This window comes from Mesorhizobium sp. M7A.F.Ca.MR.245.00.0.0, assembly GCF_003997415.1.
In the GTDB taxonomy this organism is placed as follows: Bacteria; Pseudomonadota; Alphaproteobacteria; order Rhizobiales; family Rhizobiaceae; genus Mesorhizobium.
In genome coordinates this window covers 82725-127198 of sequence record NZ_RZTE01000015.1, presented here as the reverse complement: position 1 = coordinate 127198, position 44474 = coordinate 82725, and the positions used below count along the sequence as shown (strand labels likewise).

The following is a 44474-nucleotide window of genomic DNA, read 5'->3' as shown; positions in this document are numbered from 1 at the left end:
CAGTTCGACGATGCGCCTGAGCTTCTCCGACTTGCCGGTCAGGTCGCGTTCCGGGCCGACGCGCTGGCGGTCGCCGGCCGAGCGGATGCGTTCGTGCTGGAACTGGTTGGCGACGCCATTGGCGAGGTTCGAGCCGAAATCGCCGCGCACGATCTCCAGCATCAGGTCGATCGAAGTGGTGCCGCCGGCGCAGGTGTAGCGCTTGCGATCGATCTCGAAGACGTTGCCGGTGCAGTTGATGTCGGGGAAGCGTTCGACAAAGCCGGCGCGGTTTTCCCAATGGATGGTGCAGCGATAGCCTTCGAGCTGGCCGGCCTCGGCCAGCAGGTAGGAGCCGACCGACAGGGCACCCAGCGCATTGCCGCGCCGGCCCCAGCTGCGCAGTGCCGCCAGCACCTTGCTCTTGCCGGGAAATTCCGTCGTCAGCCCGACCGAGACGAAAAGGATATCGACCGGCGGCAGGTCGGCAACGGCGTAGTCGATCTTAAGCGGCAGGCCATTGGAAGCCATCACCGGATCGCCATCGGCCGACACCGTCGTCCAGCCGTAGAAGTCGCGGCCAAGCAACCGGTTCGCCGAGCGGAACGTATCGATCGCGGCAGCCAGCGAGAACATGGAGAACTTGTCTACCAGCAGGAATGCGAACTGCCGCCCGCCTTGAACGGGGTCCGTGATGACCGGCCGTTCTGAGGGAACACTGGGGTTCGGCAAAGCTGCGGCTTTCTGGCGGGTCAGAAGGACGGCCGTTTCAATCCGGCCGCTAGGTAGGCCGAGGCTAACGTATTGGCCATCAGCATGGCAATGGTCATCGGCCCGACACCGCCGGGAACCGGCGTGATGGCGCCGGCGGCCTTAGCCGCTTCGGCATAGGCGACATCGCCGACGAGGCGGGACTTGCCCTCGCCTTTTTCCGGCGCCGGAATGCGGTTGATGCCGACATCGATGACGGTGGCGCCGGGCTTCACCCAATCACCCCTGATCATCTCCGGCCTGCCGACGGCCGCGACAAGGATATCGGCGGTGCGGGCCAAGGCGGGCAGATCCCTGGTGCGGCTGTGGGCGATGGTGACGGTGCAGTTGGCGGCAAGCAGCAGGTTGGCCATCGGCTTGCCGACGATGTTGGAGCGGCCGACGACGACGGCGTTGAGGCCGGACAGATCCTTGCCGCGCACCCGCTCGATCAGAAGCATAGAGCCGGCCGGCGTGCAAGGCACGAAGGCTGTCTCGAGTTCACCGGTGCCGAGCTTGCCGACATTGATGAAATGGAAGCCGTCGACATCCTTTTCCGGCGCGATGGTCTGGATGATCTTGCCGGCGTCGATATGGGCCGGCAGCGGAAGCTGCACGAGGATGCCGTTGATGGCCGGATCGGCGTTGAGATCGCCGATGATCTTCAGCAACGCCGGTTCCGAGGTTTCGGCCGGCAGCGTGTGCTGGACGGAATGAAAGCCGCATTCCTTGGCGGTGCGCGACTTGGACGCGACATAGACCTGGCTGGCCGGGTCCTCGCCGACGATAACCACGGCAAGACCCGGCTTGGCCTGGCCCTTGGCGACAAGCTCAGCCGTCAGGGTCTTGACCGACCCCACAACGTCGCCGGCAACGCTCTTGCCATCAATCACTTCGGCCATGGACTACCCTCAACACCAGAATTCCCAAGCGCGTCGCTTGCGGAAGCGACGCGCTTTTCGATCTTTCACAGCGTGGCATTTTCACGAAAATTCCAACATGCAATCCCGCCAAAGCGCCGTCCCATGCCGTTTACGCGAAACCGGCATGTTTTTGTACGTCACAGCGCAGATTTTTGTGGCTCAGAAGTAGCGACGCCGCACGCGGCTCTCGGTCAGTTCGCGAACCGCTTCGCGGAATTCGCGCAGGCTGGCGCGGATTTCCTCGATTGGCGCTTGCTGCTCGGCATCCTCCGCGGCCCGCGACGGCTCCGCCGATCGCTGATGAGGCTGAGGCGCCTGCTGCTGCGGGAGGGACGGCTGTGGATAGGACTCGGAAGCAGGCTGAGCCGGATCGGGCTGCAGCCCGGCATTGGCGGCCGGCATCGATTGCGGATAGGGATAGGCCGGCGGCTGTGCGTAGCCCAATGGCTGCGCGTAGGGATAGAGCTGCGGCCCGGAATATGGCCGCTGCTGCACCATGGGAGGCGGCAGTGGCGGCTGCGCCGTCTGCTGCGGATGGCCGCCGGGCTGGAAAGGCCGCGACGGGTATGCTGCCGCGGCCGCCTGCCGAGGCTCGAAGGCCGGCGCCGACTGGGGGTAAGCGGAGTATTGCGGATCCTGCATCGGCTTCGCGTTTTCGGCAGAGGCCCATTCAACGGTATCGAACGGCTCCTCCCGGGACGGCCTGCGTGAGACGGACTTGTGCAGCCTCGACAGCAAGGCACCGATCCGGCCGGAACCTTCGGCCGGCGAGACCTCGGCTTGCTGGACAGGCGATGGCGCGCCAGGCGGTGGTGATGCAGGCGGGGGTGTCGATGGCTGCGGCGCTGGTGGTTGTGGCGGCGCCGGCGGCGGCGCTGACCGATATGCCTTGTCTTCGTAAGGCGTCCGGTGTTCGTCCGTGCCATGGTCGCGACGCGAGCGCGAATTGGCAGTGTCACGCAGGCTCTCATAGGCGCCACGCATGGCTCCGAGGCCAATGCCGGAGGCGAAACCCAGCAACAGGCCGGCGAGCGCGACCACGACCCGCGACGGCCCGTTCGGCTCGAGCGGCGCGAAGGCCTTCGAGATCACATTGATGTTGGCTGTGTTGATGTCCTTCTGCTCGCCGGTCTCCTTGGCGCGCAGCAGATACTGTTCGTAGACGGAACGCTTGGCGGTCGCCTCGCGCTCCAGTTCGCGCATCGACACAAGGTCGCTGTTGACGTCGCCGCTGCGGACCTTCAGCTGCGCCAGGCGAGAGGCAAGATCCTGTTCGAGCTGGACCGCGCGCTTGAGGTCGACCTGCAGCGACGAGCCGATGCGGCGCAGCTCCGAGGCGATGCGGTCGCGTGCGCCGGCAAGCTGGGCATTGAGCGCCTGGAGTTCGGGATGACGCGGGCCGAACCGAATGGCGGCGCGGTCAGCCTCCTGCTTGAGCGATGCATATTGCGAACGCAGATCGCTCATCGAGTTGGAGTTGATCTCCTCTGGCAAGGTACCGGTGAGAACCGAATTGACGTCGACCGAACGCGCCGAAGCGGCCCGGGCATTCAGCTCCAGCGTGCGGGCGCGGGCAACCGACAGCTGCTCGTTGAGTTTCAGCATTTCGTCGTCGCTGATGAGGTGGCCCTGCGCATCGACGAGATCATGGGTAGCCCTGAAATCCTCGACCTTGCGCTCGGCCGACTCGACCCCCTTGCGCAACTCGTCAAGCCTGGCCGTCAGTTCGTCGGTGGCGCGGCCTGCGGTGTCCGACTGTATCTGGCCGAAGGTCTGCAGGAAGACATCCGTCATCGTGTTGGCGATGAGGGCCGATTTCTCGCCATTCTGCGTGGTGGCGCTGACGGTGATGACGAAGGTCTTGCCGCCGCGCTCGACCGAAAGGCTCTCGGCCAGATTGCCGACAGCAAGCGCGCGGCGGCGGCTGTCGTCGACACCCCCCGGCCCGTCATTGCGCGACAGGACGGAGCGGATGAGCGACATGACGCTAAGGCCGCCGCCGCCTTGCCCATTGAATTCGGGGTCGTTGACCAGATTGAGCTTGTCGACGACCTTGTTGAGAACGGTGCCTGAGGTCAGCACCCGAACCTGGTTCTCGACGATGGCCAGCGTGGCATCGGAAGCGACGACCGACTGGGTGAGATCGCGGTCGGTGAGCTTCAGGTCGCGCGGGTCGACGATCAGTTCGGTGGTGGCCTCATATTTCTTCGGCGTCGACAGCGCGATGGCAATGCCGAGCGCGGCGCCCAGTATTGTCGTCGTCACGATCAGCAGCTTCGACTTGCCGACACCGCGCACGACCTGCATCGGATCGATCAGCGGCTTCCACTGCTGGCTGTCCCTGCCGTCGTTTCGGGATACCGACGCGTCGCCCGCAGCGTAAGGTTCCGATGCACGATCGGCGCGACGGGCGCCAGCGGTTTCGGCGGCACCAGACTGTGTCCGTGGCGTGGTTTGCGCGCGGTAAGCTTGCTCATGATCCCCGTCGGTCGCGGCCGGATCCGACAGTTTCGGGTTGCGCGCCTCGCGCTGCGAACGGGCGAGGCGATGACGCGTGGCGGCATCCTCGCGCCATGACGGGTCTGCCCGGTCGCCTATCGAGACCAGGGACGCGTCGGGTTCGTCGCCGCGCACAGCCTGGCCAAGCGCCAGCAATGAGCGCTCGCGCTTCCAGTCCTCGCGGTTTTCCCTGTCGACCATCGTCTGGAACTTTACCTTTGGCGACCTGCAAACGGCGCTTGGCCATTCGTTAAGCCACGCTAAACAGGCATGGAAAACAAAAGGTTAATTTTCCCGCACCGAAGCGTCGGTTTCTCGCTTCGGTTGCATCTATTTTCGACACAGGCTCAGCCTCCAGAACGGCACGTTAAGTTTTCCCGCCTAGGCTCTCCTTGAGAAATGACGCAGGCCAGTGACATACCGCAAAGGCGGCCCCTCGCCCGGATCGGCAGCTTTTTGGCCGAACGACGGGGGCTGCTTCGCGACTATTTCTCGGCGATCAGCGGCGCCGGCGGGCGACTGGTGTTTTCGCTGGCCTATTTCATCGCGCTGGCCAACACGCTGTCCATTTCCGAATTCGGCATGTTCGCCACCGCTTCGGCGGCCGGTGTCATGCTGTCGCGCATCCTCGCCTTCGGGTTCATCTCGGCGCTCTACCGCACCGCCACCATCCGCCCCAATCTGATCGGCACCTTTTCCGCCGGCTTCCTGCTGCTCGGCGCGCTGTCGCTGCCGCTGCTGGCCGCGGCCTCGTTCGGCGTCTATCTGCTTTTCTTCGCCGACACCGTGCCGCTGTCGGTGTTTGCGGCAATCGTCTTTGCCGAAGCGCTGCTGTGGCGGCCGGTCGAGGTAGCGCTGATCGTCAACAATGGCCTGGGCAAATTCGGTCGCGCCGCGCTGCTGGCCATCCTGGCGACAGCGCTGCGGGCGCTCGGCGCGGTGCTGTTCATGTTCTCAGCACAACACAGTGTCTGGATATGGTCCTGGTTCTATATCGGCGCCAATGCCGCCTCGCTGCTGATCGCCTTCGGCTTCTTCTACCCGCGCCAGAAGCTGCGGCTGCGCGTCGAACTGTATCTTCGGCGATTGGCCGATTCCATCTACGTGGCCGGCGCCGAAGTGCTGTTCTACCTGCAGATGGAGTTCGACAAGCTGCTGGTGCTGGCGATCGGCGGCCCGCATCTGGCTGGCATCTACGCCATCATTATGCGGCTGGTAGACCTGACCGCCATTCCGATCCGCACCTTCTCGATGATGCTGGTGCAGCGCATGATGCGCGCACCGGAACTGTTGTCACGGCTGGCGGTCAAGAGCGGCATCGAAGGCGGTGTGTTCGCGGTCTCCACGGCAGCGCTGCTGACGCTTGGCATCGTGCTACATTTCTTCCCCAATGCGCTCGGCAAGAATGTCGCCGAGGCCGCGCCGCTGGTGGTGCTGGCGATCTGCGTGCCTGGCTTGCGCAATCTGGTCGAATATCAGGCCGAGCTTTTGTTCGCGCGCGGCCAGACGCTGGTGCGGGCGCTCAATCTCGGTCTGCTCGCCGCACTGAAGGCGCTGCTTTTGACCTATGTGCTGACGACCATCCTCGACACGCCGAACCTGGTGCTGTCGCTCAATGTCGTCTTCCTGCTTTTGTATCTCGCCTCGACGCTGCTCACCTATTCGGCGATGCGTAAACCGGCAAAGCCCATCTAATCCAGCCCGATCAAACGGCGGATGCGGCCGATATCGGTGCCGATGAAGGATTGCATGCCGATCGCCACCTGCTCCGGCGCCATGGCGGCAACGAAGCGGCGGAACTCGTCGTCCGACAGCGCCTCGCCGGTCCAGTGCACCCGGCAGAACTCCTCCGAACCGTGGAAGTGGCCGGCACCCTGTAGCAAATCGTCGACATAGCGGCCGTAGATCATGCATTCGGAGAATTTGCGCGCCGAGCCGACGACCTCGACCCAGTTGCGACCATGGACCTTCTCGATCTCGCCGCACATGGCCAGCACGGTGTCGCGCCGCCAGGCGATCAGCGTCGAGATGTAGTCGTGGACCGATGTCCGGGACGGATCGATGCCGAGTGCCGACCCCGCGTTGCGCGACCAGATGCGATGCTCCTCATGACCTTCGTCCGCCAGCACGCCGTCGCGGCGGAACAGCCGCGCCTTGCCGTCGCGCCAGAAGGCGGCGCAGTCGAAAGGTTTGAGGAAGGCAACATCGGAATCGCAGAAGATCAGCACATCTTGAGATGCATGCGCCGAGATGGCGATGCGACGCAATTGCTGCACGTGCCAGCCACGCAGCGGCTGGGTCTTCAGGCTGAGCCAGACGCGCCGGCGAAACAGGCTGAGCGGATCGTCAAATGCGTGCAGCCAGCGCGGCAGCAATTCACGCTCGTCGACGACCGTGCGGCGGCCGGTTTCCAATTGGCGAAACAGCCTGACGTCGCGATGTTCGACCAGGATGTAATGGTGCGCCGCGCCCGAAACGTGGCGATCAAGTGTCTCGCACAGCAGGCGGCAGCGCTCGAAGTCGGGCGCGTAGCTTGCCGTCACGATGGCCGCCGTCGGTGTCTGCCGCAGCGGGCCTGGCTCGACAGCGGTGCCTGGCACGAACCTGCTGTTCACTTGACATCCTCCGCGGCTTCGGGCGCAAGCGAGAATTTCTGCCTGACGACGCGCAGCAGGAACAGTGGGTTGCCGACCACATAACGGCGCCACAGGCGGCTCGGTTCGACAGCCAACCGGAACAGCCATTCGAGCCGCAGCCGGCGCATCCACAAGGGCGCGCGGGGCACCGCGCCGCTCAGGAAATCAAGCAACGCGCCGACGGCGATCGGCAGCGTGCAGTGGCGCGCGTCGATGTGGCGTTCGATCCACAATTCCTGGCGCGGCACGCCCATGGCGACGAGCAGCACGTCGGGCCGAAGCGCGGCGATCCGGTCGACGATTTCCTGCTCCTGCGAAGCAGGGAAATAGCCGTCATGGATCACCACGAATTTGTGCTGCACCGCCAAGGCGGCCAGCTTGACCGAAGCCGCTTCGGCATTGACACGCGTCGCGCCGAGCAGCCCAACGGTCAGCGGCGTCGTCGAGGCCTGCAGGAAGGCCGGGACGAAATCGGTACCGTTGAGATTGTCGGGAAACGGCGCCCCATAGAGGAGTCTCGCCGCCAGATCGATACCGATGCCGTCGGGCAGGATGAGGAAATCATCGAGTGCCCCGGCGAACACCGGGTCGGTATAGGCGATGTTGGCGTTGTGGGCGTTGAGGAAACTGACCTTGGTGAAGCGCCGCTCGGCAATCAACCGGTTCAGCAGGGCGATGGCATCGTTCCAGCGGACCGCAACCACCGGGATGCCAAGGATCGTCTTCAGCTTGTCGAGCCCGAACGCGGCGCGGGCGGAATGCATGTTCATGCAAACGCCTCCTGCCTGACAGGCTCAAGCTTTTCGAGGCCGAGCCGGATGGCAGCGTCAAGCGCCTTGACCTGCGAGCCCCGGAACGCGCTGCCGTCGACGTCGCGGATGTCGGCCGCCGCAGCCTCGAGAGCCTTGGCGAAGGCGACGGGATCGTCGGTGACGACGCAGTTGGCCGGACGGTGGTCGATGCCGCGTAGCGAACGGCTGGTGGCGACCGAAGGCAGGCCGAGTTCGAACGTTTCGATGGTCTTCAACTGGACGCCGCTGCCCGCGGTGCTGATCAGCGGAATGACGGCAGCACCGCGCACGAAAGCCTGCGCGTCGGGCACGCGGCCGACAAGTTCGACACCCGGATGCTTCGAGGCGACGCCCGAAGGCATGTGGCCTGCGATGCGGATGCGGAAATCGGGCCGCAGATGCGGCACGACGTTGCTCAGGAACCAGTCGAGGCCGATGCGGTTCGGCTGCCAGGTCCAGGTGCCGATCAGGGCGGCGTCGCAGTCGATGCGGCGAGGGCCTTTCAGGGTTGGCGCCTGGGCACCGGTCACCAGCGGCAGCACCGCCGAGCGGTTGTCGGAGGCGACACCTAGTGCGGCGCGGTCTTCCTCGGCCAGGGTGAAGACGAAGCGCGCCCGGCGGCAGAGACGCTCTTCGACGGCCTTGAGCAGCCTTGCCTCGCGGCGGAACAGCAGGCGCTGGAAGAGGCTGCCGGCGGCAGCGGCGTTTTCCCGCGCCGAAAGATGCTCGACATTGTGGGCAACGAAGATCGAAGGCCGCTCGGTGAACAGCTTTTCGAAGGCGCCGGCGAACTGCACGGAATTCAGCACGTAGCCGTCAACCGGTCCAGCTTGCTCGATGGCAGCGAGAACATCGCTGTCGGACACGGCGCGCAGCTTGACCGATGCGAAGGTGAGGCCCGAAAGCAGCGCCTTGCCGACCCAGGCCAGCTTCTGCCGCGCGGAGGCATTGTCCGTGCGCACGTCGATGGCACCCAGCACCACGGTGTTTTCGGGGTCGGCCGCGGGTTTCCCCGGCCAAATGAAACCAATGACGGTTACGCGCACGCCAGCGCGCCGCAGGGCGGCGATGATCGCAGCGTTTGCGATCTCGTAGCCCGAGGCGAGAGCACCGTCGGGCACGATCGATGTGGCGAACAGCAGATGCATCTCACCTATCCAGTGGTGTAGCCGGTAGCAAAGCGCGGTGAACCCTTGATTAAGCGAGCACATTCGACGGCCGAAAGCCTCTGCTTGCAGGCGTTCTCCGTGCAAGGTGATTAACGAAACCTTATCAACCGTGGTGCTACCAGAGCCCAACTCACCATGTGGCTGGACACGGATGATCCCTTTGCCATCGGACGGTTCGGTATCGGTCGCGGGACGCACGCCGCGGCTTGACGTCGAGGCCGTTGAAGCCGTCGTCACCTTGCCGACCTTCAAGCGTCCCGAGCAGGTACTGCAAACGCTGGCGTCGCTGCGCGCGCAGCAAACCGGCAGGCGCTTTGCCGTGATCGTCATGGAGAACGAAGCCGAGGCGCGGGCCGGCGCCAAGGCAGCGCTGCCGCTGTTCGAGCGCGGCGAGATGCCGGGCCTGGTGATCATCGCGCATGAGCGCGGCAATTGCAGCGCCTACAATGCCGGCTGGCAGACGGCGATCCTGCAATTCCCGAACTTCAGGCATCTGCTGGTCATCGACGATGACGAGATCGCCGATCCGCAGTGGCTGGAACGGATGTGCCGGGCTGCCGAAACGCTGGGCGCCGATATTGTCGGCGGCCCGCAGGTGCCCGTGTTTGCCGACCCCGCCCATGCGCGATGGGCCGAGCATCCGGTGTTCGCGCCGCCCTACCGGGAGACAAAGCGGGTGCCGGCGCTCTATTCGTCCGGCAATCTTCTGGTCGGGCGCAACGTGCTGATCGCCATGGGTCCACCCTTTCTCGATCTCAGATTCAACTTCATGGGCGGCGGCGATTCCGATTTTCTCAGCCGGTCGGCGCAAAAGGGCTTTGTGCTGGGCTGGTGCGCCGAGGCCAAGGTGCATGAAACCGTCCCGGCCCGGCGTATCGAAGCCGACTGGATCCGTGCCCGCAGCCTGCGCAATGGCGTGATCTCGACACTGGTCGAAAAAAAGAAGCGCGCCGGCACACCGCTGGCCGGCGCCAAGGTGTTGCTGAAGAGCCTGGCACTGCTTGCCGCCTCGCCGCTTCGCGGCCTGATCCGGCTGGCGCGGACCGGCTCGCCTGATATCGCCATCTACCCCGTCCATGTGGCGCTGGGCCGCGTGCTGGCCGAATTCGGATATGCCAATGAGCAATACCGCCAGCCTGAGAAAAACTGAGCGCGCGCCGCTCAGCGCCGCGTTCACGCGCGAAGGCGTGGCGACCGCCATTGCCGCGCTGCTGTTCACCGTCATCCTGGTGTCCTTCCGGCCGTTCCAGCCGGGCGGCGCCGAACTCACCGGTCAAGGCGGCGACATCGTCAACCAGCTTGGCTTCGGTTCGCTCGGCGCCATGTCGATCTTCTCGCTGATGGCCTTTGCCGATCCGCGCGTGGTGCGCTCGCTGCTCAGCCCGTCCTGGGTGCTGATGCTGGGCTTCTTTTTCCTCTCGGTGATCCTGTCGACCGATCCGCCTTCGGCGATGCGCGCCGCCTCCTTCACCCTGATCGGCATCCTGACAATGGCGACGGTCCTGGTGCTGCCGCGCGACGCCGAAGCCTTCTCGAAGGTGATCATCTTCACCGCCGTCGTGGTCATGGGCCTTTCCTATCTCGGCCTCATCGTTTTTCCGCACGAGGCGATGCACACCGCCGACTCGCAGGAGCCCGAGCATGCCGGCCTGTGGCGCGGCGTGTTCACCCACAAAAACATCGCCGGGCCGATCATGGCCTGCCTCAGCTTCGCAGGCCTCTATCTCTACCGGCGCGGACAGCGCTATTGGGGCGCCGGGATCTTCTTCGCAGCGATGATCTTCATGCTGCACACCGGCTCCAAGACGACAGCCGGCCTGGTGCCGTTCTCGATTCTGATCGTGATGTTCCCGAGCCTGATAGGCATGCGGCTCGGCACGCCGATCCTGTTTGCGCTGGCGATCGTCGCGACAGCGGTCGGCACGCTGGGCATCGTCTTCCTGCCGCCGGTAAAACATCTCGCGGCGATCTATTTCCCGGACATGACCTATACGGGCCGCACGACGCTGTGGGAGTTCGCCGGCAGCATGCTGGCGAAGAAGCCATGGACCGGTTACGGATATGAGAGCTTCTGGGGCACGCCCTTGCTGCTCAACCAGGACCAGCCCTTCGACCGGCCGTGGGATATCAGAACCATCGTTCACGGCCATGACGGCTATCTCGACATCGCCGTGCTGATGGGCATCCCGGCACTGTGTGTGGCGGTCTACACCTTCCTCATCGCGCCGCTGCGCGACTACATGCGCATTCCGTTGCGCAGGGAAAACATTTTTCTCGGCGACTTCTTCATGATGGTGGTGCTGTTCACGGCGCTGAACGCTTTTCTCGAAAGCTTCTTCTTCCATCGCGGCGACCCGGTCTGGCTGTTCTTCGTGCTCGGCGTATTTGGCCTCAGGCATGTCTCGCTGCGGCCGATGGCAGTGCGCGATCCCGATCGCGGCTCGCGATCTTGACAGGGCTTCCCCAGGGAAGCGCCAGCGTCTATGTGAAAGCCTTCCTTCGGAGGGCTTTTGATGACGATCAGGCTTGTTCTCGCCGGCTGCGGCAATATGGGTTACGCCATGCTCTCAGGCTGGCTGAAATCCGGTAAGCTTGCGCCATCAGCGGTTTTCGTGGTCGAGCCCAATGCCGATCTGCGCAATCGCGCGGCCACGCTGGGCTGCGCGACATCAGCCGATGCCGGCAGCATCCCGGCCGATGCCGTGCCCGATCTCGTCGTCATCGCGGTGAAGCCGCAGGTGATCCGCGATGTCACCTCCGCCTACAAGCGTTTCGGCGATGGCCGCACCACCTTCGTCAGCATCGCCGCCGGCACGCCGGCCAGCACCTTCGAGGAAATCCTCGGCAACCGCGCGCCGATCGTGCGCTGCATGCCCAACACACCCGCGGCAATCGGCAAGGGCATGATGGTGGTGTTCTCCAACAAGCTCGTGTCGGATGATACCAAGCGTTTCGTTGCCGATCTTTTGTCGGCGAGCGGCGAAGTGACCACGATCGACGATGAGGGCCTGATGGATGCGGTGACCGCCGTCTCCGGATCTGGGCCGGCCTACATCTTCCATTTCATCGAAGCGCTGACCGTGGCCGCCGAGAAGGCCGGGCTGCCAACGGCGACCGCCAAGCTGCTCGCCATGCAGACAGTCTATGGCGCCGCCTCGCTCGCCGCCGAAAGCGGCGAGGAACCGGGCGTGCTGCGCCAGCAGGTCACCAGCCCCAACGGCACGACGGCCGCGGCGCTAGACGTGCTGATGGGCGAGGACCGGCTGACGCGCCTTCTCACAGAGGCGGTGGAGGCTGCGCGGCTGCGGTCGGTCGAACTGGGGAAGTAAGCAGCCAGTTCCTCCCCTGCCGAAGTTTTGATGGGTCGGACGTGCTTGCGTTGATGGCTTGGCGGAAATGCACATCGCTTCGTCATCCTGGGGCGAAGCAAGGAGCGCAGCGACGCGGCGCAGACCCCAGGATCCATGCCGCGACTTCAAAGCGCTGCTGCGGTGCAGAATTCTGCTCCGCTGCATTCCTCGACCAAGATCACGGCATGGATCCTCGGGTCTCCGCGACGTCGCTTCGCTCCTGCTCCGCCCGTGGATGACGAAGTTGGGAAGGCTCCGGTCAATCCCGAATGTCTACGATGATCCATCGAAACGAACGACGAAATCCGAGCTGCCAGCAGGCCTTCCAACGTGACAACCCCTGTGCACCTGTCAGGCGTCATTCTGGCCGCCACCCCACATGGCATCGATCTCATTCTTGCTCACGACCCGGCCAGCCTTGCCCGCTTTGGACCTCAAATCATCGGCGATTGCAGCCAGCCGTTCCGCCAAAGGCATACGGGCGTTTTCCCGCTTCAGTTCACTTTCAAGCGCTTCGATAACCGCTCTGGTCATGGAAACCTTGCGCTTGGCGGCAAGCTGGCGAGCCAGTTCGCGGGCAAGCGGATTCCTGATTCGAAGGTTCATGTGACCGACCTTGGCGACATTTGCCCCACAATCTATCATTTGTCGTAGCAGCGCCAGCGTGGTCCTTTCAGGCCCCGTACAGCATCTCGTCCTGAAGCTGGCGCAAGGCGAACAGCCTTGTCGTCTGGTCGGGCGCCGCATTGTCCGACGTCAGCAACTCACCCTTCCTGACCGGTTTCAGCACCTTGCCGCCCTCGAGCAGGCCGACCGGCACGGCACGCTGGGCACGGGCTTCGCCGACGGTCATCGTCCAGGAGCGGTAACAGGTCTCGCCGATCGCATCGAAGGTCTCGCCGGCGGCAAGGTCGCGCTTGGCGACGGCGCAGACTTCGGCAACGGGCCGCGGCAGCGGCACCATGTCGGGTTTGCCGAAAAGCATGATGCGGGCGGCGGTCAGCGGCACCTCCAGCGAGGTCAGATGATAGGGCCTAAACAGGCTGTAGTAGGGGCCGTGGCCGATATGCAGATCGTCCATGCGCTCGATGATGCGCGGATGCGTCGCCTCGACGATGACGAACACGCCAGGCGCGACGCCCTTGCCGACCGTGTAGTCGACGACGCCTTTCCTGAGCAACAGACCGCCATCCTCGCGCGGGATCAGCACCTTGGCGAGGTCATCGCGGTCGGCCTTGGGGCCGTGCATACCGGGCACGTCGGGCACCAGCCCGGTGGCGTTGGCGATGGCGCACATCTCGACCATGGTCTTGGAACCGTCGACGAACTCGACCAGCATGCGTGGGTTCATGTTGCGGCGGATCGCTTCGGCGCGATAGTCGTCCGGTACGGCATCGTGGTTGAGCGGGTTGTTCTTGCCCTTGCCGGCCGAGACGATGGTCAGCCCGAGCGCCGACGCGAATTCGATCAGTTCCATGCAGCTCGACGGCTCGTCGCCCGCACCCACCGAATAGACGACGCCAAGCCGGTCGGCCTGCTGCTTGAGGTAGCAGCCGATGGTGACGTCGGCCTCGACGTTCATCATCACCAGATGCTTGCCATGCTCCATCGCCATGAGGTCGAAATCGGCGGCGACACCCGGCTTGCCGGTGGCGTCGATGACGACGTCGATCACCGGATTGGTGACCAGCATCTCGTTCGAAGTGATGGCGATCTTGCCGCTCTCGATGGCTCCGGTGACTTTCGACGCGGTGTCGGCTTCGACGGCCATGGCTTCGTCGCCATAGGCGATACGGATGGCATCGCGCGCGGTGTGCGGGCGGCGCGTCGAGACGGCGCAGATCGAAATGCCTGGCATCAGCATGCCTTGGGTGACCAGATCGGTGCCCATTTCGCCCGAGCCGATGACGCCAATGCGCACCGGGCGGCCCTCGGCGGCACGCCTGGCGAGATCGCGGGCAAGGCCGGTCAGGGCGACGTTGGTCATGCAGGAAATGTCCACAGCTTCGTGATTTGGGGTCGGATAGCAGGGAACGGGTTCTATTTGCCAACGAAACCCGGTCGCAACCGGCAATTTCCCACGAAATCGTCTCGGAGGGGACGTCCGCCGAGGCTCGATTGGCCGAAGCGCAACCAATTGACATCGCAGCTGACAACCCCAATAAAACATTCGTTTGTCAACAAAGGCAAATGTTCACCGACGCGACAGTCGGAAAGCATTCGCCTCTGGGGCAAATTGGGGAGTGTCTTTGCGCCGGGGCGTCAAAGGCTGGATGGAGCATCATTGCGAGCCGTCGAGCGAAGGCTCGCGGCTCCAGGGGAGGAAAAATGGATACTGTTCTCGCGGGCCTAAAAGGGGCCATCGATACGCTTGGCCCGACGATCCTGCTGCCAATTGTCATTTTCATCATCGCCGTGGTTCTGGGCGCCAAGGTCAGCAAGGCTTTTCGCGCCGCCGTCACCATCGGCGTCGCCTTCATCGGCATCAATCTGGTGCTTGGCCTCATGTTCACGTCGATTGGCGACGTCGCCAAGGCCATCGTCACCAACACCGGCATTCATCGCGACATCATCGATGTCGGCTGGCCCTCCGCGGCCGCGATCGCCTTCGGCTCGTCGGTCGGCCTTTGGGTCATTCCGGTCGGCATCCTCGTCAACATCGTGCTGTTGCTGACACGCATGACGCGCACGCTCAATGTCGACGTCTGGAATTTCTGGCACTTCGCCTTTGTCGGCTCGCTGGTGGTCGCCGCAACCGACAATCTGGCCTATGGCATCGCGGTCGCAGCACTTGTCGCAGCACTCTCGCTGCTGTTCGCCGACTGGTCGGCGCGCGCGGTACAGCAGTTCTATGGCGTGCCCGGCATTTCCGTGCCGCATCTCGCCTCGGCACAGATCCTGCCGATCGCCATTGTGCTCAACTGGATCATGGACCGCATTCCCGGGATCAACCGCATCAACATCAACACGGACACCATCGAGCGCAGGTTCGGCGTGTTCGGCGAACCTGTCGTGATGGGCCTCATCATCGGCCTCGTGCTTGGTGCGATCGCCTTCTACAATGCGGGTGATCTCAGCGTGGTACTGGCCAAGGTCCTGGGCACCGGCATGACGCTGGCCGCGGTGATGCTGCTGCTGCCGCGCATGGTCAAGATCCTGATGGAGGGGCTGATCCCCGTCTCCGATGCCGCACAGGCGTTCGTGCGCAAACGCACCGGTGACCGAGAGCTTCTCGTTGGTCTCGATTCGGCGATCCTGATCGGCCATCCGGCCGCGATCTCGTCGTCGCTGATCCTGGTGCCGATCGCGATCATTCTGTCCATCATCCTGCCGGGCAACCGCGTCATCCTGTTCGCCGACCTCGCGGTCATCCCCTTCATCGTCGCCATGACCGCGCCGCTGGTCAAAGGCAACGTGTTCCGCATGGTGGTGATCGGCACGGTGACGCTGGCCATCGGCTTCTACGTCGCCAACGCGCTGGCGCCGCTGTTCACCAGCGCAGCAGTCTCGTCGGGCTTCAAGCTGCCGGCGGACGCACTGCAGATCACCTCGGTGGTCGACGGCTTCCTGTGGGTGCCTTACGTGGTCATCGAGGCTATCCAGGGGATGGGGCTTGTCGGCATCATCGTGATCGCGGTGGTTATCGCGGCATTGTTTGTCCTCTACCGCCGCAATCCGCTCGGCTGGGAGCGGGCCGCGGGCGCCGAGGACGAGCCGGCCGAAGAGACGGCCTGAACCTGATAGCGTCCACCCTCAAACCGATCGTGCGCCCTTCCCGGGGCGCACGATTTCATAGACGGAGCAAAGAATGTCCGACGGACTCATGCAGCTTCTGGACCCTGACGCGATCGTGCTCGGATCCGATGCCTCGACCAATGAGGAGATCATCCGCATCCTGGCGGGCCGGCTGGAGAGACTTGGCTATGTCAAAAGCAGCTATGCCGACGCGGTCGTGCGCCGCGAATTGACCATCCCGACCGGACTGCCGCTGGAACGCTCCGATAATGTCGCGGTGCCGCACACCGATCCGGAGCATGTGCTGAAGCCTGGCATCGCGATGGGCACATTGAAGCAACCAGTGACCTTCGCCAACATGGAGGATCCCGACGAGATGCTGCCGGTCGGCTTCGTCTTCCTGCTTGCCATCAACGACAAGGACAAGCAGATTGAGGCGCTGCAGGCCGTCATGGCCACCATCCAGAACCCGCAAGCCTTGGATGATTTGAGGTCGGCCAGAACCCTCGAAGACGTGCGAGCCGTACTCGGCTGAAACAAGGAGAAGCAGAGATGTCCAGACAGAAAACCATTCTCTTTGCCTGCGGCACGGGCATCGCCACCTCGACCGCGGTCAATGTCGCCGTCACCGAGGAAATGAAGAAACGCGGCCTCACCTTCAATGCCCAGCAGGCGAAGGCCACCGAAGTGCCCGGACTGGCCGACAATGTCGACTTCATCGTCGCAACCACCCCGATCTCCGCTTCGGTCACCAAGCCGGTGATCAAGGGCCTCGCCTTCCTCACCGGCATCGGCAAGGACAAGGTGCTCGACGAGATCGAGGCGCAATTGCGCAAATGACGGCACCGACGCTACGCGCAGGCTGACGCGGCTTCACACCACCCTGACGTAGCTCGTCATTCCCGATTTCTGGTGCTCGATGATGTGGCAGTGCAGCAGCCAATCGCCGGGATTGTCGGCGACGAAGCCGAGCTGAACCTTCTCGTTGGGCTGGATGAGATAGGTGTCGGAAATCACAGGCTGAACCCGGCGCGTCGAGGATGACAGCACTTTGAAGCTCATACCGTGCAGATGCATCGGATGGGATTGCGGCGTCAGGTTCTCCATGTCGATGACGTAGCTTTGGCCAAGCTTCAATTCGGCCAGTGGCGCGGTCGGGTCCTTGGTGTCGCCTGGCCACGGCACTTTGTTGATGGCCCAGAAACTGTAGCCAAGCGAACCGCAGATGCCATCGCTCGGGACGTTCTCCGCCGTGGCGCTTAGTGCCAGGGAAATATGCCTGGCACTGGCGAGATCCACTTCCGCCACCGGATTGAGCTCCAGCGGAGCAACATCGCGAATGTCCCGTTTGAGGGATTTTCCTGTCGCGCGCAGGGTTGCCAGGATTTTTGGCTTGGTGCCCCTGACGTCCCTCAAGCTGACCATCGCGCCTTCATTGTCGGGCATGCGTATCGCCAGCTCCATGCGCTGGCCGGGTCCAAGCAGCAAGGCGTCGGGCGAAAAACGCTCAGGCACCGGATTGCCGTCGAGCGCCATGATACTCGCCTCCGCACCGTCGACGCGAAAAGCGTAGATACGCGTCACGTCGGTGATGGCGACGCGCAGCCGCGCTAGTCCGCCGGCCGGCGCATCATATTGCGGCTGGTCGAGCCAATTGGCGGTGCGTACCGTGCCGTAAGTGCCGGTTCTCGCGGCATCGCGCGGCCGGAACTGGTCGATGAACTGGCCGTCGTCACCGAGGCGCCAGTCGCGCAAATTGAGGACGATTTCGGCATCGAATTTCGGATCGTTGGGATTCTCGACCACGATCACGCCAGTCAGGCCATGGCCCATCTGCTCCAGCGTGTTGCAATGCGGGTGGTACCAGAAGGTGCCGGCATCGGGCGGCGTGAAGGCGTAGTCGAAATGATCGCCGGTGTAGACGTAGGGCTGCACCAGAAACGGCACGCCGTCCATCTTGTTGGGAACGCGAATACCGTGCCAGTGGATCGTCGTCGGATCGTCGATCGCGTTGACAAGGCGTGCTGCGAAGGGCTCGCCCTTTTTCATCCTGAGCACGGGCGGCATTCCGGCGTTGCCATAGGTCAGCACATCCCTGGTCTGGCCGACATCCATCAGCTTCGCCTGGATCTTTGCCGTCTGCAAAACCACCGGCTCAGGCGTCGCGGCGGCCCAGCCACCAAGCCGGCCCATCGCCGAAAGCCCGATCCCGCCCGCGCCGGCAGCCGCAGCCGTCTTCAAAAGCCTGCGGCGTGTGAGTAAGGTCATTCGGCGCTCCAACTGTAAAGACGGCTGCCCGCGCAGGTGTAACCGCCGCGCCACGGATCACAAGCCGGCAACCAGCGCAAATTCTGTTGAACGCTTGCCGCCGCTATTCAGCCGCCTCGGCATAATGTGCCGGCACGTAGTTGAGGATGGGGCCGAGCCAGCGCTCGACCTCTGCCAACGGCATCGCCTTCCGGCGCGCATAATCCTCGACCTGGTCGCGTTCGACCTTGGCGACGCCGAAATAGTAGCTTTCTGGATGCGCCAGATAGATGCCGGAGACCGACGAGCCCGGCCACATCGCATAGCTTTCGGTCAGGCTCACGCCTGCATTGCGCTCACCGTCGAGCAGCCGGAACAAAGTCGCCTTCTCCGTATGGTCGGGCTGCGCCGGATAGCCGGGCGCAGGGCGAATGCCGCGATAGGGTTCGCCGATCAGTTCGTCCGGCGCCAGCGCTTCATCTGAAGCATAGCCCCAGAATTCCTTGCGCACCTTCTCATGCATCCGCTCGGCAAAGGCTTCGGCGAAGCGGTCTGCCAGCGCCTTGACCATGATCGACGAATAATCATCATTCGCTCGCTCGAACCGTTCGGCGATAGCCACCTCCTCGATGCCGGCGGTGACGATAAAGCCGCCGATGTAATCCGGCTTGCCGCACTCCGCTGGCGCGACGAAGTCCGCCAGTGCGACATTGGCCTTGCCGTCGCGCTTGGTCAGCTGCTGGCGCAAGGTAAAGAAGGTCGCCAGTTCCTGCGACCGCTTTTCGTCCGTGAACAGCCTGATGTCGTCGCCGACAGCATTGGCCGGCCAGAAACCGACGACGCCGCGCGGCGCGAACCATTTCTCGGCGATGATCTGCTTCAGCATCGCCTGCGCATCCTCGAACAGCTGGCGCGCGGCGGCGCCTTGCGCCTCGTCTTCGAGAATTTTGGGATAACGGCCCTTCAGCTCCCAAGTCTGGAAGAACGGCGTCCAATCGATGTAGCGCGCGAGTTCGGTGAGATCCCAGTTCTCGAATACCTTGACGCCGGTAAAGGACGGCTTCGGCGGCTCGTAGGCAGACCAGTCGATCCGGTGCGCATTGGCCCTCGCCTTGGCCAGCGGCAGCCGCTGCTTGTCGGCTTCGGAGCGGGCATGCGCATCGGCGACCTTCTTGTATTCGGTGCGCACCGTGTCGACATAGCCGCCCTTGGTCTCGTTCGACAGCAAGGACGACACGACACCCACCGCCCGGCTGGCGTCGGTGACGTAGACCGTCTGGCCCTTGGTGTAGCGCGGGTGGATCTTCACCGCCGTGTGCACGCGGCTGGTCGTTGCGCCGCCGATCAGCAGCGGAATGTCGAAGCCTTCGCGCTCCATCTCGGCGGCCATATGCACCATTTCATCGAGGGATGGCGTGATCAGGCCGGACAGGCCGATGATGTCGACATTTTGGTCGCGCGCCGTCTGCAGGATTTTCGCTGCCGGCACCATGACGCCGAGATCGACGATCTCGTAATTGTTGCAGGCGAGCACGACGCCGACGATGTTCTTGCCGATGTCATGGACATCGCCCTTGACCGTCGCCATCAGGATCTTGCCCGCTGTCTGGCGTTCGCCATTGTCGATGCCGTTGGCGGCGTTGGCCAGCTTCTCGGCCTCCATATGCGGCAGCAGTCCGGCGACGGCCTGCTTCATCACCCGCGCCGATTTCACCACTTGCGGCAGGAACATCTTGCCCGCGCCGAACAGGTCGCCGACGACGTTCATGCCGGCCATCAGCGGGCCTTCGATGACATGCAGCGGGCGCTCGGCGGCAAGCCGCGCTTCCTCGGTGTCGGCGTCGATGAATTCGGTGATGCCGTTGACCAGTGCATGGCTGATCCGCTGTTCGACCGGCAGGTCGCGCCAGGCGAGATCGCGCTCCTTGGCTTCCTGGCCCGCCGTGCCTTTGAAGCGTTCGGCGATCTCCAGCATGCGTTCGGTGGCGGTGCCGCCGGCCCTGGGCATGCGGTTGAGCACGACATCCTCGCAGGCCTCGCGCAGTGCCGGCTCGATCGTATCGTAGACTGCGAGCTGGCCGGCATTGACGATGCCCATGTCCATGCCGCGCTGGATGGCATGGTAGAGGAACACGGCATGCATGGCCTCGCGCACCGGCTCGTTGCCGCGGAACGAGAAGGACAGGTTCGACACGCCGCCGGAAATGTGGACATGCGGCAGCGTCGCGGTGATCTCGCCGGCCGCCTCGATGAAGTCGACACCGTAATTGTCGTGCTCCTCGATGCCGGTGGCAATGGCGAAGACATTGGGATCGAAGACGATGTCCTCGGGCGGGAAGCCGGCCTGCTCGGTCAGGAGCTTGTAGGCGCGCGTGCAGATCTCGACCTTGCGCGCCTTGGTGTCGGCCTGGCCGTCCTCATCGAAAGCCATGACGACCACGGCGGCGCCATAGGCCCGCACCAGCCTGGCATGATGCAGGAAAGCCTCTTCGCCTTCCTTCATCGAGATGGAGTTGACCAGCGGCTTGCCTTGCACACATTTCAGCCCGGCCTCGATGATCTCCCATTTCGAACTGTCGACCATGACAGGAACGCGGGCGATGTCCGGCTCGGCGGCGATCAGGTTGAGGTACTCGACCATGGCCTTCTTCGAATCGGTCAGGCCCTCGTCCATGTTGATGTCGATGATCTGCGCGCCATTGGCGACCTGGTCGCGGGCGACGTCGAGTGCGGCGACATAGTCGCCCGCCGTGATCAGTTTTCGGAATTTGGCCGAGCCGGTGACATTGGTGCGCTCGCCGACATTGACGAAGGGGATCTCGTCGGTGAGCGTGAACGGCTCCAGCCCGGACAGGCGCATCTTGGGCTCAATGTAAGGAATGGCGCGCGGCGGATACTTCCGCACCGCCTCTGCGATGGCGCGGATGTGCTCCGGGGTCGAGCCGCAGCAGCCGCCGACGACATTGACCAAGCCTTCCCTGGCAAAATCCTCGATCTGCGCGGCCATGAATTCCGGGCTCTCGTCATACCGGCCGAATTCATTGGGCAGACCGGCATTCGGATAGGCACAGGTGAAGGTGTTGGCGACGCCTGATATTTCGGCCAGATGCGCCCGCATCGCATTGGCGCCGAGCGCGCAATTGAGGCCGATGGTGAAAGGGTTGCCATGGCGCACCGAATGCCAGAAGGCGGTCGGCGTCTGGCCCGACAGCGTGCGGCCGGAGAGGTCCGTGATGGTGCCCGAAATCATCACCGGCAGGCGCACGCCCTTCTCGATGAAGATCTCTTCCGCTGCGAAGATCGCGGCCTTGGCGTTCAGCGTGTCGAAGATCGTCTCGATCAGGATGATGTCGGCGCCGCCGTCGATCAGGCCGCGCAACTGCTCACCATAGGCGAGGCGCAGATCGTCGAAGGTCACGGCACGGTAGCCGGGGTTGTTGACGTCGGGCGACATCGAGGCGGTGCGGTTGGTCGGCCCCAGCGCGCCGGCGACGAAACGGCGCTTGCCATCTTCCTGCTCGGCCCTCACCGCCGCGCGCCGCACCAGCCGCGCGCCATCGCGGTTCAGCGCGTAGACGGCATCCTCCATGCCGTAATCGGCCTGGGCGATCGAGGTCGAGGAGAATGTGTTGGTTTCGAGGATGTCGGCGCCTGCGATGGCGTATTGATAATGGATCTCCTCGATCGCCTTCGGCTGCGTCAGGATCAGAAGATCGTTGTTGCCTTGCTGGTGGCAGGCGCAGCCGGCGAAGGCCTCGCCGCGAAACTGGTCCTCGTCAAACCCGAGGCCCTGGATCTGCGTGCCCATAGCGCCGTCGAGGATGAGAATGCGCTCGCGTGCCGCCGCTGTCAGCGCGGCAAGCACTTCCGAGCCGTCCGGTTTTGCCGCGACGGGGCCGAACAATGCGTCCAGCGATGCAGAATTCTGCGACATTTTTTATCCCTTTGGCGACAGGCCTTTTCATGTCACATAAGGATATCTTTATGTCAATATACGGTAGATGCGCGCGATTGTCACCCACCTGCCTCGAAGGCGGGGTCTGTGGCGCCGGTTTTCCGACGGACCTACGCTCTGTCGAAGCTTGCCAGGAAGCGGGCGAAGACCGGATTGAAGCGATCTGGCGAATCCCAGAACGGCGCGTGGCCGGATTTGTCGAGCAGATGGGCCTTGCCTTCCCATAGATTGGAGAATTTCACAGCGGAGACGAAATCGGTGTTGACGAATGGCTCGTCGATGCCGTTCAGAACGGCGATCGGCGGCGTCTTGCCGGCGACGATCTCGCGCTGGTTCCGCCCGGTGCCGGCCGCGAACTTTTCGAACATCAGGCGCCGCGCCCTTCCATCGGTGCGCGCCACCGTGTCGATGAGAAACGGCTCGAACGGCTCGCCGCAGGTGCTGCGCGCATAGGCCTCGACATCCGCGTCAGTGAAGGTTTCCTGCCCGGCAAGGTGCATATGCGGGCTCGGCTTGAAGCCGTTGCCGACCTGCTCGGGCGAGACGGGCGGCGTGCCGGTGATCATCAAACCAAGCAGGCCGGGAAAGCGGTCGATCATCTCAAGCCCGATATGGCCGCCGAGCGACCAGCCGAAGACGATGGCCTTGTCGATGCCGAGCAGCCCAAGCACTTCGGTCATGGCATCGGCATAGCCTTCCATGCTGTAGGAACGCTCCGGATCGATCGCATCGGCGGAAGCTCCGTGGCCTGGCAGGTCGGGAGCGATGAGGTGGTAGCGCTCGCCCAGCGGGCTGTCCAACTGGTTGCGGAAAACGGCGCTGGAAGATGAATTGCCGTGGATCAGCATGACAGCGGTGCCTTCGCCACTGGTCTGGCGAACCGCGATCTTGCCGTGGCTGGTTTCAAGGGTCTTCTGCGAGATCGCCATTGTCCGCTCCGTCGGGGGAATTGCCCTGTTTTAATACAGTTGCGCGGCAAAGCGCCACGGCTTCCATACCTTTGCGGGAACCATCTTCCCGGCCAGGTTGCGTTGAAAAATACTTTTCAAATAAGAACAATTATGCCTAGATTGTCAATTATCCAACTCCCGATGAACGGGAGGAAAACAGGGAACAGCACGATGAAGCCCAAATCCGCCGCAAGTCGAATTCGCCATATGCTGATGAGCACGACGCTGATCGGCATGTTTGCCGTATCAGCCGCCCCCGCCTTTGCCGATGTCGTCAAGATCGGCCTGCTTGCGCCGCTGACCGGCCCTGCCGCGGCGGACGGCCAGGAATTCCAGCGCGGCGTGCAGATGGCCATCGACGAGGCCAACGCAGCCGGCGGCGTTGCCGGGGATACGTTCGAACTGGTGGTCGGCGACGTCAAGGATCAGTCCGCCGGCAACGTCACCAGCGCGGTCGAGCGCCTGCTTGGCGATCCGGGCGTGCACTTCATGCTGACCGGCTATGCCAGCCTGACCAATTTCGAGATCGACAACATGGCCGAAGCGGAAATGCCCTACATGCTGGCGGCCACCTCGCAGCAGACCAGGGACATCATCGCGCCGAGCCCCGATAAATACATGTGCTGCTGGTCGCTGACGCCTTCCTTCGACGCCTACAACACCGACGTCACCCTGTTCGTCGAGAAGCTCGCGGCCGACGGCAAGATCACCTTGCCGACCAAGAAGGTCGCCATCATCTCGTCCGACAATGCCTATTCGAAGACCATCTCCGAAGGCATGAAGAAGACCTTCAAGGAGAAGGGCTGGACCATCACCGTCGACGAGATCGTGCCGTTCGGCGAAGTGACCGACTGGCGTTCGATCCTCGCCAAGGTGCGCGAGAACGTTCCCGACGTCGTCATCAACACCGACTATCTGCCGGGCAATTCGGCGTCGTTCCTGAACCAGTTCCTCGAGCAGCCGACCAAGAGCCTCGTCTTCCTGCAATACGCACCGAGCGTTCCGGAATTCGTCGAGCTGACCGGCAAGAAATCGGATGGTGTCATCTACAATCTGCTCGGCGGCGCGCTGACGACGCCGAAGAACCCGCGCGCCGACGAGGTGGCGGCCAAGTTCAAGGCAAAATACGGCGTCGAGAGCGGCACCTACGGCGTCGGCCTCTACGAAATGACCAATGTCTATTTCGATGCGGTCAAGAAGGTCGGCGGCGCATCCGACCATGCGGCGATCATGAAGGCGCTGTCGGAGACCGACAAGCAGGTCGCGGAAGGGCGGCTGAAATTCGATCCCGCCACCCACCTTGCCACGCAGGGCGACGACTATATTCCGATCACCTTCTTCCAGATCTGGGATGGCCAGCGCACGCTGATCTCGCCGGAGAAATACGCCACCGGCGCCTTCAAGCTCCAACCCTGGATGAAGTAGGGAATGGCCCTGCTTGAACTGGACGACGTGTCGAAGGCCTTCGGTTCGCTGAAGGCCGTCGACGGCGTGTCGTTCAAGGTCGAGGCCGGCGAGATCTTCGGCATCGCCGGCCCGAACGGCAGCGGCAAGAGCACGCTGTTCAACATCATCACCGGCATACCGTTCGGCCCCGACCGGGGCCAGATCCGCTTTGACGGCATTGCCATAAACGGCAAATCGGGACACGTCATCGCGCGCCTCGGCCTCGCCCGCACGTTTCAGCGCGAGACCAGCTTCGACGGGCTGACCGTGTTCGAGAACGCGCTGATCGGCGCCAGTTACGGCAAGCAGGAAAAGACAGCGGCTACGGCCCGCAATGCCGCCGCCGAGGCGCTGGAGTTCGTCGGCCTGGGATCTCAGTCGTTCGGCCGGCTTGCCGGCGAATTGTCCGTGTTCGAGCGCAAATGCCTGATGCTTGCCACCGCGATCGCCATGCAGCCGCGCATGCTCTTGCTCGACGAGCCGGCATCGAGCCTGACCAAGCCCGAGATCGAGACATCGATCGGCCTGATCCGCCGCACCGCCGAACGCGGCATCACCATCCTTCTGATCGAGCACGTGCTGACCTTCCTGATGAGCCTTTCGCAACATCTGCTGGTGCTCAACAATGGCCGCGTCCTGGCCGCCGGCGACCCGGCCGGCGTGATCGCGGACCCGCGCGTCATCGAAGCCTATCTCGGCACGAGGAGATCGGCGGCGTGAACCCCATTCTGAGCGTCGAAGGCGTCACCGCCGGCTATGGCCGCGTCACCGTGCTGCACGATATCTCGCTGGAGGCCGGCCGCTTCGGCAATGTCGGCCTGTTCGGCCCCAACGGCCATGGCAAGACGACGCTGCTGCGCGCAGTCTCCGGGCTGCTGCAGCCGAAGAGCGGCCGCATCCTGTTCGACGGGCAAGACATTGCCGGCCGCAGCGCACGCGCCATCGTCGGCGCCGGCCTGATCCATGTGCCGCAAGGCAACCGGCTGTTTCCCGATCTCTCGATCGCCGACTGCATGGCGCTCGGCGCCTATTCGCCGCGGGCCCGGCCGCATGAGGCGGAGAACCGCGAGAAGGTGATCAAGCTGTTTCCGAAACTGGCGGAACGCTGGCGCCAGCGCGTGCGCACATTGTCGGGCGGCGAGCGCCAGATGGTGTCGATCGGCACGGCGCTGATGAGCCATCCGCGCCTGCTGATCCTGGACGAGCCGACGCTGGGGCTGGCGCCCAAGATCAAGGACGAACTCTGCGCCTCCGTCATGGACATTTCGCGCGGCGGCGTGCCGCTGATCGTCGTCGAGCAGGATATCGAATTCCTGCTGGAGCTGACGCAGCAACTCTACCTCGTCAACCATGGCGCGGTGGCGACCGAGATCAAGCCGGGCGAAAGCCTCGACCACGGCGAGATCATGTCGATGTATTTTGGCCATTAGGAAAATCCGAAGATGAGCGCATTGGCGGAAATCCTGTTCGGCGGCCTGTTCCAGGGCTCGCTCTACGCCATGATGGCGGTCGGGCTGGCTCTGGTCTGGACGACGATCGGCGTGTTCAATTTCAGCCATGGCGTGTTCATGATGCTGGGCGCCTACATCGCCTGGCAGCTGGTCGAACTCGGCCTGCCGGCGGCGGTCGCCTTTCCGATCGCCGTCGTCGTCATGGCCGGCGTCGGCTGGATCCTGCAGGCGAGCGTCGTGCGGCCGCTGATCGGCCGACCCAACATCGTGCTGGTCGTCGTCATCACCACGCTGGCGGCCGGGTCGCTGATCGAGAACGGCGCGCTGACCATCTGGGGACCGCGCTCGAAACAGATCCCGGCGCTGATCGCCGGCAACGCCACCATCGGGGGCGTCGGCGTCTCCCTGCACCAGATCGCCATCATCGTTATCACGCCGCTGATCCTGGCCGCGCTTTGGATGTTCCTCAACCGCACGCGGCTGGGACTGGCGCTGCGCGCCGTGGCGCAGAACGAAGATGCCAGCCATCTTGTCGGGCTGAACGTCACCGCGCTCTATGGGCTGGCCTTCGCCATCGCCGCCTCGCTGGCCGGGCTCGCCGGCATCTTCATGGGCGGCTACCGCTTCATGTCGCCGGTGATGGGCAGCGACCCGCTGCTCAAGGCGCTGATCGTCGTCGTTTTCGGCGGCATATCGAGCATATCGGGTCCGATCTTCGCCGCCTATCTGATCGGCTTCTTCGAGGCCGCCTGCAGCTATTATTTCGGCTTGTACTGGACGCCGGCACTGCTGTTCGGCGTGCTCATCCTGACCCTGATGGTGCGCCCCGAGGGCATCTTTGCCAGCCGCTCCCGAGGCCTAGCATGACCGACACGACATCGCTGATCGCGCCTGGCCACGCCGAGGTGGCAACCCCGATCGCTCCAGGCCGCACGCCGTGGAAGCAAGAGGCCATCGGCTTCGTGCTCGGCTTCGCGCTGCTGGCGCTGCTGCCGCTGATCTTCGGTGACACCTATGCCCGCCACATCCTGATCATGGCCTTCATCTACGCCATCGTCGCCTCGAACTGGGATCTTAGCCTCGGCTATGGCGGCGTTTTCAATTTCGGCCATCTGGCGCTGTTCGGCATCGGCGTCTATGCCTACAGCCTGCTGACCAAGCTGGCCGAATTCGACCCGTGGATCGCGCTGTTTGCCAGCGGTGTCATCGCAACCCTGGCGGCGATCCTGGTGACCATCCCGATCCTGCGGCTGAAGGGCATCTACATCATCCTGGTCACTTTCGGCTTCGCGCAGTTGGTGATGCAGGTGATCATCAGCCAGTCCGCGATCACCGGCGGCACGCAAGGGCTGGTGCGCATTCCCGGACTTTATATCTTCGACCACAACATGGTCCGCGACGGCAAGTTCGCCTATTTCTACATCGCGCTGGCACTGCTGGTGGCAAGTACGCTGTTCCTGCGCGTGTTCGTGCGCTCACGCGCCGGGGCCAGTATCGTCGCCTTGCGCGACAATGAGGAATACGCCGTCAGCCGCGGCGTCTCGATCGTGCGCCAGCGCATGCTGACGCTTGCCGCGAGCGCCTTCTTCACCGGCATCGCCGGCGCCTTTTACGCCGCCTACCAGCGCAATGCCTCGATCGATGTCTTCGGCATGAGTCTCGCGACCATCATCCTGTCGATGGTGCTGCTTGGCGGCACCAGCACCATCTACGGCGCCATCATCGCCTCCTTCGTGCTGACGATCTTCGCCGAATGGATGGCCGATTTCGGCGCGTGGCGGCCGATGATCACGGCGGTGCTGATCATCGGCGTGATGCTGGCCTACCCGAGCGGCCTGGTCGGCATGATCAAGGCTTCATGGGGCGCCGTCGCCGGACGCCTGAAACGCCCGGCCTGACCGTTTCGGAATAGCGGCTCCGCCTCAGCGGATGCCGCACCAGTCGATGACCGAAGCGGCGATCACCTTGGCGGTCTCGACCACCGATTCGACCTCGACATATTCGTCGGAACCGTGAAACCCGTCGCCTGACGGCCCGAAGATGACACCGTCGACGCCCGCGCCGGCATAGTGCGCGGCATCGCACACGGCGACGAAGCCGCGCACCTGCGGCGCCTTGCCGACCATGGCCTTGCGCTTCATCAGCGATGTCACCAGCGGATGATCGACCGGCGTGTTCATCGGCGGGAAATACAGCCCGCCGAGCTCCCATTGGATCGCAGGCGGGTTGTCGCGCAGCCACGCATCGGTCTGGGCGAAATGGTGGACGAACGTCTCGAAATCGCGGCGGTAGTCGGCCGAGTTCTCATCGGGCAGGAATTTCATGTCGAGATCGAGCACCGCGACGTCGGGAATGATGGCCGGGTTGGTCATGACGGTCGGCAGGCCATGCTGGCCAAGGCCGGTTCCGCCATGCATGACGCCGATGTTGATGGTGTTCATACCGAGCGGCAGCAATGGATGCGATTTCGCCCGCGTCCGGTCCAGCTCATACTGGCGCACGGCGGCGATGAAGCGAGCGGCGATCTCGATGGCGTTGACGCCCGGCTCGAGCCGGTCCTTGTCGTGGCGCTGCGGATAGATCTCGTTGTAGCGCAGCGCCGAATGGGCGTTGCGCCCGCGGATCGTCACCCGCGCCCATTCAAGCCCGCCTTCGACCGGCAGGACATCGCCCCAGGTCGGTTCGGCGACCAGCACCGCCTTGGCGAGCTTGCCCTTCTTCACCGCATCCATGGCGCCGAAGCCGCCGGCTTCCTCGTCGACGACCGAGTGGATGGCGAGCCGGCCCTGCAACGTGATGCCCGCCTTGCGGATCGCGCGCGCGGCGGCGATGCAAGCGGCGACGCCGCCCTTCATGTCGACGGCGCCGCGGCCATAGAGGCGGCCATTGGTGATCTCGCCGCCGAACGGATCGACCGACCAGTCCTTCATCGCGCCGACCGGCACGACGTCGATATGGCCGCACAGGATCAGGCTGCGATCCTCGTCTCCCGCCCATTCGCCGACCAGATTGGGTCGGCCGGGCAAGGCATCCCATTGCTCGGTCCTGAACCCGTCCTGCCTGAGGATCGGTTCAAGCAGCGCCTGGACATCCGCCTCGCGGTTGATCGCCGGGTTGGGCTCGAATTTGGGATTGACCGAAGGGATGCGAACCATGTCGCGGGTCAGCCCGATCAACCAGTCGCGATCGGTCTCGATCTCAGCCTGCACGGCATCGATGATGGTCTGGTTGTCGGGCATCGTCGCTTCCTTCTCTGCGTCGCGGCGCTTTGCATCGCTGCACTGGGCGCAACGACACTATTTCCTTGTGGTTTTGGATTTGGCGGCGTCGTCGGCCGATGACGACAGGGCGGTATCGAGCGTGACCGCATTGGCGCTGCGGATCTTCTCGATGTCCTCGATGCGCTTGCGCACCCCGGCGCCATGGCCTTCCAGCGCGTGGGCAAACACGGTTTCCATCTGGGCAACGGCCGTCGCCAGGGTGTCGAACGGCGAGTTGGCGTCGATCGCCGCGACCATGGTCAGGTCCGCTATGTCAGATATCGGCGACAGCCAGACATCGGTGAACAGCAGGATGGAGACGCCGCGCTCCTTGGCCTGCTGGGCAAAGCTCACCACGTCCGACTGATAGCGCCGGTAGTCGAACACGACGAGGAGGTCGCGTTTGCCAAGGTCGATCAACAGGTCGAAATCGGCGGGGCTCAACGAACCAATGTCGCACACGCCGGAGCGGAACTGCAGGAGGTAGCCGGCCAGCATGGAGGCGATATGCCGGCTGAACCGGCCGCCCAGCAGCACAACCTGGCCCTTGCTCTCGAGCAGCATGTTGACGGCGCGCGTGTAGGCCTGCACCGGCACTGCCGTGCGCGTGCGCTCCAGGCTGTCGGAAACCGAATGGAAATAGGCGAGTGCGGTGCCTTCGCTGGAGCCGCCCGGACGCTTGGCCTCCATCATCAAAAGCGGCGAATGCAGCCTGGATTCAACTTCGGTGAGCAGGCGTGCCTGGAAATCGGCAAAGCCGACATAGCCAAGCTTGCTCATCAGCCGCGTCACGCTCGGGTCACTGACGCCAGCGCGCCGTGCCAGCCGGGTCGCGGTGCCCAGCCCCGACATCGGATAATCAGCGAGCAGGACCTGGACGATCTTCTCTTCCGCGGAGGTGAACGCCACGGTCGTATTGGCCAGTTCTTCGCGGATCGACATTGTCATCGCCCATCGCCGACGGAAAGACGATTATCTTACAATTTCACACATGTTTGTCAAATTTGGAACTTCTCTTACAGAGCCATCGAGAGTTCGGCATGACTTGCTATCCCATGGCAGCCAAGCCAGTCGTGCAACACATCCACGTCGGCTCGAACGAGGGCTGGCGTCTATTTGAAGCTGGCGATGGGCAGGAACTTGACCGCGGAACCGGTGAAGCGCCGGTGATCGGAGGTCTGTCCTCGCGGCTGGAATCCATCGAGATAGATGTGCTCCGGCGCTGTGCGGATGAGATTGGCGGCAATGACGGGCGCCGCCGCAGTGCTAGCTCCGCCGGCGATGCCACGACCTGTCTCAATCGGCCGGGACAACGCTGCCGGCACGATGACCGCAGTGGCTTCGGGATCGAGATTTGGCTGGACACGGTCGGCCTTCGGGCTGGTCCTGACGCGATCTTCGGGCTTCGATTGGGCAACCGAGACCCGCTGGCCGGCCAACCCATTGTGGCCGTCATCGGCGTGGTTCAAGGCCAGCAAGGCAGCGACCGCATCGCCGGATTTGTCTGCTTCAAGCTGGCGCGTCGGGCTTTCCGGTCGCCATGTCGGCAACGGGATGTTGAACGCCACCATGTCCGGCGCGCCGCCCGCGGGACCGGCCGACTTGCCCGAGGGAATTTCAGCATCGGTTGCTGTTGGATTGGCCAGTTCGGCCCGCGCGGTGGAAGCGTTGGCTGCTGCAAGCGGCGCGAGTTGCGGGGTCGGAATGCTGGACCCGCTGCGCGGGGCGAAGGCTGGCAGCGGCACCGAGCCCGGCGCCATCGCCATGACGATCGCTTCAGGCGTCTTCCCCTCCGGTCCAATCGGCGATTCTTCGGCCCTATCGACGGAAGCCATCTGGATGTCGGCGCGCTGGGCATCCTGCGGCGGCACGATTGCGATGCCGGCGGGCCTGGGTTCAACGGACTTGGCCGGCTTGCGTGGCGCCGGCACCGCTTCGGCGACATCATCGGTCTCGTCCGCGCCGCGCCCACCCAGAAGCGTCGCCAGCAGGCCGCGCGCCGGCCTGCGTTGGCCGCCGTCGGCACTTGCCAGGTCGATGTTGGGCGTGCCGGCGCCCTTGCGCGATTTGTAGGCGGCAAACGCCTGCCCATAACCGGGCAGCGGTTTGCCGTCGCTCGGCACATGCAAGGTGTTGCCGTTCGGGAATACCCTTGCGAGTTCCTGGCGGCTGATGCCGGGCCAATGCCGCACATTGCCGACATCCATATGTATGAAAGGCGAACCGGAGGTCGGGTAATAGCCTACGCCGCCGCCCTGCATCTTGAGGCCGATGTCGCGCAGCTTCTTCAGCGGCACATCCGGCAGGAAGAAGTCCATCGCGCGGCCAACCATGTGTTGGCTTTCCCGAGCCACGCCCTTCGAGCGGCTGCGCAGCATGGCGTTCGTCGCTGGCGACCGATAGGCGCTGACCACGTGGATATAGGCTCTCGAGCCGCTGGCGCGATAGGCCTGCCAGACAAGATCGAGCAGGCGCGGATCCATCTTCGTCGGTTCGTTGCGACGCCAGTCGCGCAGCATGAGATTGATCTTCTTCAATCCCGCCGGATCATAGCGCCCATTGCGCTTGAAGACGATTTCAGCCTTCTCGCCCGTATGGAGATGTTGAATCTTCAAAGCACGCGTCTCCGCGAACGCGCCGGTGACACACAGGCAAAGGAACGCTGCGATGATGGCAGGCAGTGTCCAAAGACGGGAAGCACCGGGGGCGTTTTGCACGTTTTCGCTCACGTTCATGCCTTGCACGTTCTTTTGTTTCGGGCGATTTCAGGTTCCCGCCCAGATGAAGAGCCCTTCAGCCCTCTTCCTGACAAGCATGGACTTGACCGACGCAGACAGGCGTCCATGCCACAACACGTCATGTTGATGAACAGCATCTTGGTTAACGAATCGTGTCGCTTCCGAGAACGCGTTTCGGCTGGAGTTGCCTGTGGCAGCCATTTTCTGGAGCAATGCACCGCTGATGAGGTCCGCCAGCACGACGGCCGCGCAGTTCCCATGTAGCCGCCTCGCCCTCGCAAATGCAGAGAACGAATGTGCGGCAACAAGGATGTTGGAAACTGGTGCTGCGAGAGAGGATTGAACTCTCGACCTCTCCCTTACCAAGGGAGTGCTCTACCACTGAGCTACCGCAGCAACGGGCGTCTGAATAACCGCTGACGCCTTGAATTGCAAGGCGTTGAGGGCCTTTTCGACACCATGCGCCAATTTGGTACGTTGGTGCCAATGTGGCACCGCACGGACTCTGCACACCTAGCGGCCAGCACCATTCGAGCGAGAGCTACACCATTCTTGTAACCTGTTTGGTGCCGTGTCGGTTGCGATTTAATAGAGCCCCGTACAAAGGTTTCTCTCACCCCCGCCCTTCACTCACTACCAGCGAAAGGCTCCGCGCGCGTCCTTGGCCCCGCCACGGCTCGAATTGATGCGGTTGAGAGGTTTGCTCTACCCCCGATTCCGTGGGATCGTATTGGCTGCATTGCTCGGCTCTCACTCATCAGAGAGGTACCATGGGTCTCTTTTGGAACCGCCAACCACCGGCACCCCCGCCGATCTGGGAGTACAAAATCCACACCGTTAAACACGGCATCTACTTCCATGACTTATCCACATTCGGAGAGGTCGGGTGGGAGCTGGTGTGCGTCACAGGCAAGCAACTGATCTTCAAGAGACCCCTGCCCGAGTACAGGAGGCAGACAGACCAGTGGTTGAGCGGTTGGTGGGCGACGAAAAGGGAGATGGAGGCAGAGGATGGAGACGCCTGAGATGACGGAGCGTAACTAGGGGTCTAACGGAGAATCGCGATTACTTTACGGGGCGCTTCATCCTTGGACCGTCCAGACCGGCCACCACCCCGTGCCAGGCGGAGACCATCGACGCCCTGTGGCCGAGCTGGAGTTGGTGAAGAAAGGCGCCGCGCTGGGTCCAGCGTCAAAGTTGTGGTCGACACCGCTCTTGCACTTGCGCGAAGAGAGGTCGCGAACCGCAAGTATGAGGCGCGGCAGGCAGCCCTAGCCCGGCATTGACGAACCGTTCGCCGCATCATGTATGATCCTGAAATGGTGAGCCGGCACTAAGTTGTCGACAATAAATCTGCGAACTGCAGTCCCGACTCCTTTTACTGCGCTGAAACCTGATTATCTTTTAGTGGGATTTATTCCCAGTGGGGGGGGGCATGCAATGGATGACGAAGACAGGCTGCTGAAGCGCTTGCAGGAAAGTGCCGAAGACCTGGGGAGACAGTTATCGGGTAAAAGCAATTTCCCCATCGAAGATTTCCTTGATGTTGTTGAGCTGGAAGGTCTGAGAGACACCTTCGGCATCGACCCAAAAGCTTTCACTGCGGATGACATGACCCGCATCCTGATGGTGCAAGGGCCACTCTACGCCCTTGTGGAACAGGTCAATGAACTCGATGCCGAGGGCAAGCATTCGATCGAGCAGATATTGCATGTTTTGAATCGAATGTACGTCAACGCTCAAGCTCATCTCAATGCCAAGTCGGCAATACAGCAAGTCGCGATGCAAGCCTTGGAAGCTCAGGAGCATACCCGGCCGATCCCAATCAACCCCGAGGGACCGATTGGCCAGACCATCGTCAATGCCTCGACCGAGGTCATCAACAACGTTCACGTCACGAACAACCAAATCAACATATCGCTCCTAAATGGCTGGGACGTCGATGTCCTAAAAAACCTGCGGGTCCAAATCCGCCGCCTCAGCGCCAGCGCATTTGCGGTGAACGTGAAGGTCAACACCAAGGTGATGTTCGAGGGAACCATCCAGTTCCTTTCGACTACGGCCGATCGGGTTCTGTCGGATCTCCGCGACATGGCAGCCTCGCTGAAGGAGTCCTTCGGTTCGGCCGAGGCGATCGTAAAATCATTGGATAAGGTCATCCAGTCCGGTACCAAGTTTGTCCGGCTTGTGGGGAGTCTCATCCAAGATGCTCTCGGCGATGCAGGCGACCACAAAGAGATCAAGCTGAGCTTGCGCAACGCGAACAATGCAAAAACCATTACGGCCGGGTACACACTCGCAGATGGCAAAGGTGTGCTGTGCGGGCGCAGCGGGGTGATTTATACGATTACCCCGAATGGGCAGGTTACAACTGGTACAGCCGATGGCGTCGGGATTGTGAACGGGGTTGCCGAACTACAAGACGGCAGACTCGTGCTTGCCACCAGCGATGGAATGTCTGCCTGGACGCCTCGGTTCCAAGGCGGCGGTACCGAGCATTCCCGGCTTAGAACTAAGCTTGTAGCTGTGGCAGCTCAACACTTTCAGGGCGCCGAGACGGTTGTGGCAGCCAATTCATACGGTGACCTTGACCGCTGGTGGTTTCCAGGGGGCCGCCCCGACATCTTCGGTGACCAAGGCCCAACATTGCCAGGTCAAAAAAACCGGCACGGGCGCGTGATTAGTCTGCTCGTCATGGGCGAGCGTACGGTGGTTGCCCGAGAGCACGCCATTATGGTGGTGGATGGTGATTTGGAGCGCGAGCGCGAAGTCCCGTTTAACCAGTCTATCAATGCAATATGCAGGCTCAACGAGACCGAAGTCGTCATTGTTGGGGACGGCCTCGTTGCCGTCGTGGATACTCACGGATTGCCCGTCCGGCTTCTCCCGACGCCAGTGCACGCGTCCTACATCTCCGTTGTCGTGCTGGCCGAGCACCTCATCGCTGTGTGTGATGCCAAGGGGCGCGTGGTAGCAGTCGATCTCAAATCAGGCGCCGAACTTGGCGAGATCGATGTACAGATGGAGTCACGTGGCCTGATCACCGTCGGAAAATTCCTGGTCGCCTATGGGGGCGCTTGGAACGCTCAGTCGCGCGCAATGGCGTTCATTCTGTGGGAAGAAAGGATTGCGGCGCAAGTCGGTTGACCTTCTTCCACCGTGTTACAACCCCTTCGTCTGTGCATAAGGCGACGGCTTTTGCGGCGTGTCGGCCAGATAGTCGGTGAACTCACGCTCAAGCGCGGCGACCGCCTTTGCCTTGGTAGGCTCACGTCCGCGCTGCCCGCCATGCTTGCGCCAGCGGTTGTCGTGCGTGGAGATCGACCAGGCCCAGGTGCCGGCGCTCGGACCGTGCTGCTCACCCATGATGCGGCCGACGCTATCGGAGCCCAGAAAGGTGGGAGCGAAATCATGCGGTCGCGCCTCTCCACTGATGACGGTCCGGTCCCAATCAAGCCAGAGCCGTGCGCCACGATCCCGAACAAACCGGACTGCCTCGACTATGGTCTCGAAAGACCAGATAGGCTCGCCGTCCTCCAGGACCTCATAGCCATCAGCCGTGGCGTCGCGGATCTTCAATCTATCAGCCGGCATGCGATCACCCCCAGTACGGCCCGTCAGTCTACCAAGCCTGCATCCTGGTATCGACGCGCATCATCGATCGCCTCGGAGGCGCTGCCTGTGTCTTCTTCGATTTCCAATCTGCTAAAGCCTAGCGTTTTGGCATCGGCAAAGAGCATCTCAGTCAGCTCGGCAACCGAAGTGTCGTCGGTCTCGTGGATGTTGTTTGCAATCCATTTGAAGAGGAAATTCGTTCCGCGTGAACTCATGAGGCCAGCCCTCGGTCAGACGTCGAAGAGGTCGTTGGGGCCGTGCCCCTTTTCGTCAATGATGTCCGGTTTCCCAATTTCGTCGATGATGTCAGGCGTGTTGTTTCGCGGGCTTCCTACACGACTGCCGATAGGCCACATCTTCATGAGTTCCGACGGAAAGGGCTTCATCAAGTCTCGAGGATCTGGGTCCGGACCAAGCCAGCGCATATAATCACCAGGTGCCAGGATCACCGGCATCCTGTCATGGATGGTTGCCATCAACTCGTTCGGCTCGCAGGTGGCGATAGCGAAGGTGCGGATCAGTTCACCGGTCCCCTGGTCGGCATATTCTTCCCATATGCCGGCCATGGCGAAGGGCTCGTCATCCTTCATCGCAATTGCATAGGGCTGCTTCTTCTTGCCCGAGGCGTCCAGCTTCTGCCACTCGAAATAGCCGTCGACCGGCACCAGGCATCGGCGTGCGGCATAGGCTTTGCGGAACATGCCATTGGTCGCGATCGTCTCGCAGCGTGCGTTGACGGGCGGCGGGCGGCCTCCCCCATCACGAGCCCAGCCCGGGACCAGCCCCCATTTAGCAGAGACGAAGCCAGCCATGGAGGTTGAGAGCTCTTCGCGGATGATGATCGGATAGCTCAGGCTCGGCGCACCGTTCCAGATCGGGAAGCCATTGCCCATGCGTTCGACCTCCCCAGGATGGGCGAACTCGAACCGCCGCACCATGTCAGGGATTGTCGACTTTACGAAAACGCGTCCGCACATAAGCTCGATCGCACCTATCACGTTGAGGAAGACCAAAATGGGAACGGAATGCGAACGAGTCAAGCATTGTTGATATTAGCGCAGGCGTTGGGCGCGTCAGGGCCTTCCGCCTTCGCGATGGTCCATGGCCTCGGCAATGACCTCGAAGACGCTGGGTACTTCCTCGCTGATCTCGGTCGTGGCGATGCCGGCCTTGTCGGCCGCTTTCATGGCTTTGTCCGCAAGGTCGCTGATGACGATCGGATCATCGGTCACGGTTTCGGGCAGTTGCTCTGCCATCCATTTGTCGAGGAAATTGATGCCGCGTGTGCTCATGAGGCAAGAATCCCCTCGAAACACTTAGGTTCCGTCGTCCCGCAAATCCTGCACCGAAGCATGGCGCAGCTTAGCCTCGCCGCGCAGATATCGCACTCGGGCCGTCATGCCAGGTCCGACCCACTCCACCATCGGGCCGACCACCGCCGTCGGCACGCCAGCAGGCGGTTGACCCTTGCGCACGCGCGCCATCAGCCGCTCGCGCTGTGCCTTGGTCAGCGCAATGGTGGCAGGACCAGCATATTTACCGTCGCGTGCCATCAGCCCGACCGTCTCCTTGCCCGGCTCGCGCTTGATGCCCAGCAGGTCGAACTCGCCGTATTCCCAGCATTTAGTCTTCACCCAGATATCCGACGGCCCGCTGCGGTAGGAGCTGCCCTGGCGCTTCGACACGATGCCCTCAAGGCCCATCTTCTCAACCGCTTCGTAGAACTCGGCGCCGCCGCCCAGGACGTGCGCGCTGTATTGGATGATGCCCTTGGCGGGCTTGATCAGATCCCACAGGATCTCCTTGCGCTCGATCGCCGGCCGCTGGCGCAGATCCTCATCGTTTAGCCACAGGATGTCGAAGGCAACATAGGCGAGCAGCTCAGCGTTCCAGGTCATGCGGGAGTGCATCGCATGGAAATTCGGCCGGCCGTCAGGCTCTGGCGCGATCATTTCCCCGTCGAGGATGAAGGAGTCGGCCTTCAGCTGCTCGGCCGCGGTCACCACAGGCCAGTAGCGCTTAGACCAGTCGTGACCGTTCTTGGTGAAGGCTCGAACGCCGGCCCAGTCCCGGATCAGCTCGGTGCGAAAGCCGTCATACTTGATCTCGTGGAACCAGTCGTCGCTGACGGGCGGCTCCAAAACGAGCTCGGGCTCAACTGGTTTGATGAACTTCAGCCGATCTCCGGCGTTACGCATACTCAACACCCCGCACCGCGATTCAAGTCGGCAGGCAGACTAAGGTTCCGGGTATTTTAGGCGAATTGTATGTAGGAGCCGTTGATGACCAAGCTTTCTGATCTTCCCCGCCGATCAGGTGGCCTCAAGGCGGTAGACGGCTCGCCAGCGGGCGAGGAGCTGGTGACGGAGATCTGCCCGGTCTGCGGCCAGGCGATCGACATGAGCGATATCGGGCAGCTGCTTTGGCACGCCACGGAAGACCATGAGCCGATCGAACTGGACTCATGACTTTCGCCCATGTCCTCTTGAAAGAGATAAACTCCAATGGCACTGAGTATGCAGGGCCGTTGGGGAAAACATCATGAGCCGTCTACTCGTAAGCATACTTGGTTTGATCAACGGCGTCGTCGCCATCATCCTGATCCTGGCCGGCCTCAGCCTAGGCACCACATTCCTGCCGACCAACCCCAACGCTATCGTCCTCGGCCTTGCAATGGGCGTCTGTGTGGCTGCGATCTTCTGTGGCGGTCTGGCGGCACTGCTGCTGATCGAGAAGCATCTGCGCGTCATGGCCGACGATTTGCGCGAACATCAGCGCGTTGAGGCTTGGAGGGTCAAGCAGGCCAAGATTGCAGCCAAGGCCGAAGCTGCTGCTACGAAGGCGGCAGCCAAGGCGGCGGCGAAGGCCGCGCCTGTTGTATAGAGATGAGCGACGTTGAAGCCCCCGGCGCTGAGCATCAAGGCATAAGGGCGGGTTCAGTAATCATCCGGTGCCGGGATTAGCTCAAGCTCGGCGGGCGCGATGCCTCTTTGCAGCTGGCCCAGCCGCAATTCATCGACCCAATAGGCCTCACCGTCGACCAACACCCGTGCCTCGTAGGACCCGCCTGAGAAGCGCTGCGCTGTGATGTAGACCTTATGGCGGTCGAGCGCTTTGCGGACTGCGGCTCGCTTTGAATTCTGCCTGGTGACGGAATTGGCCATGGAACGCGGAACTCTTGACTCAACACACGGCGATTCAATTCGCTCGCGCTCGACTGGTTCCCGCGCGTCGAAACGTGATGATCAACAGCCGTCCCGCGCCGAGCATCATGGTCTAAGTCACATGAGCGGTGGGTCAGTTTGAAATTCCGGGTCTAGGCTTGGGAACGAAGCATAAGGCGGGCAAATTTAGAAACGTAATGCCCGACTGCATAGAACCCGCATAAGAGGATCAGAGAAAAGTCAGGGTAGCCGAAGTGCGTCAATCGCAACAAATCAGCTAAGGCGCAAAGGCCGATCAGGGCCGCGATAGCGCGAAACGCGATCCCGAAAATTCGTAGGAAATGGAAGAAAACCCGAAACCAAATTTCTTCCGCCGTTGCCCGCATTTGGCGTCTCTAACCCAATCAAGCTGCACTGCGTTTTGCGTAAGGACCGCGTCTACGATCCGCCCGCGCTAAACTGACCCACTAACTACCACATGAGCGTCAGACTGGAAAAATTCGTGCCCCTGAGACACTTTGGTGTTGAGATATTGCGGCATGTCACATCTCGGGTCCGAAAGCCGCTACGGCGATCAGTGCTTTTGCCCCGCCTCGCACCCTGCCCACCCGGTAACGCCAGAAACGCAAAAAGAACCCCCACCGGCCGAAGCCGGTGGGGGAACTGGAAGTGGGTAGGCAGAAGCTTAGGCGGCGGGTGCGGCTGGCGCGGCGGCCGGCTCGGCGGCCGGCAGCTTGGCGGTGCTTGCCGTGATGTCGGCCGTGTTCTTGTCGATGGCGTCTGCGACGGCATTCAGCGCGTCTTCACTATCGCCAGCGGGCGCAGCACCGATACTGGCTACCGCAGCGTCGACAGCGACGGAGTTTGCAGCGACGGCGGCGGTCTGCGCCGCAACCGAGGCGTTCAGACGGTCCAAAGCAGTGGTCATTTCAAGGGTCCTTTCAAGGAAAAGATGCAAAAGCTCGTGGGAGTGAGCGAGCATTTGCTTCAATTCTCGGTTGGAGCTCATTTCGGTTCGCTCCGGCGATGGGGGTTACTCAGGGGGGAACGCTTACTGGCACAAATGTTGGAAACTTCAGGCGGCGCGCAGCACCTTCATGATGGCGTCCCACCAGTAGACGACGAAACCGACGGCCGCGCCGCCGATCGCCGTGCCGGCTATGCCGGCGACGAACAAGGCACCGACTCCGCGCTGCTTCCATTCCTTCACCTCGTCGGTGATTGTCTTGCTGTCAGCGACGTCGGTCTTCATCGTCTCGACGTTGGTTCTTAGCTCGCCGACCTCAGCGACCAGGTCATCAACGCGCTTGTGGACGGCTGCGCGATGCAGATCAGCCCGGCGACTGCTTTCGACTGACCTCTGTTCCGACGCCTGAAAATCGCGGCGGATGCCGGCTACTTCGGCGCGCAGGCTGCCGATCGCCTCGGATATCTCGTCGAGTTTCGACGTCATTTCACAAGCGCCTTGATGGTGGTGACTTTGACGTGGTCGAGAGCGACGACACTCATGGTCGCCATCCGCAGAGCCGTTGGCCCTTACGGTTGTGGGCCAGGATCTCGGCCACCAATGCATCCGAGAGCTTGGCGACGTCGGCTTTCGTCGGCCGGATCGGGTGTTCGACCTCGCAGAAGCTGCCGCCCATTGTGGTGCAGCCGGCCGCGAGCGCGAGCACCGCCGCCAGTGTCAGGATTTTGACCATTCGCCCAATTCCTTCCGGTTGTCGGCCGGCGCGCTGCCAGCCACGGCATCATCGATCTTCTGACCTTCAACAGTCGCGGCGGCATCGTTCGCCGCCTGCTTGTTGCGCTCAGTGGCAACGCCGGTGGCGCGGCCATGAAACCAGGCGCCGGCCGCGCCGATGATCCCGGCGACAACGGCGAGGATGGTCGGATTGGTGAGGAGAAAGGTGAGGATCCCGGTCATCAGCACGATCTCCAGACGCCGTCGGTCAACCAGCCGTGCCAATGCCCGATGTGGTGCACGGACGGCATGAGCGTCGGCGTTTCCTTTGAACCATTCCAATGCCACGACGGCGACTGCGCCGGCTTCTCGCCCGCCTTGACGCGGACTGCGCCGGCCGCGCCACAGCCGCAAGGACAGGAATAGTACCAGTATTCGGAGCCGTCGCCGGTCGGTCGCTCGTCCTGCGATATCACCAGGAGCGCGCCAGGCACACGCGTCCTCATGTTCTCATCGAAGAAAGCCGCCTCGCTCTCGGCGAACGTCGCCGCGACCGGCTCTGTCTTGACCTCGCTCATCTCACGACCCCTTGCAGTCGGGATCGCGGCGGCGGCGGGCGTACTCGGTAAGGACACCGGACGCCAGCAGATAGATCGGCACATACTGCGTCGGCACATAGGCCTGAAAGACGCTCGGATCGAGAGCGCAGAACGCCCCGACGACGAGGCCGCCGAACATCTGCACGCGAGCGACCAGGATGGTCTCGGAGTTGAGGAAAAAGCTTTTGATCTTTTCCAGCATGGCGAAGTCCTTTCAGAAGAACGAGTGAATCCAGGCGGCCAGTTCATGCCAGCGCATCGCGATGGCGGTACCGATGACGGCGAGAAGGCCGACCGCGACGGTAGGTTTGCTACTGCTCGGCGTCGGCGCGGGAACGGTAGGCGCGGGCAGGTTCGATGGCGCGGGCGCGGCAGGCACGAGCACGGTCTGATCCGTGACTGTGTCGCCGTGCTGGACGACGACCGTGACGCTGGGCTTGTCCGGGAACAGCACGGGTGCTGCCACCGGTTGAGGAGCTGCAGGTGCCGGAGCGGGTTGTGCCGTCTGCACCGGCTCCGCAGTCTGCAAGGCTTCAAGGGCAGCGATGACGCGGTGCGTCAGGGCGATGCGATCGGCCTCGGCGTTAGCCGGTTTGCTCGATTTCGGATTGCCGCGATTGACGCCGCGGCTGACTGCGGCCGTGTCGTTGCGGTCCGCATAGACGTTGAGGTTGTTCTTCTGCCAATACCAAAGCGACGTCGCGAAGCCGACGGAACGGTCCGTGGCGACCAGATCAGGCGTCGCCTCGAGATCGATGTCAGGGCGGCCAAGGAGAGTGAGGACGAACGGCGTCGCCTCGCGATAGTCGGCCCGGCCGGTGAGCTGGATTGGACCGCGCCCCTTGAACCGCTTGCCATCGCCGGGCTGCGTGTTGCCGAGATCCTCACGGCCTTCATAGGCAGCCCCGCTGGCATATTCCTCATAGGTTCGGAAATAGTTGCTCTCGACACCGCACTGGCCGATGAACTGGCCGAGCCGAAGCACGCTGCCGAGGACGTCTCCGGCCGTTGGGCAGGCCGCCAGGAACGGGCCGAGGTTTGCCGGATCGGCATGTGGAAAAAGTGGCGCGAGGTCGGCCGCGCTCGGATAGACGAGCATGGTCAGTCCTTTCCGCCCGGGAGGGCAGGTTTTGGGATGAGGATCAGGGATTGCAGGACCCACGCCGGCTGGGTCCTCTTAACGGTCAGAGCAAAGCGGCTGCCGTGAAGAAGGCGTCGACCTGAGCGGACGTGTAGCCAAGCTCTGTGAACCCGGATGCCATCATCGGCTCACTGCGCAGGAAGCTTCCGCTATATTCGAAGGAATCTTGGACCTCGACGGACTGTGCAGCGATCCAACCACTCACTTGGTCGCGCAGCCCAGCGATGCCAAGCTGCACATGGAACTGCCTGGCCGACACGCTGTCCGGAACGACCGGCACAACGACGGGCGCGACATACGGAGCAACATTCCCTGCCGCGACTGCTGCCGCATAGAGCGCCGGCCCGTAGTCGATGGCGTCGTTCGGCGATGCTGTAAACGGTATCCAGCCGAAGTCCGGCGTCTCAATCTCCATGTCGATCGTGCCGGAAACATTGTATGCGGGGTTACGGAATTGGAGCATCACGATATCCTCAAAAAGAGCGTCGTGCGGCGGTGGAGACTGCCGCCGTAATTGACCTGGCCCATCGCTCGCCAAGAGCCGGCCAGAACGGCGCCGCCCTTTATGAGGACGGAGGCGCCGCTGCCATACGGGGTGTCGTCACCCGGATCGGAGGTGGCGCCGCTGTTATCGAGGACACCCGCAGGCTGGATCGTCGACCCGGCGTACACGGTGCCTGCCATGACGGCGGTGTTGAGAGTGTACCCAAACGCATAAGTTCCGACTGCCCCATAAGCCAAGGCCGCGTTGCCCGAGCCGTAGTTCGGAGCCGCAGCGGCTACCGCCGCCGTAACGAAGGCCGTGGTGGCGATCGACGTGTCGTTGTCGCCGGCAGCCTGGGTCGGCGCGGTTGGGGTCCCGGTCATTACCGGGCTGGCCAGCGTCTTGTTGGAAAGCGTCTGAGCCGTCGTCTTGTCTACGGTGATTGTCGGGTCGATCGCGAACTGCGTGCCAACGAGGGCAAGGCCATTGCCGGCTGTGTACGAACCGATCCCCGCAGTCTGGGCAAAGGTGATGGGATCGGTGCCGATGACCGGGTGCTCGGTGGCGTTTTGTACAAAGGTCGAAGTGCCGAACGTTGCTCCACCCGTCACGAAGGTCTGGTCGCCAAGGTCGATATCGGCGGTGAGATTGTAATAGCTCGCACGCGTCAGGACAAAGGGCGCGCCGGCGCTGCCGGTCGCCGTAACCGCGTAGATACCATTCTGGAATGTCGACGCCTGGTTCTTGACCAGGATGACATCGTTGAGGTTCGCGGCCACGCCATCCACCGTCAAAGCGCCGTTCGCAGAAGCCGTAAGCGTCGCACCGACGCCGGATGCGCCGTTCGCATAGGTGACAGTCGCAAGCGCGGCGGTCGTGGCTAGTCTGCAAGCCGGCAGCGTCGTGGTGGCGTAGATTGCGGCTTGGACATAGGCAGTGGTCGCCAGCCTGGTCGAGTTGTCGCCAGGCGTCTGCGTGAAGGCGGTCGAGGCGGCAGCCAGAGTAACGGTCGGGTTTGTCGCGAAGACGAGCGGTCCGCTTCCGGTCTCGTCGACCATACTGGCTGCGAGTTGCGCGCTGGTGCCTCCAGCCAAGAAAGCCGCCATGTTGGCGGCCAGACCGGAGATGTCGCCGATCGCCGGCTGCGCGAACGTCGGGTAGCCGCCCAAGTTGATGCCCGTGGCGAAATTGTGGGCAGGCGCGGCGGCCGAAAACACGCCGCCCAAGGCCACGGTCTGAGGCGTGGGAAGATCAGCTCCGACCAACACCCGGAACGCGGGCGCGCCGGCTCCCGCACCTGGCGTGGCGAGCACGAGGTTGGCCGCGTGCGATTGCAGCGAGATCCCGCTGTCCTGGACGCCTGTGCCGTTCGTGTTGGAAAACACGGCGATGTTGCCCAACACGGCGCTGGCCGGCCCAACGACATTGCCGTTGGAGATTGGCCCGATGGTTTGGCCGCCCATCTGGAAAAACAGACCGTAGATCGTCGACCAGAACATCCCATCGACGGGCGATGCCGGAGTCTGCCCAGGAGGAATGGAAAAGCCGGCACCATTGGACGTCGAGGCAAAGGTGTTAAGCGGACCTTGCATCGAGTCGCCGGCCCGGTTGACTGGGGTGTAGCCGAGCGCGTTCTGCTTCTGGTTGAAAAGCAGGTTCCACTGGCCAGGCGTCAGCACCACGCCATAGCTAAACGTCACCATGAGACCTATCCGATTATGTGGGGTGGAGTTGCAGGCGGCTCAGGTGCCTCAACCAAACTCGAAGATGACGACGACACCGATACCGCCAGCACCGCCGGCACCGCCCCCGTCGCCACCGCCGCCGCCGCCGCCAAGGGAGCCGGGACCGCCGTTTACTTGGACGCCGGTCGAAGGCGTTGCGCCGCCGAAGCCGCCGCCGCTCCAGAAG

44 protein-coding genes, 1 tRNA gene and 1 pseudogene (1 of these 46 only partly in view) are annotated in these 44474 nt (G+C 62.9%); 16 read left to right on the top strand and 30 right to left on the bottom strand.

Annotated elements, in window-relative coordinates:
• The 3 genes and pseudogenes from EOB80_RS17530 to EOB80_RS17520 all read right to left on the bottom strand — a co-directional run.
• Positions 1 to 711, bottom strand: a pseudogene (locus EOB80_RS17530) (GlxA family transcriptional regulator); it reaches 280 nt to the left of the window's first position.
• A gap of 20 nt (positions 712 to 731) precedes the next feature.
• Positions 732 to 1631, bottom strand: coding sequence for a bifunctional methylenetetrahydrofolate dehydrogenase/methenyltetrahydrofolate cyclohydrolase FolD (gene folD, locus EOB80_RS17525; protein ID WP_127269251.1), 900 nt, complete (start codon positions 1629 to 1631; stop codon positions 732 to 734).
• Positions 1632 to 1811: 180 nt separating this feature from the next.
• Positions 1812 to 4352, bottom strand: coding sequence for a Wzz/FepE/Etk N-terminal domain-containing protein (locus EOB80_RS17520; RefSeq protein ID WP_127328767.1), 2541 nt, complete (start codon positions 4350 to 4352; stop codon positions 1812 to 1814).
• 198 nt (positions 4353 to 4550) lie between these two features.
• On the opposite strand from EOB80_RS17520, the gene EOB80_RS17515 reads away from it, so the two are divergent.
• Positions 4551 to 5846, top strand: coding sequence for a lipopolysaccharide biosynthesis protein (locus EOB80_RS17515; RefSeq protein ID WP_127328766.1), 1296 nt, complete (start codon positions 4551 to 4553; stop codon positions 5844 to 5846).
• On the opposite strand, the gene EOB80_RS17510 is transcribed toward EOB80_RS17515, so the two are convergent.
• The 3 genes from EOB80_RS17510 to EOB80_RS17500 are packed head-to-tail and all read right to left on the bottom strand — an operon-like array spanning position 5843 to position 8726.
• The gene (locus EOB80_RS17510) at positions 5843 to 6766 is read right to left on the bottom strand and encodes a DUF6492 family protein (protein ID WP_127328765.1); all 924 of its coding nucleotides are present in this window, start codon (positions 6764 to 6766) and stop codon (positions 5843 to 5845) included. The two genes, EOB80_RS17515 and EOB80_RS17510, sit on opposite strands and share 4 nt — an antisense overlap.
• Positions 6763 to 7557, bottom strand: a complete 795-nt coding sequence (locus EOB80_RS17505; RefSeq protein ID WP_127328764.1) for a WecB/TagA/CpsF family glycosyltransferase — start codon at positions 7555 to 7557, stop codon at positions 6763 to 6765. Before EOB80_RS17505 ends, EOB80_RS17510 begins: the two co-directional genes overlap by 4 nt.
• On the bottom strand, positions 7554 to 8726 hold the full coding sequence (locus tag EOB80_RS17500; RefSeq protein ID WP_127328763.1) for a glycosyltransferase family 4 protein: 1173 nt from the start codon (positions 8724 to 8726) through the stop codon (positions 7554 to 7556). The genes EOB80_RS17505 and EOB80_RS17500 overlap by 4 nt, the downstream gene beginning before the upstream one ends.
• 172 nt (positions 8727 to 8898) lie before the next feature.
• Between EOB80_RS17500 and EOB80_RS17495 the strand changes: the two genes are divergently transcribed.
• The 3 genes from EOB80_RS17495 to proC are packed head-to-tail and all read left to right on the top strand — an operon-like array spanning position 8899 to position 12076.
• The gene (locus EOB80_RS17495; RefSeq protein WP_127328762.1) at positions 8899 to 9897 is read left to right on the top strand and encodes a glycosyltransferase; all 999 of its coding nucleotides are present in this window, start codon (positions 8899 to 8901) and stop codon (positions 9895 to 9897) included.
• A complete protein-coding gene (locus tag EOB80_RS17490) occupies positions 9866 to 11200 on the top strand; it encodes an O-antigen ligase (protein ID WP_127328761.1) in 1335 nt (444 codons plus the stop codon). The genes EOB80_RS17495 and EOB80_RS17490 overlap by 32 nt, the downstream gene beginning before the upstream one ends.
• Before the next feature lie 60 nt (positions 11201 to 11260).
• Entirely contained in the window at positions 11261 to 12076 is an 816-nt protein-coding gene (proC, locus tag EOB80_RS17485) for a pyrroline-5-carboxylate reductase (protein WP_127328760.1), read from the top strand.
• 372 nt (positions 12077 to 12448) lie between these two features.
• On the opposite strand, the gene EOB80_RS17480 is transcribed toward proC, so the two are convergent.
• Positions 12449 to 12703 carry a type II toxin-antitoxin system VapB family antitoxin gene (locus tag EOB80_RS17480; protein WP_127321718.1) on the bottom strand — a complete coding sequence of 85 codons (255 nt, stop codon included), beginning with the start codon at positions 12701 to 12703 and terminating at the stop codon, positions 12449 to 12451.
• A gap of 67 nt (positions 12704 to 12770) precedes the next feature.
• Positions 12771 to 14084 carry an NAD(P)H-dependent oxidoreductase gene (locus EOB80_RS17475; protein WP_127328759.1) on the bottom strand — a complete coding sequence of 438 codons (1314 nt, stop codon included), beginning with the start codon at positions 14082 to 14084 and terminating at the stop codon, positions 12771 to 12773.
• Positions 14085 to 14425: 341 nt separating this feature from the next.
• Here EOB80_RS17475 and EOB80_RS17470 point away from each other — a divergent pair, with 341 nt between their 5' ends.
• The 3 genes from EOB80_RS17470 to EOB80_RS17460 all read left to right on the top strand — a co-directional run bounded on the left by EOB80_RS17470 (position 14426) and on the right by EOB80_RS17460 (position 16672).
• Positions 14426 to 15832 (top strand): PTS transporter subunit IIC, encoded by a 1407-nt coding sequence (locus EOB80_RS17470; RefSeq protein ID WP_027035737.1) that lies wholly within the window; start codon positions 14426 to 14428, stop codon positions 15830 to 15832.
• A gap of 73 nt (positions 15833 to 15905) precedes the next feature.
• On the top strand, positions 15906 to 16367 hold the full coding sequence (locus EOB80_RS17465) for a PTS sugar transporter subunit IIA (RefSeq protein WP_127267974.1): 462 nt from the start codon (positions 15906 to 15908) through the stop codon (positions 16365 to 16367).
• A 17-nt stretch (positions 16368 to 16384) separates the two neighbouring features.
• Positions 16385 to 16672: a PTS sugar transporter subunit IIB gene (locus EOB80_RS17460; protein WP_023809203.1), complete on the top strand. Its 288-nt coding sequence runs from the start codon at positions 16385 to 16387 to the stop codon at positions 16670 to 16672.
• Positions 16673 to 16705: 33 nt separating this feature from the next.
• Here the strand turns inward: EOB80_RS17460 and EOB80_RS17455 are convergent, their stop codons facing one another.
• The 3 genes from EOB80_RS17455 to EOB80_RS17445 form a co-directional block, all read right to left on the bottom strand.
• Positions 16706 to 18100 (bottom strand): multicopper oxidase family protein, encoded by a 1395-nt coding sequence (locus EOB80_RS17455; RefSeq protein ID WP_127328758.1) that lies wholly within the window; start codon positions 18098 to 18100, stop codon positions 16706 to 16708.
• A gap of 103 nt (positions 18101 to 18203) precedes the next feature.
• A complete protein-coding gene (gene metH / locus EOB80_RS17450; protein WP_127328757.1) occupies positions 18204 to 22013 on the bottom strand; it encodes a methionine synthase in 3810 nt (1269 codons plus the stop codon).
• Positions 22014 to 22144: 131 nt separating this feature from the next.
• A complete protein-coding gene (locus EOB80_RS17445; protein WP_127321150.1) occupies positions 22145 to 22963 on the bottom strand; it encodes an alpha/beta hydrolase in 819 nt (272 codons plus the stop codon).
• A gap of 192 nt (positions 22964 to 23155) precedes the next feature.
• Between EOB80_RS17445 and EOB80_RS17440 the strand changes: the two genes are divergently transcribed.
• Genes EOB80_RS17440 through EOB80_RS17420 form a run of 5 tightly spaced genes read left to right on the top strand, consistent with a single transcriptional unit; the run spans position 23156 to position 27779 of the window.
• The gene (locus tag EOB80_RS17440) at positions 23156 to 24409 is read left to right on the top strand and encodes an ABC transporter substrate-binding protein (protein ID WP_127328756.1); all 1254 of its coding nucleotides are present in this window, start codon (positions 23156 to 23158) and stop codon (positions 24407 to 24409) included.
• Positions 24410 to 24412: 3 nt separating this feature from the next.
• Positions 24413 to 25150 (top strand): ATP-binding cassette domain-containing protein, encoded by a 738-nt coding sequence (locus EOB80_RS17435; protein WP_127328755.1) that lies wholly within the window; start codon positions 24413 to 24415, stop codon positions 25148 to 25150.
• A complete protein-coding gene (locus EOB80_RS17430; protein ID WP_127269236.1) occupies positions 25147 to 25860 on the top strand; it encodes an ABC transporter ATP-binding protein in 714 nt (237 codons plus the stop codon). The genes EOB80_RS17435 and EOB80_RS17430 overlap by 4 nt, the downstream gene beginning before the upstream one ends.
• Positions 25861 to 25872: 12 nt before the next feature.
• Positions 25873 to 26748: a branched-chain amino acid ABC transporter permease gene (locus EOB80_RS17425; protein WP_127321147.1), complete on the top strand. Its 876-nt coding sequence runs from the start codon at positions 25873 to 25875 to the stop codon at positions 26746 to 26748.
• Positions 26745 to 27779: a branched-chain amino acid ABC transporter permease gene (locus EOB80_RS17420; protein ID WP_127328754.1), complete on the top strand. Its 1035-nt coding sequence runs from the start codon at positions 26745 to 26747 to the stop codon at positions 27777 to 27779. The genes EOB80_RS17425 and EOB80_RS17420 overlap by 4 nt, the downstream gene beginning before the upstream one ends.
• A gap of 24 nt (positions 27780 to 27803) precedes the next feature.
• Here EOB80_RS17420 and EOB80_RS17415 read toward each other — a convergent pair whose 3' ends face one another.
• From EOB80_RS17415 to EOB80_RS17400, 4 genes are all read right to left on the bottom strand, one after another.
• Positions 27804 to 29120: an ArgE/DapE family deacylase gene (locus EOB80_RS17415; RefSeq protein ID WP_127328753.1), complete on the bottom strand. Its 1317-nt coding sequence runs from the start codon at positions 29118 to 29120 to the stop codon at positions 27804 to 27806.
• Between the two features lie 57 nt (positions 29121 to 29177).
• Positions 29178 to 30083: a MurR/RpiR family transcriptional regulator gene (locus EOB80_RS17410; RefSeq protein WP_127328777.1), complete on the bottom strand. Its 906-nt coding sequence runs from the start codon at positions 30081 to 30083 to the stop codon at positions 29178 to 29180.
• A gap of 170 nt (positions 30084 to 30253) precedes the next feature.
• Entirely contained in the window at positions 30254 to 31876 is a 1623-nt protein-coding gene (locus EOB80_RS17405; protein ID WP_127328752.1) for a DUF882 domain-containing protein, read from the bottom strand.
• Between the two features lie 324 nt (positions 31877 to 32200).
• Positions 32201 to 32275, bottom strand: a tRNA-Thr gene (locus EOB80_RS17400).
• 374 nt (positions 32276 to 32649) lie between these two features.
• Between EOB80_RS17400 and EOB80_RS34805 the strand changes: the two genes are divergently transcribed.
• Both EOB80_RS34805 and EOB80_RS17395 read left to right on the top strand, forming a co-directional pair.
• Positions 32650 to 32904, top strand: coding sequence for a hypothetical protein (locus EOB80_RS34805; RefSeq protein ID WP_206516817.1), 255 nt, complete (start codon positions 32650 to 32652; stop codon positions 32902 to 32904).
• A 415-nt stretch (positions 32905 to 33319) separates the two neighbouring features.
• A complete protein-coding gene (locus tag EOB80_RS17395; protein ID WP_127328751.1) occupies positions 33320 to 35026 on the top strand; it encodes a hypothetical protein in 1707 nt (568 codons plus the stop codon).
• A gap of 15 nt (positions 35027 to 35041) precedes the next feature.
• Here EOB80_RS17395 and EOB80_RS17390 read toward each other — a convergent pair whose 3' ends face one another.
• The 5 genes from EOB80_RS17390 to EOB80_RS17370 form a co-directional block, all read right to left on the bottom strand.
• Positions 35042 to 35473, bottom strand: coding sequence for a hypothetical protein (locus tag EOB80_RS17390; RefSeq protein WP_127328750.1), 432 nt, complete (start codon positions 35471 to 35473; stop codon positions 35042 to 35044).
• 23 nt (positions 35474 to 35496) lie between these two features.
• Positions 35497 to 35709 carry a DUF768 domain-containing protein gene (locus EOB80_RS17385; protein ID WP_127328749.1) on the bottom strand — a complete coding sequence of 71 codons (213 nt, stop codon included), beginning with the start codon at positions 35707 to 35709 and terminating at the stop codon, positions 35497 to 35499.
• 15 nt (positions 35710 to 35724) lie between these two features.
• Complete coding sequence (locus tag EOB80_RS17380) at positions 35725 to 36471, bottom strand: SOS response-associated peptidase (protein ID WP_127328748.1); 747 nt, start codon at positions 36469 to 36471, stop codon at positions 35725 to 35727.
• A 96-nt stretch (positions 36472 to 36567) separates the two neighbouring features.
• Positions 36568 to 36786 (bottom strand): DUF768 domain-containing protein, encoded by a 219-nt coding sequence (locus EOB80_RS17375; protein WP_127328747.1) that lies wholly within the window; start codon positions 36784 to 36786, stop codon positions 36568 to 36570.
• Between the two features lie 24 nt (positions 36787 to 36810).
• Entirely contained in the window at positions 36811 to 37692 is an 882-nt protein-coding gene (locus tag EOB80_RS17370) for an RNA ligase family protein (RefSeq protein ID WP_127328746.1), read from the bottom strand.
• Between the two features lie 84 nt (positions 37693 to 37776).
• Here EOB80_RS17370 and EOB80_RS17365 point away from each other — a divergent pair, with 84 nt between their 5' ends.
• Both EOB80_RS17365 and EOB80_RS17360 read left to right on the top strand, forming a co-directional pair.
• Entirely contained in the window at positions 37777 to 37962 is a 186-nt protein-coding gene (locus EOB80_RS17365) for a hypothetical protein (protein ID WP_127328745.1), read from the top strand.
• A 73-nt stretch (positions 37963 to 38035) separates the two neighbouring features.
• Complete coding sequence (locus EOB80_RS17360; protein ID WP_127328744.1) at positions 38036 to 38377, top strand: hypothetical protein; 342 nt, start codon at positions 38036 to 38038, stop codon at positions 38375 to 38377.
• Between the two features lie 53 nt (positions 38378 to 38430).
• Here the strand turns inward: EOB80_RS17360 and EOB80_RS17355 are convergent, their stop codons facing one another.
• The 10 genes from EOB80_RS17355 to EOB80_RS17310 form a co-directional block, all read right to left on the bottom strand.
• Positions 38431 to 38658: a hypothetical protein gene (locus EOB80_RS17355; protein ID WP_127328743.1), complete on the bottom strand. Its 228-nt coding sequence runs from the start codon at positions 38656 to 38658 to the stop codon at positions 38431 to 38433.
• Between the two features lie 685 nt (positions 38659 to 39343).
• On the bottom strand, positions 39344 to 39586 hold the full coding sequence (locus tag EOB80_RS17350; RefSeq protein WP_127328742.1) for a hypothetical protein: 243 nt from the start codon (positions 39584 to 39586) through the stop codon (positions 39344 to 39346).
• Between the two features lie 147 nt (positions 39587 to 39733).
• Positions 39734 to 40111, bottom strand: a complete 378-nt coding sequence (locus tag EOB80_RS17345) for a DUF1515 family protein (protein ID WP_164762648.1) — start codon at positions 40109 to 40111, stop codon at positions 39734 to 39736.
• A 52-nt stretch (positions 40112 to 40163) separates the two neighbouring features.
• Positions 40164 to 40358, bottom strand: coding sequence for a hypothetical protein (locus EOB80_RS17340; protein WP_127328740.1), 195 nt, complete (start codon positions 40356 to 40358; stop codon positions 40164 to 40166).
• Positions 40343 to 40582, bottom strand: a complete 240-nt coding sequence (locus tag EOB80_RS17335; RefSeq protein WP_127328739.1) for a hypothetical protein — start codon at positions 40580 to 40582, stop codon at positions 40343 to 40345. The genes EOB80_RS17340 and EOB80_RS17335 overlap by 16 nt, the downstream gene beginning before the upstream one ends.
• Complete coding sequence (locus EOB80_RS17330) at positions 40582 to 40917, bottom strand: DUF6527 family protein (protein ID WP_127328738.1); 336 nt, start codon at positions 40915 to 40917, stop codon at positions 40582 to 40584. The genes EOB80_RS17335 and EOB80_RS17330 overlap by 1 nt, the downstream gene beginning before the upstream one ends.
• 1 nt (position 40918) lies before the next feature.
• Complete coding sequence (locus EOB80_RS17325; protein WP_027162323.1) at positions 40919 to 41140, bottom strand: hypothetical protein; 222 nt, start codon at positions 41138 to 41140, stop codon at positions 40919 to 40921.
• 12 nt (positions 41141 to 41152) lie between these two features.
• Positions 41153 to 42037, bottom strand: a complete 885-nt coding sequence (locus EOB80_RS17320) for a glycoside hydrolase family 19 protein (protein ID WP_127328737.1) — start codon at positions 42035 to 42037, stop codon at positions 41153 to 41155.
• Positions 42038 to 42122: 85 nt separating this feature from the next.
• Positions 42123 to 42542, bottom strand: a complete 420-nt coding sequence (locus tag EOB80_RS35335; protein ID WP_245466370.1) for a hypothetical protein — start codon at positions 42540 to 42542, stop codon at positions 42123 to 42125.
• Positions 42542 to 44266: a hypothetical protein gene (locus EOB80_RS17310; RefSeq protein ID WP_127328736.1), complete on the bottom strand. Its 1725-nt coding sequence runs from the start codon at positions 44264 to 44266 to the stop codon at positions 42542 to 42544. The genes EOB80_RS35335 and EOB80_RS17310 overlap by 1 nt, the downstream gene beginning before the upstream one ends.
• Between the last annotated feature and the right edge of the window lie 208 nt (positions 44267 to 44474).

Bases quoted from the DNA above. Each gene is read 5' to 3' on its own strand.
- folD (WP_127269251.1), bottom strand. From the start codon at position 1,631: ATGGCCGAAGTGATTGATGGCAAGAGCGTTGCCGGCGACGTTGTGGGG.
- EOB80_RS17520 (WP_127328767.1), bottom strand. From the start codon at position 4,352: ATGGTCGACAGGGAAAACCGCGAGGACTGGAAGCGCGAGCGCTCATTG.
- EOB80_RS17515 (WP_127328766.1), top strand. From the start codon at position 4,551: ATGACGCAGGCCAGTGACATACCGCAAAGGCGGCCCCTCGCCCGGATC.
- EOB80_RS17505 (WP_127328764.1), bottom strand. From the start codon at position 7,557: ATGAACATGCATTCCGCCCGCGCCGCGTTCGGGCTCGACAAGCTGAAG.
- EOB80_RS17500 (WP_127328763.1), bottom strand. From the start codon at position 8,726: ATGCATCTGCTGTTCGCCACATCGATCGTGCCCGACGGTGCTCTCGCC.
- EOB80_RS17495 (WP_127328762.1), top strand. From the start codon at position 8,899: ATGATCCCTTTGCCATCGGACGGTTCGGTATCGGTCGCGGGACGCACG.
- EOB80_RS17490 (WP_127328761.1), top strand. From the start codon at position 9,866: ATGAGCAATACCGCCAGCCTGAGAAAAACTGAGCGCGCGCCGCTCAGC.
- proC (WP_127328760.1), top strand. From the start codon at position 11,261: ATGACGATCAGGCTTGTTCTCGCCGGCTGCGGCAATATGGGTTACGCC.
- EOB80_RS17480 (WP_127321718.1), bottom strand. From the start codon at position 12,703: ATGAACCTTCGAATCAGGAATCCGCTTGCCCGCGAACTGGCTCGCCAG.
- EOB80_RS17475 (WP_127328759.1), bottom strand. From the start codon at position 14,084: ATGACCAACGTCGCCCTGACCGGCCTTGCCCGCGATCTCGCCAGGCGT.
- EOB80_RS17470 (WP_027035737.1), top strand. From the start codon at position 14,426: ATGGATACTGTTCTCGCGGGCCTAAAAGGGGCCATCGATACGCTTGGC.
- EOB80_RS17465 (WP_127267974.1), top strand. From the start codon at position 15,906: ATGTCCGACGGACTCATGCAGCTTCTGGACCCTGACGCGATCGTGCTC.
- EOB80_RS17460 (WP_023809203.1), top strand. From the start codon at position 16,385: ATGTCCAGACAGAAAACCATTCTCTTTGCCTGCGGCACGGGCATCGCC.
- EOB80_RS17455 (WP_127328758.1), bottom strand. From the start codon at position 18,100: ATGACCTTACTCACACGCCGCAGGCTTTTGAAGACGGCTGCGGCTGCC.
- metH (WP_127328757.1), bottom strand. From the start codon at position 22,013: ATGTCGCAGAATTCTGCATCGCTGGACGCATTGTTCGGCCCCGTCGCG.
- EOB80_RS17445 (WP_127321150.1), bottom strand. From the start codon at position 22,963: ATGGCGATCTCGCAGAAGACCCTTGAAACCAGCCACGGCAAGATCGCG.
- EOB80_RS17440 (WP_127328756.1), top strand. From the start codon at position 23,156: ATGAAGCCCAAATCCGCCGCAAGTCGAATTCGCCATATGCTGATGAGC.
- EOB80_RS17435 (WP_127328755.1), top strand. From the start codon at position 24,413: ATGGCCCTGCTTGAACTGGACGACGTGTCGAAGGCCTTCGGTTCGCTG.
- EOB80_RS17425 (WP_127321147.1), top strand. From the start codon at position 25,873: ATGAGCGCATTGGCGGAAATCCTGTTCGGCGGCCTGTTCCAGGGCTCG.
- EOB80_RS17420 (WP_127328754.1), top strand. From the start codon at position 26,745: ATGACCGACACGACATCGCTGATCGCGCCTGGCCACGCCGAGGTGGCA.
- EOB80_RS17415 (WP_127328753.1), bottom strand. From the start codon at position 29,120: ATGCCCGACAACCAGACCATCATCGATGCCGTGCAGGCTGAGATCGAG.
- EOB80_RS17410 (WP_127328777.1), bottom strand. From the start codon at position 30,083: ATGTCGATCCGCGAAGAACTGGCCAATACGACCGTGGCGTTCACCTCC.
- EOB80_RS17405 (WP_127328752.1), bottom strand. From the start codon at position 31,876: ATGAACGTGAGCGAAAACGTGCAAAACGCCCCCGGTGCTTCCCGTCTT.
- EOB80_RS34805 (WP_206516817.1), top strand. From the start codon at position 32,650: ATGGGTCTCTTTTGGAACCGCCAACCACCGGCACCCCCGCCGATCTGG.
- EOB80_RS17395 (WP_127328751.1), top strand. From the start codon at position 33,320: ATGGATGACGAAGACAGGCTGCTGAAGCGCTTGCAGGAAAGTGCCGAA.
- EOB80_RS17390 (WP_127328750.1), bottom strand. From the start codon at position 35,473: ATGCCGGCTGATAGATTGAAGATCCGCGACGCCACGGCTGATGGCTAT.
- EOB80_RS17385 (WP_127328749.1), bottom strand. From the start codon at position 35,709: ATGAGTTCACGCGGAACGAATTTCCTCTTCAAATGGATTGCAAACAAC.
- EOB80_RS17380 (WP_127328748.1), bottom strand. From the start codon at position 36,471: ATGTGCGGACGCGTTTTCGTAAAGTCGACAATCCCTGACATGGTGCGG.
- EOB80_RS17375 (WP_127328747.1), bottom strand. From the start codon at position 36,786: ATGAGCACACGCGGCATCAATTTCCTCGACAAATGGATGGCAGAGCAA.
- EOB80_RS17370 (WP_127328746.1), bottom strand. From the start codon at position 37,692: ATGCGTAACGCCGGAGATCGGCTGAAGTTCATCAAACCAGTTGAGCCC.
- EOB80_RS17365 (WP_127328745.1), top strand. From the start codon at position 37,777: ATGACCAAGCTTTCTGATCTTCCCCGCCGATCAGGTGGCCTCAAGGCG.
- EOB80_RS17360 (WP_127328744.1), top strand. From the start codon at position 38,036: ATGAGCCGTCTACTCGTAAGCATACTTGGTTTGATCAACGGCGTCGTC.
- EOB80_RS17355 (WP_127328743.1), bottom strand. From the start codon at position 38,658: ATGGCCAATTCCGTCACCAGGCAGAATTCAAAGCGAGCCGCAGTCCGC.
- EOB80_RS17350 (WP_127328742.1), bottom strand. From the start codon at position 39,586: ATGACCACTGCTTTGGACCGTCTGAACGCCTCGGTTGCGGCGCAGACC.
- EOB80_RS17345 (WP_164762648.1), bottom strand. From the start codon at position 40,111: ATGACGTCGAAACTCGACGAGATATCCGAGGCGATCGGCAGCCTGCGC.
- EOB80_RS17340 (WP_127328740.1), bottom strand. From the start codon at position 40,358: ATGGTCAAAATCCTGACACTGGCGGCGGTGCTCGCGCTCGCGGCCGGC.
- EOB80_RS17335 (WP_127328739.1), bottom strand. From the start codon at position 40,582: ATGACCGGGATCCTCACCTTTCTCCTCACCAATCCGACCATCCTCGCC.
- EOB80_RS17330 (WP_127328738.1), bottom strand. From the start codon at position 40,917: ATGAGCGAGGTCAAGACAGAGCCGGTCGCGGCGACGTTCGCCGAGAGC.
- EOB80_RS17325 (WP_027162323.1), bottom strand. From the start codon at position 41,140: ATGCTGGAAAAGATCAAAAGCTTTTTCCTCAACTCCGAGACCATCCTG.
- EOB80_RS17320 (WP_127328737.1), bottom strand. From the start codon at position 42,037: ATGCTCGTCTATCCGAGCGCGGCCGACCTCGCGCCACTTTTTCCACAT.
- EOB80_RS35335 (WP_245466370.1), bottom strand. From the start codon at position 42,542: ATGCTCCAATTCCGTAACCCCGCATACAATGTTTCCGGCACGATCGAC.
- EOB80_RS17310 (WP_127328736.1), bottom strand. From the start codon at position 44,266: ATGGTGACGTTTAGCTATGGCGTGGTGCTGACGCCTGGCCAGTGGAAC.